The organism is Vibrio sp. 1727 (assembly GCF_033344415.1).
In the GTDB taxonomy this organism is placed as follows: domain Bacteria; phylum Pseudomonadota; class Gammaproteobacteria; order Enterobacterales; family Vibrionaceae; genus Vibrio; species Vibrio alginolyticus.
Genome location: NZ_JAWPOT010000030.1, coordinates 1 through 48,580 on the forward strand (window position 1 = coordinate 1; position 48,580 = coordinate 48,580).

At 44.2% G+C, this 48,580-nt stretch carries 45 protein-coding genes and 1 pseudogene; 28 read left to right on the forward strand and 18 right to left on the reverse strand.

Annotated features, from left to right (window positions below; translation table 11 throughout):
* Positions 1-118 precede the first annotated feature (118 nt).
* Complete coding sequence (locus R8O10_RS21220) at positions 119-418, reverse strand: YfcZ/YiiS family protein (protein ID WP_005375307.1); 300 nt, start codon at positions 416-418, stop codon at positions 119-121.
* A 607-nt stretch (positions 419-1,025) separates the two neighbouring features.
* On the opposite strand from R8O10_RS21220, the gene R8O10_RS21225 reads away from it, so the two are divergent.
* On the forward strand, positions 1,026-1,487 hold the full coding sequence (locus R8O10_RS21225; RefSeq protein WP_005385033.1) for a TetR/AcrR family transcriptional regulator: 462 nt from the start codon (positions 1,026-1,028) through the stop codon (positions 1,485-1,487).
* Positions 1,488-1,599: 112 nt separating this feature from the next.
* On the opposite strand, the gene R8O10_RS21230 is transcribed toward R8O10_RS21225, so the two are convergent.
* Genes R8O10_RS21230 through R8O10_RS21255 form a run of 6 tightly spaced genes read right to left on the reverse strand, consistent with a single transcriptional unit; the run spans position 1,600 to position 6,181 of the window.
* Entirely contained in the window at positions 1,600-2,382 is a 783-nt protein-coding gene (locus R8O10_RS21230) for a heme ABC transporter ATP-binding protein (protein ID WP_213879458.1), read from the reverse strand.
* Positions 2,382-3,419 (reverse strand): FecCD family ABC transporter permease, encoded by a 1,038-nt coding sequence (locus R8O10_RS21235; RefSeq protein WP_213879460.1) that lies wholly within the window; start codon positions 3,417-3,419, stop codon positions 2,382-2,384. Before R8O10_RS21235 ends, R8O10_RS21230 begins: the two co-directional genes overlap by 1 nt.
* A 9-nt stretch (positions 3,420-3,428) precedes the next feature.
* Positions 3,429-4,298 carry a heme/hemin ABC transporter substrate-binding protein gene (locus R8O10_RS21240; RefSeq protein WP_085569330.1) on the reverse strand — a complete coding sequence of 290 codons (870 nt, stop codon included), beginning with the start codon at positions 4,296-4,298 and terminating at the stop codon, positions 3,429-3,431.
* A gap of 28 nt (positions 4,299-4,326) precedes the next feature.
* Entirely contained in the window at positions 4,327-4,740 is a 414-nt protein-coding gene (locus R8O10_RS21245) for an ExbD/TolR family protein (protein WP_005375322.1), read from the reverse strand.
* Positions 4,737-5,435, reverse strand: coding sequence for a MotA/TolQ/ExbB proton channel family protein (locus tag R8O10_RS21250; RefSeq protein WP_225496350.1), 699 nt, complete (start codon positions 5,433-5,435; stop codon positions 4,737-4,739). Before R8O10_RS21250 ends, R8O10_RS21245 begins: the two co-directional genes overlap by 4 nt.
* Complete coding sequence (locus tag R8O10_RS21255) at positions 5,435-6,181, reverse strand: energy transducer TonB (RefSeq protein ID WP_064354554.1); 747 nt, start codon at positions 6,179-6,181, stop codon at positions 5,435-5,437. The genes R8O10_RS21250 and R8O10_RS21255 overlap by 1 nt, the downstream gene beginning before the upstream one ends.
* Positions 6,182-6,341: 160 nt before the next feature.
* Between R8O10_RS21255 and hutW the strand changes: the two genes are divergently transcribed.
* The 4 genes from hutW (at position 6,342) to R8O10_RS21275 (ending at position 9,469) form a co-directional block, all read left to right on the forward strand.
* A complete protein-coding gene (gene hutW, locus R8O10_RS21260) occupies positions 6,342-7,712 on the forward strand; it encodes a heme anaerobic degradation radical SAM methyltransferase ChuW/HutW (RefSeq protein ID WP_318191705.1) in 1,371 nt (456 codons plus the stop codon).
* A gap of 32 nt (positions 7,713-7,744) precedes the next feature.
* Positions 7,745-8,248, forward strand: a complete 504-nt coding sequence (gene hutX, locus R8O10_RS21265) for a heme utilization cystosolic carrier protein HutX (protein WP_132936320.1) — start codon at positions 7,745-7,747, stop codon at positions 8,246-8,248.
* A 56-nt stretch (positions 8,249-8,304) separates the two neighbouring features.
* Positions 8,305-8,835, forward strand: coding sequence for a heme utilization protein HutZ (gene hutZ, locus R8O10_RS21270; RefSeq protein WP_213873868.1), 531 nt, complete (start codon positions 8,305-8,307; stop codon positions 8,833-8,835).
* A gap of 97 nt (positions 8,836-8,932) precedes the next feature.
* Positions 8,933-9,469, forward strand: coding sequence for an ATP:cob(I)alamin adenosyltransferase (locus R8O10_RS21275; protein WP_132936321.1), 537 nt, complete (start codon positions 8,933-8,935; stop codon positions 9,467-9,469).
* A gap of 80 nt (positions 9,470-9,549) precedes the next feature.
* Here R8O10_RS21275 and R8O10_RS21280 read toward each other — a convergent pair whose 3' ends face one another.
* Positions 9,550-10,464 (reverse strand): chemotaxis protein, encoded by a 915-nt coding sequence (locus R8O10_RS21280; RefSeq protein ID WP_318191706.1) that lies wholly within the window; start codon positions 10,462-10,464, stop codon positions 9,550-9,552.
* Between the two features lie 215 nt (positions 10,465-10,679).
* Here R8O10_RS21280 and ppiC point away from each other — a divergent pair, with 215 nt between their 5' ends.
* From ppiC to R8O10_RS21310, 6 genes are all read left to right on the forward strand, one after another.
* Positions 10,680-11,021, forward strand: a complete 342-nt coding sequence (gene ppiC, locus R8O10_RS21285; RefSeq protein ID WP_258460894.1) for a peptidylprolyl isomerase PpiC — start codon at positions 10,680-10,682, stop codon at positions 11,019-11,021.
* A gap of 342 nt (positions 11,022-11,363) precedes the next feature.
* Complete coding sequence (locus R8O10_RS21290) at positions 11,364-12,668, forward strand: MATE family efflux transporter (RefSeq protein ID WP_193837190.1); 1,305 nt, start codon at positions 11,364-11,366, stop codon at positions 12,666-12,668.
* 173 nt (positions 12,669-12,841) lie between these two features.
* Positions 12,842-13,603, forward strand: a complete 762-nt coding sequence (locus R8O10_RS21295) for an ATP-binding cassette domain-containing protein (protein WP_318191707.1) — start codon at positions 12,842-12,844, stop codon at positions 13,601-13,603.
* 20 nt (positions 13,604-13,623) lie between these two features.
* Positions 13,624-14,472, forward strand: a complete 849-nt coding sequence (locus tag R8O10_RS21300) for a dipeptide/oligopeptide/nickel ABC transporter ATP-binding protein (protein ID WP_318191708.1) — start codon at positions 13,624-13,626, stop codon at positions 14,470-14,472.
* Complete coding sequence (locus tag R8O10_RS21305) at positions 14,462-15,976, forward strand: ABC transporter substrate-binding protein (protein WP_318191709.1); 1,515 nt, start codon at positions 14,462-14,464, stop codon at positions 15,974-15,976. Before R8O10_RS21300 ends, R8O10_RS21305 begins: the two co-directional genes overlap by 11 nt.
* Before the next feature lie 4 nt (positions 15,977-15,980).
* Complete coding sequence (locus R8O10_RS21310) at positions 15,981-17,735, forward strand: ABC transporter permease subunit (RefSeq protein ID WP_373921003.1); 1,755 nt, start codon at positions 15,981-15,983, stop codon at positions 17,733-17,735.
* 178 nt (positions 17,736-17,913) lie between these two features.
* On the opposite strand, the gene R8O10_RS21315 is transcribed toward R8O10_RS21310, so the two are convergent.
* Positions 17,914-18,672 carry a DeoR/GlpR family DNA-binding transcription regulator gene (locus R8O10_RS21315; protein WP_033906787.1) on the reverse strand — a complete coding sequence of 253 codons (759 nt, stop codon included), beginning with the start codon at positions 18,670-18,672 and terminating at the stop codon, positions 17,914-17,916.
* Positions 18,673-18,946: 274 nt separating this feature from the next.
* Here R8O10_RS21315 and ltnD point away from each other — a divergent pair, with 274 nt between their 5' ends.
* The 6 genes from ltnD to R8O10_RS21345 all read left to right on the forward strand — a co-directional run bounded on the left by ltnD (position 18,947) and on the right by R8O10_RS21345 (position 25,086).
* Positions 18,947-19,855, forward strand: coding sequence for an L-threonate dehydrogenase (gene ltnD / locus R8O10_RS21320; RefSeq protein ID WP_017635263.1), 909 nt, complete (start codon positions 18,947-18,949; stop codon positions 19,853-19,855).
* Positions 19,856-19,880: 25 nt separating this feature from the next.
* Positions 19,881-21,137, forward strand: coding sequence for a 3-oxo-tetronate kinase (otnK, locus tag R8O10_RS21325; protein WP_025998665.1), 1,257 nt, complete (start codon positions 19,881-19,883; stop codon positions 21,135-21,137).
* Positions 21,138-21,148: 11 nt separating this feature from the next.
* The gene (locus R8O10_RS21330; RefSeq protein WP_005385078.1) at positions 21,149-21,796 is read left to right on the forward strand and encodes an aldolase; all 648 of its coding nucleotides are present in this window, start codon (positions 21,149-21,151) and stop codon (positions 21,794-21,796) included.
* Positions 21,796-22,572 (forward strand): 2-oxo-tetronate isomerase, encoded by a 777-nt coding sequence (gene otnI / locus R8O10_RS21335; RefSeq protein WP_017635261.1) that lies wholly within the window; start codon positions 21,796-21,798, stop codon positions 22,570-22,572. The genes R8O10_RS21330 and otnI overlap by 1 nt, the downstream gene beginning before the upstream one ends.
* A gap of 61 nt (positions 22,573-22,633) precedes the next feature.
* Positions 22,634-23,593 carry a D-erythronate dehydrogenase gene (gene denD, locus R8O10_RS21340; protein WP_064369125.1) on the forward strand — a complete coding sequence of 320 codons (960 nt, stop codon included), beginning with the start codon at positions 22,634-22,636 and terminating at the stop codon, positions 23,591-23,593.
* Positions 23,593-25,086, forward strand: coding sequence for a GntP family permease (locus R8O10_RS21345; protein WP_005375369.1), 1,494 nt, complete (start codon positions 23,593-23,595; stop codon positions 25,084-25,086). Before denD ends, R8O10_RS21345 begins: the two co-directional genes overlap by 1 nt.
* A 266-nt stretch (positions 25,087-25,352) precedes the next feature.
* Here the strand turns inward: R8O10_RS21345 and rcnR are convergent, their stop codons facing one another.
* Positions 25,353-25,625, reverse strand: coding sequence for a Ni(II)/Co(II)-binding transcriptional repressor RcnR (rcnR, locus tag R8O10_RS21350; RefSeq protein WP_005375370.1), 273 nt, complete (start codon positions 25,623-25,625; stop codon positions 25,353-25,355).
* A gap of 134 nt (positions 25,626-25,759) precedes the next feature.
* Between rcnR and R8O10_RS21355 the strand changes: the two genes are divergently transcribed.
* Together R8O10_RS21355 and R8O10_RS21360 are read left to right on the forward strand one after the other, a co-directional pair.
* On the forward strand, positions 25,760-26,836 hold the full coding sequence (locus tag R8O10_RS21355) for a nickel/cobalt efflux protein RcnA (protein WP_171344147.1): 1,077 nt from the start codon (positions 25,760-25,762) through the stop codon (positions 26,834-26,836).
* Between the two features lie 549 nt (positions 26,837-27,385).
* Positions 27,386-28,945: a methyl-accepting chemotaxis protein gene (locus R8O10_RS21360; RefSeq protein WP_017635256.1), complete on the forward strand. Its 1,560-nt coding sequence runs from the start codon at positions 27,386-27,388 to the stop codon at positions 28,943-28,945.
* 147 nt (positions 28,946-29,092) lie between these two features.
* Here the strand turns inward: R8O10_RS21360 and R8O10_RS21365 are convergent, their stop codons facing one another.
* Positions 29,093-29,992: a LysR family transcriptional regulator gene (locus R8O10_RS21365; RefSeq protein ID WP_115386754.1), complete on the reverse strand. Its 900-nt coding sequence runs from the start codon at positions 29,990-29,992 to the stop codon at positions 29,093-29,095.
* Between the two features lie 141 nt (positions 29,993-30,133).
* Here R8O10_RS21365 and accD point away from each other — a divergent pair, with 141 nt between their 5' ends.
* Positions 30,134-30,997, forward strand: a complete 864-nt coding sequence (accD, locus tag R8O10_RS21370; RefSeq protein ID WP_017821534.1) for an acetyl-CoA carboxylase, carboxyltransferase subunit beta — start codon at positions 30,134-30,136, stop codon at positions 30,995-30,997.
* 31 nt (positions 30,998-31,028) lie between these two features.
* On the opposite strand, the gene R8O10_RS21375 is transcribed toward accD, so the two are convergent.
* Positions 31,029-31,874, reverse strand: a complete 846-nt coding sequence (locus tag R8O10_RS21375) for a hypothetical protein (protein ID WP_318191710.1) — start codon at positions 31,872-31,874, stop codon at positions 31,029-31,031.
* A gap of 579 nt (positions 31,875-32,453) precedes the next feature.
* Here R8O10_RS21375 and R8O10_RS21380 point away from each other — a divergent pair.
* Both R8O10_RS21380 and R8O10_RS21385 read left to right on the forward strand, forming a co-directional pair.
* Positions 32,454-34,880 carry a M9 family metallopeptidase gene (locus R8O10_RS21380; RefSeq protein WP_318191711.1) on the forward strand — a complete coding sequence of 809 codons (2,427 nt, stop codon included), beginning with the start codon at positions 32,454-32,456 and terminating at the stop codon, positions 34,878-34,880.
* Between the two features lie 280 nt (positions 34,881-35,160).
* Complete coding sequence (locus tag R8O10_RS21385; protein ID WP_005375384.1) at positions 35,161-35,391, forward strand: PAS factor family protein; 231 nt, start codon at positions 35,161-35,163, stop codon at positions 35,389-35,391.
* Positions 35,392-35,468: 77 nt separating this feature from the next.
* Here R8O10_RS21385 and R8O10_RS21390 read toward each other — a convergent pair whose 3' ends face one another.
* Positions 35,469-35,846 (reverse strand): carboxymuconolactone decarboxylase family protein, encoded by a 378-nt coding sequence (locus R8O10_RS21390; RefSeq protein WP_158173185.1) that lies wholly within the window; start codon positions 35,844-35,846, stop codon positions 35,469-35,471.
* Positions 35,847-35,904: 58 nt separating this feature from the next.
* On the reverse strand, positions 35,905-36,261 hold the full coding sequence (locus R8O10_RS21395; protein ID WP_047101703.1) for a MerR family transcriptional regulator: 357 nt from the start codon (positions 36,259-36,261) through the stop codon (positions 35,905-35,907).
* Positions 36,262-36,781: 520 nt separating this feature from the next.
* On the opposite strand from R8O10_RS21395, the gene R8O10_RS21400 reads away from it, so the two are divergent.
* Positions 36,782-38,131: an alpha-amylase family protein gene (locus R8O10_RS21400; protein WP_005385092.1), complete on the forward strand. Its 1,350-nt coding sequence runs from the start codon at positions 36,782-36,784 to the stop codon at positions 38,129-38,131.
* A 108-nt stretch (positions 38,132-38,239) separates the two neighbouring features.
* On the opposite strand, the gene R8O10_RS21405 is transcribed toward R8O10_RS21400, so the two are convergent.
* Positions 38,240-38,533, reverse strand: a complete 294-nt coding sequence (locus tag R8O10_RS21405; RefSeq protein WP_005375388.1) for an ArsR/SmtB family transcription factor — start codon at positions 38,531-38,533, stop codon at positions 38,240-38,242.
* A gap of 245 nt (positions 38,534-38,778) precedes the next feature.
* Here R8O10_RS21405 and R8O10_RS21410 point away from each other — a divergent pair, with 245 nt between their 5' ends.
* Positions 38,779-39,072 carry a hypothetical protein gene (locus R8O10_RS21410; RefSeq protein ID WP_005375389.1) on the forward strand — a complete coding sequence of 98 codons (294 nt, stop codon included), beginning with the start codon at positions 38,779-38,781 and terminating at the stop codon, positions 39,070-39,072.
* Positions 39,073-39,164: 92 nt separating this feature from the next.
* Here R8O10_RS21410 and R8O10_RS21415 read toward each other — a convergent pair whose 3' ends face one another.
* From R8O10_RS21415 to R8O10_RS21425, 3 genes are all read right to left on the reverse strand, one after another.
* A complete protein-coding gene (locus R8O10_RS21415) occupies positions 39,165-41,129 on the reverse strand; it encodes a monovalent cation:proton antiporter-2 (CPA2) family protein (RefSeq protein WP_005375390.1) in 1,965 nt (654 codons plus the stop codon).
* Entirely contained in the window at positions 41,126-41,743 is a 618-nt protein-coding gene (locus R8O10_RS21420; RefSeq protein ID WP_005375391.1) for an NAD(P)H-dependent oxidoreductase, read from the reverse strand. Before R8O10_RS21420 ends, R8O10_RS21415 begins: the two co-directional genes overlap by 4 nt.
* Before the next feature lie 166 nt (positions 41,744-41,909).
* The gene (locus tag R8O10_RS21425) at positions 41,910-42,335 is read right to left on the reverse strand and encodes a universal stress protein (protein ID WP_005375398.1); all 426 of its coding nucleotides are present in this window, start codon (positions 42,333-42,335) and stop codon (positions 41,910-41,912) included.
* Positions 42,336-42,780: 445 nt separating this feature from the next.
* Between R8O10_RS21425 and R8O10_RS21430 the strand changes: the two genes are divergently transcribed.
* The 4 genes and pseudogenes from R8O10_RS21430 to vmeP all read left to right on the forward strand — a co-directional run.
* A complete protein-coding gene (locus tag R8O10_RS21430; RefSeq protein WP_213879472.1) occupies positions 42,781-44,352 on the forward strand; it encodes an ATP-binding cassette domain-containing protein in 1,572 nt (523 codons plus the stop codon).
* A gap of 206 nt (positions 44,353-44,558) precedes the next feature.
* Positions 44,559-46,718, forward strand: a complete 2,160-nt coding sequence (locus tag R8O10_RS21435; RefSeq protein ID WP_213879474.1) for a prolyl oligopeptidase family serine peptidase — start codon at positions 44,559-44,561, stop codon at positions 46,716-46,718.
* A 529-nt stretch (positions 46,719-47,247) separates the two neighbouring features.
* Positions 47,248-48,039: a hypothetical protein gene (locus R8O10_RS21440; RefSeq protein WP_005479226.1), complete on the forward strand. Its 792-nt coding sequence runs from the start codon at positions 47,248-47,250 to the stop codon at positions 48,037-48,039.
* 90 nt (positions 48,040-48,129) lie between these two features.
* A pseudogene (vmeP, locus tag R8O10_RS21445) lies at positions 48,130-48,504 on the forward strand (efflux RND transporter periplasmic adaptor subunit VmeP); the annotation flags it as partial.
* Between the last annotated feature and the right edge of the window lie 76 nt (positions 48,505-48,580).

Here is a 48,580-nt window from a genome sequence, read left to right on the forward strand (position 1 = left end):
GTTCTTTTAGTTGTTGATTTCATAACACTCTCCAATTTTGGGGGTGGAAAGTGTCAACCTTATTTAGGACGGCACAGATTGAAAAAATAAAAAGCGAGCATCATGCTCGCTTTTTTCATTAACGCGCGAGTGAGCGAGTTTTTAATTCAAAGATAAGTTTTTCAGCACTTACTTCAAATTTGAATCGAGCCGTCGCTTGGTTCGATTCTTCGGTTATTTCTGAAACATTGTATTCAACATCAGCACATACTGATTTAGCGAGCTCGATGTATTTTTGTAGTTCAGACTCTAGCTCTGTTTTTGTCTGTGCGAAAACCGTTACGTCGGCAACTTCGTCACCTTCTTTGATGATAAAGCCAATCTCGCCAGCACAGCCGCAGGCCTCACATACTTGGTTTTTTTCTAATTCGACACTCATAACGAATCCTCTTGTAAATACTAAGGGTATTCTATCAGGTATTTGATCTGTATCTACAAAAATGACGACTTTTGCGTAAAAAAGGAACAAAATAGGCACTTGTTAAGTAAGGGTTAAAGATTGGATTACTAAATCATCAAGAACGTTAATGTGATATATATCAACATTTAAAATCAATTAACGAACATAGTGACGAGATTTTGCTCAGTCCAGTTGAACTAATGGTTAATTTATAAGACTATTTCTTGATTGATTATTTTTAATAATTATCATTCTTGGTCTTTGAATAGTTTCGATGAATAATTGGCGCAAGGTTTTGATGAGACTAACTTTTCGCCTTATTTTGAGTAGCATGTATTGACAAAAACATAACTGAAAATTACACATTACGCAGTGTAAAGACGTTATGGTTTGGAACTCGACATGATATTAAATAGTCGCAATACATATACCCAAAGCGCTTTCAAGTGCAGCGCTTAGCAACCTGATTTCTAGGTTTTCGCTAATCGAACCGCATCGGCGAGCCGGGTATAATGCTAAGAATGATTTCATTCTGGCCTCATTTAATAGTGAGTTAGATGGATTTACAAAGAGAAGAGCTTAAAATATGCCAAAGCGTAGTAAAGAAGATACCGAAATCACTATCCAAAAGATCATGGATGCCGTTATTGATCAGCTACTCAGATTAGGTTACGACAAAATGTCGTACACGACGCTAAGCCAGCAGACAGGTATATCGCGTACCGGTATTAGCCATCACTTCCCTAAGAAAACGGACTTCACCGCCGCACTGGATGGCCGTATCTTTAAAATGTTTATTGAACACTTAGAGTTTGATAAAGGATTAAATGCATTTTCACAAAGTTGGATTAAAGCGCTGGAAGATGCTGAGTTTCTCGCGATTTTACGACTGCTATTCCATCACATTGTCACCGCTGAAAATGCGCAAGAATTTGCTGCTAATGGTATTGACCGCTTATACAAAATGGTTGAAAGCCAGTTTGGTGCGGGTGGTGACAAAGAGCTTGAGTGGTTGATTGGTCGATCATTGATCCAAATGAGCAAGTAATAGCCTTTAAAGCACCAAATTCTTCCACTATCAAAGCAAAGGCCCGCAATTCTCATATTGCGGGCCTTTGTCGTATCAAAGTGTTTTAGAGACGGCTTAGAGGAGATACGCTTTATGCTGCGGCATGCACTTGAGGGAAGTCTAGCGTCGGATGTTTTGTCACAATAGAGCGATAGCCATAAACTTGCTCAATGCGCTCTGACGTTAGTGCATTCCATGGCGTGTCATCACAAACTAGTTTCCCGTTATGCAAGAGTACAAGGCGGTCTGCGTACTGAGAGGCTAGATTCAAGTCATGTAACACCACAACCACCGCAGCGTTCTGTGCTTTTGCCGTTTCACGAGCAATTTTTAACGTGTTGTGTTGATGGGCGAGATCCAACGCTGAGGTAGGTTCATCAAGCATTAAGATTCGTTTTTCGCCAGATTGATGTAGTTGTGTCATCACTCGTGCTAGATGCAGTCGTTGCTTTTCTCCACCAGATAAAGACGGGTACAGGCTTTCTGCTAAATGCAATACGTCGCTTTGTTCCATGTAATGTAAAGCCAGTTTAGTGGTTTCTTTATTGGAAAGTGATAGCGGTATTGCCCCCAGCTCTACTACTTCTCTGGCTAGAAATGGGAAGGTTAAGGTGCTGTGCTGCGGGAGCATTGCAATATGTTTGGCGCTTTTTTCAGGCTCCCAATCATGCTTTTGTTTACCGAAGTAGGTGATGTGATGATTCGAAGAGATCTCACCGCATAGAAGCTTGAGCAAAGTACTTTTACCTGCGCCATTGGGGCCGAGTAGGGCGGTCACTTCACCAGCTCGGATATCAATGTTGATGTCATCGAGCACCACACGGTTGCCATACGTCATCGAAATGTTTTTCCCCGATAAAACGATCTGGTTCATTACAAAATCTTCCCTTTTTGCTGGAACAATAAGTAGATGAAAAAGGGTGCGCCAATCAATGCGGTCACGATTCCAACTGGTAATTCAGCTGGTGCCACGGCAACACGAGCAAACATATCTGCGGCAGTAAGAAGCAGTGCTCCCATTAAGGCAGATATTGGTAATAGCGTTCGATGGTCAGGCCCAGCGAGCATGCGCCCTAAGTGTGGAATCACGAGCCCAATAAAGCCAATTGCACCACTGATGCTCACCGTAATACCAACACCCAGTGCAGAAAGTAAAATAAGCTGACGTTTGAGTTTTTGAACCGGAACTCCTAAGTGTCTTGCTTCTGATTCCCCTAACAACAGAGCATTCAGCGCCATCGACTTCTTCTGAAACCAGAGCAATAGGATGACGAGTGTTATAGCAGATAGAGCAATCCCTGACCAATTTGCACCAGCTAATGAGCCCATCGACCAAAGCGTCAAATCTCGCAGCATCTGATCATCTGCGATAAAGTTCATGTAGCCAATCGCAGCACCCGAGAGCGCGCTGATGGCAACGCCGGCTAACAACATAATTGTAACTGAGGTACCAAACTTACTTGTGCCGAGTTTATAAACGAGAATAGTCGTTAGTGCACCGCCAAGGAAAGCAAAAAGAGGCAGAGCCGCTAAGTTCATTAGTTGCGGATAGTTTTGGCTAAATTCAGCAAATACAACAATAGCGAATGCACCACCAAGAGCAGCGCCAGCAGACACACCAATGATACCAGGCTCGGCTAATGGGTTACGGAACAAGCCCTGCATAACCACACCACAAACTGCCAAAATGGCGCCGATGAACATACACAAAATGGTGCGAGGCAATCGGATTTCGTTAATGACCAACTGAATGTGAGGAGCGAGATCAGAACTGCCTCCCGTTAGGCTACGCAAACTGTCAGCAAAGCTAATGTTCATTGGGCCAACGGTAATAGAGGCGATAGCAATAAATGCTAAAAATCCACTAAGCACTGATAACGTCGTTGAAAGGGGGATGCGTCTTAACAACATGTCATGTCTCTATGGGTAAAGCAGTGCATTCAAGCGTTTAGCTTCTGCAAGGCTTTTAAGGCCCAAACCACCTACCAGAGCATGGCCATCAATCGTTATGATGTCTTTGTTCTTTCCAGCGGGTGTTGCAGCAAGAAGCGGCATTGCTTTTAAAATTGCATCGGCACCACCCAACGTTTCATAGCTGCGGCCGCTAACAAGAATCACGTCAGGCTGCATCTCTACCATCGCTTCTGTGGATAGAGGCTTGTAAGACGAGAGTTGTGTAGCGGCTGGGTTTTGTCCGCCGGCGAGTTGAATAATTGCATCGGGTGTCGTTTGTGAGCCCGCAACATTTGCAGGTCGCCCTTCATGGATCAGCAGAAAGAGCACTTTCTTTTTCTTTGCTTGATTAGGCTGGTTTGCATTGAGTGCTTGTACTTGCGCCTGGACATCTTGCTTTAAGCTTTCAGCTTGAGCCTTGCGATCCATAAGGTTCGCAATTTGATCAATACGTTGATAAAGGCCCTCGACATTTGCATCAGTATTAACAATTTCTACATCTACGCCAGCCGATTTCAATTGGCTCAATGTTGTTTTCGGCCCCATCTCATCAGAACCAATGACTTTTGTCGGACGTAAGGCGAGCAACCCCTCCGCTGAAAGACGACGATGGTAGCCCACTTTAGGCAGTTCCATCCCTTTTGGTAATTGACTGGTGACGTCGATAGCAACCAAGCTATCTTTAGCGTCGAGTTCAAGCAAGAGTTCAGTGACGGCGCTGCCTGCGCTAACAACGCGCTCTGAGGATGGCGTTTCATTGGCAAAAAGTTGACTACTCGCAAGTAGGGAAATAGCTGCCGTGACAACAGCATGAATAGTGATGCGTGTGTTCTTCATTTTGAAAGGATCTCTATCTTACTTATTTTTATGATGGCTCTTCAGTGAGTAACTGAGTTGCTTGAATTCCGTTTTCTTGTAAAAAGCCGAGAAGTTGTACTAGCGACTGAATATTCGCGGTTTTTTCTGCTCCAATTACAATCGGTTTATCGCTTGACTTACTCTCTTCTAACAGCGCGAGGGTAAAGTTGTCCCAATCGATATATGTCTTGCCGTTAATAGCCCAGTAAGGCTCGTCTTTAAGAATATTTACCGTGATGGATTGCTTATCGACATCTGCAACAGCCTGAGATTCTGTGCTCGGTAAATTGACGTCTAATGAATCGAGTTTGACCGCTGCGGTTAACATCAGGAAAACCATGACGATAAAAATAATGTCTAACAGCGGTGTTAAATCGGGGGTTAAACCGTTACGACTATTTTCTTGTGGTGTTTTAATCATTTAGTTGCTGCCTCAATCTTCCCAGAAGAGCGCAGTGTTACTTTTGAGTGGTCTGGCGAGACATGCTGTAACGAGATGCCTTCAAGCCATAAGTTGACGTAGTTTAAAGTGTGCTCAAGCTTGGCGATTACACGATCCGCCCACAAACCAATGATCTGCGCTCCTGAAATGGCAGGAAGTGCGATAATGAGACCCGCGGCAGTGGTGCGCATAGCAAGACCTAGGCCGTCAGCCAAATCATTCGGAGTGATATTCCCCGTTGAAACCGCGATGCCTTTAAACATGTCAATTAAGCCAAGTACCGTACCAAGCAAGCCAATTAAAGGGCTGATGACGCCAATCAGCGTCAGCAAACGAAGGCCGGAATGCAACTGATGGCGTTTTTCTTGCAGCCAAATACCTGCGGCATCTTCTCTTAAAGATTTCGAAAACGAATGATGAGCAAGCAACATCGCAACACCACGGTACAGAAGCGGCCGCTTATTCGACAACTCTTCAGCAAGTGCTTCAAGCTCGCTCCCATTTGTTGGGTCTAATCCTGTGAGCTTTTGGCGAATGGCTCGCTTTCCTACACCAAGGCTAATTAACACATGGAATAATCGCTCGGCGATGATCATCACCGTTAGAGCTGAGCAAATGATCAAAGGCCACGTCATCAGCCCAAATTGAGTTTGTAATTCTTGTAGTTGTTCCATTATCCATCCAACTTAAAACGAACAGGTACTTGTACTCGGTGAGCGACTTTTAGCCCACCTGAAATATGTGGTGTAAATTGCCACTGTTTGATCGCACGAAGTGCTGAGGCATCTAGCGACTCTGTGCCGGAAGACTCAATCAAAACCTGTTTAATCTGGTTACCATTCTCATCTAGCCATATCTCATACAAGGCTACACCCTCAATACCGCGTCTTTGTGCAGATCTTGGGTAACGGGGTTGTGTTGGTTGACTCACAAACGTTGGTTTGTCGACCAAGACAGGCTGAGACGTTGCCCCTTTGGATTGGCTCGCAGGTGCGGATTGTTGAGCTACCGTCTCTTTCTTCACTGGTTCCGTTTTTTTCTTTGGTTTCGCTTCGGGCTGAACCTTTTGCTTTGTTACGGTTTTGGTGGGCTCGACCGCTTTAGGTTTAGATTGTTTAACCGGTTCAGGTTTTTTCTCTACTACCTTCTTCTTAACAGCGTCTTTCTTGACGACCTGTTTTTTTACAATCTTCTTTTCTGGTTCAGGTTGGTCTTGAGGCTGCTGCTCTTTTGGTGGCGCTACATTTTCTGGTGTAGATTTTTCGACAGCGGGAGGAGCAGACACAAGATTTAGACTTACCGAACTTGCTGGGTTTCCAGCCGGCATCGCGAACACCTTTGTCTCTTGAGAAACAAAAAGAAGTGCGGCATGGATGGCAAGGGAAGCACCTCCTGCAATGACATATCTTTGTACGTTCACGGAATATCTCGGGAAACTATGAAAACTTGGGCAGATTATTACTTACAATGGAAATAAGATCAATTATCAATTGCATTATCATTACGCTCAAATTATGATTCTTGCAGAATTTTTAAGATCAGCTTCCATCCCTTACATGATGGGAGTTAAGCGAGTATATATGAGCGTCGATATCGATAAGCTTGATGAATCAGTGTTGGGCAGTGATAGTCCTGATCCATTGCGATTTGCTTTTGTTAAGAAGCATTCTGCACATGCCGGGGGAGCGAGCGTACCTGTGCCCTCGTCTCAACAACAGGCGGTTTTTTCGAGTATTACGGCTAACTCAATTAAAGCGACCAATAAACGCTGTCTTTATATTCATGTTCCGTTTTGTCGCGTTCGTTGCACTTTTTGTAACTTCTTTCAAAATGCTGCAAGTCGCACACTGGTTGATGAGTACTTTGAAGCATTAATGCAGGAGCTTAGAGAGAAAGCGGCATTACCTTGGACACAAAATGGTATTTTTCACGCCGTATATATCGGGGGCGGAACGCCAACGGATTTATCTCCAGTACAGGTTCGTGTGTTAGGCCAGGCTATCCGAGACCACTTTCCTTTGGCTGCAGACTGCGAAATCACCTTAGAAGGTCGCATCAATCGTTTTTCTGATGAGTTGTATCAAGGCGCTTTAGAGGGTGGGTTTAATCGTTTCTCTTTTGGTGTGCAAAGTTTTAATACACAAGTGCGCCGCAGCGCAAAACGTTTAGATGATAGGGAAGATGTCCTCAAACGAGTGAGCGAGATCGCCAAAGAAGACAAAATTCCGGTCATTATCGATTTACTCTATGGCTTACCTTATCAAACCAAAGAAGTGTTAGAGCAAGATTTAAATGATTTCCTCTCGACTGGTGCACACGGACTGGATTTGTATCAGTTAGTGGTTGGTGGGTCCGCTCCCATGCTCAACCTCGTAGAAAAGGGAAAAATCCCGCCACCTGCGACCACACCAGAAAAAGCGGGAATGTATGAGCTCGGTGTGAACTTTATGGCCAAACACCATATGAACCAACTGAGTGTGAACCATTGGGCAATCGATAACCGCGAGCGTAGTTTATACAATAGTTTAGCCAAGACTTATGCAGAGGTATTGCCAATTGGCTGTGGTGCTGGAGGTAATATCGGTGGCTACGGGATGATGCAACACCGCACACTAGAGACCTATATTAAAGCGGTCAAAGAAGGTCAAAGCACCATCGCGATGATGATGAAGCAAAGCCCTCTAGAACCACTTTTTTCTACACTCAAATCTGCGTTTGACCGTGGCATTGTTCAAGCAAATCAACTTCCATCATTTATGGGAGAGGACGCGTTCGGGTTTTTATTGCCTCTATTGAAAGTGTGGCAAGCGAAAGGCTTAGTACAACTACATGAACGTAGCGCAGTCCTTACTCTTGCAGGCAGCTTCTGGGCAGTGTCATTGGCTCAAAGTTGTATTCAGGTACTCACGTCAGAGATGAACGAAACCGTACCGAAAGCATCCAATAATTAATGAAAACAAATTGAACAAAAACGGAAGACACAATGGAATCAATCAAGCAACAAGTTGAAGTATTACTAGAGCAAGAACCACGATTATTGCCAGCTGCGATGGCAGAGCGTCTTGGCATTTCCGAGTTTGAGGTTGTTGCGGCTCTACCTCAGGAAATGGTGGCTATTGCACCAGGAGAGCAAGCGCAAAGCATCTTAGAAAGTTTGGTTGGTTTTGGCCCGGTGACGACCATCGTCCACTCTTTTGGTTCTATCTTTGAAGTTAAAGCGCCGTTTCCAAAAGGAAAAGTGGCGCGTGGCTATTACAATTTAATGGGTAGAGAAGGTGAACTGCACGGCCACCTTAAATTAGATAACGTTAAAAATGTCGCATTAGTCAGTAAACCGTTTATGGGTAGAGAGAGTCACTATTTTGGTTTTTTCTCAGAGTGCGGAAGCAATATTTTCAAGGTTTATTTAGGCCGTAACGAAAAGCGCGAGTTGATTGAAGAGCAAGTAACCGCATTTCGCGCCCTACAAGCCGAATTAAAAAAGTAATCACAAACATAATCGAGGCTTAACTCGAATACTAATTAGTAAAGTCAGGTATCAATATGGATCAACAAGTTAAACAAGAGCGTTTGCAAGGTCGTTTAGGGCCAGAGATCAAAGAGTTCCGTCAGGATCGTCGTACACTTCAGCTTGCAACTGTCGATGCAGAAGGTCGCCCGAATGTAAGCTACGCGCCTTATGTCCAAAACCAGGAAGGTTATTTCGTTCTCATTTCTAAAATCGCTCGTCATGCCCGTAACCTTTTAGAAAATCCAAATGTTTCATTGATGATGATCGAAGATGAAGAGTCTTCAAAGCAGCTGTTTGCTCGTAAGCGCTTAACTTTTGATGCGGTAGCAAATGTAGTTGAGCGAGACACAGAGATGTGGCAACAAGTTGTTGGACAAATGAAAGAGCGTTTTGGTGAGATTATTGATGGTCTAAGCCAGCTAGAGGATTTCGTGTTGTTCAACTTAAAGCCAGAATCGGGGCTATTTGTTAAAGGTTTTGGTCAGGCGTATCAAGTGTCTGGTGATGATTTAGTCGATTTTGTTCACCTTCAAGAAGGTCATAAGAAAGTCGAAAGTGCCTGATTGTAAACCGATCATATGAATGTCGATCATTTGGCATAATGAACGTTTAAAGGGAGTTAGGTTATACTGACTCCCTTTTTTATATTGGAACAAAAGCATGAAACCTGTAAGCAAGGAATTGAGCGAGATTTGCTATCCGTTTATTTACGAGGACAGTCCGGTTTGTGACTTTGAAATTACAGCAGATGAACTTTGTAGTCGTATTGGCCTTGTTCTCGCTATGGAATTGGACAAGTTTAGCCGCGATATACTGACAAGAATGCAGCCTAATGTTTATCATCTAAATGGTTCGGTTCGCGGAAAATTAGCGATTACAGAGACGGAAGTTGAAGAGTTAAAGGCCGATTATGCTTTGCTCAAGCAACGTATTGATGGCGGCTTCAAAGGCTTTGTTCTACCCGGAGGGCACCCGGCAGCCAGTCAATTGCATTTATGCCGTTGCCAAGCTAAAAAAACGGTACGAGCATTAGTTGCCGTTGAACATACAGGTAAGAAGCAGCCCGCACCTATTTTGTTTCGTTACGCGAACTTATTAGCGAATGTACTTTACAGCCTAGCTTCTTATATTAATCATGCTCACCAAGTCAAAGAGACGGAATTCGTTTCTCGTAGTTACGCGATGCCAAAGAAGTGAGCTGAGAAATTAGCGGATGTGAGCATCAGGGATAGGACAAGTACTGCATTATATTCTCAAATCAACTCGTCCAATAAGAGTTAAGAAGTCATAGCTTTGGCTTCTAGCTCTTTTGCTCCGCGAAGCATCGCTTCGATTAGTTCTCCTGCATTGAATTTCTCAAGTGCCTCATGCGCGCCAACTTGGTGAGCTCTGTCTACACAGATTTCGCTCGATAACGATGTATGTAAAATGCGGTATGAATGGTTCAGAGAGGAATTATTCTGAACTTCAAATGCTAATTCATAACCGTCTAATCCGGGCATTTCAATATCGCTGACCAGAATATCAATTGGGCGATGAGCCGCAGCGTCACTTTTCATCAGTTCCAATGCATCTAAACCATTTTTACAGATTTGATACCCAATATTGATGCTATCGAGTGCGTCACACAGCTGTTTACGAGCGATGGAAGAGTCATCCACCAATAGAATACTGAGTGCTTTTAGGCGTTCTCGCTCAATATCTGTCAGCATTGGGATCTTTGAATTCTCGTACTGCGGATAAACTTTGGAAAGTAGCAGCTCCACATCCAGCATTTGAACAGTTTTGTCCTCGTAGCGAGTAATTCCAGTCACGAAAATATTTTTTCCAGCGCTCGGAGGTGGCGTTTCAATAGCTTTCCAATCGCACTCAATGATCTTCTCTATACTACGAACCATAAACGCAACCACGGTTCGCAAGCAATCTGTCACGATCAAGTAGCAGCTTTTATATTCTTCTTCACTTATAGGACGAAAGCCAACAGCCGCTGACATATCGGTCACTGGTACTGTTAAGTTACGTATCGTAACGGTTCCAATGACGTGATGATGCGAGTAAGGGATCTTTGTCGTTGGCATGTACGGGACGATTTCACGGACTTTTAGCGTACCGATAGCGAAACTCTGTTGCAGGGTGAGCTTAAACATCAACATGCCCTGAGATTGATTCGCTTTGCTAATGACTTTTGCCATGAAAATAACCTTATAAACACCACCAAATTGTGTCTAATCTAATCTTATCAGACGAAGGCTTCAACCATCGGAGAGACAAATGTGAGCTTTTTAGACAATCTTTTAGAGGCATAGTGATTAACTGAGCAAAACTTGTTTGTATTTTAAACTCATTATGTAGACGATTTTATATTCCTCGTGTATTGGGGCCTTTACCGCTGAGCTATTATTAAGAAATGTTTGGTCTGTTAAAAAGGATTGGGTACACTTGCGCGACCAGAATAGTGAGAGATAGATCAATGGCAAATACAGCAGCCGCATTACATATTCTTGTGAAGCACAAAGAGCAAGCGGAAGACATAATCAAGCAACTGAAAAAAGGCGCAAAGTTTCAGACATTAGCGAAGAAGTATTCAACTTGCCCGTCAGGCAAACGCGGTGGTGACCTTGGTGAATTCCGCCGTGGTCAAATGGTACCTCAATTCGACAAAGTGTGCTTTTCTGGCGAAGTGTTAACGCCGCATTTAGTTAAAACCAAGTTCGGTTGGCATATTGTGAAGGTGCTTTACAGAACATAAGGCTTGGTATCGACCTAAACATTGTCAGATGAAACCCACAAGCATTAAATATCATCTGTACGGTCTCTTTTCACCAATCACTACCGTTATGACATGGCAGATACATTCTGATCTGCCATGCTCAACCAAACGCTAATCTTTCCAAACTAGAAACTCATTTATATGCAGTTAACTTGGCTTTTCTCATAAGTCGTTATCCTATTTCAAGCTTTGGTATGAGAATACGTTTGCTGGTTGTATCAATTATCAATGCTATTCCTTGCTGGCGAACTTTGGTTCATGTTCGGACGCCATTCGCATATGATAGCGACCTTATAAAAATTAACCCTGTTCATATTTAAGATGTCCCTGACTCATAAAGACTATTTTAAAATCGCATTTCCTTTCATCGTTTCTACTGTTACCCAACCATTATTGGGGGCGGTGGACACCGCGGTGATCGGTAAACTCGGTGTGGCTGAGATGATTGGTGGTGTGGCGATCGGCACCGTCATCATGAATACCTTGTATTGGCTGTTTGGCTTCTTCCGCGTCAGTACTACCGGGCAAAGTGCAATCGCATTAGGTAAAAATAGCCCAGAAGATCAAGCGAGCAGCTTATTGCGTCCTTTCGTGCTTTCGCTCTGCCTTGGCTTGATTTTCATTGCGTTGCAGTCCGTGATTTGGATGGGGGCAGAGCTGATTATCTCCCCTGATGCAGTCGTGGCCGAAAACGCTAAGATTTACTTCGATATCATGATCTTTGGTGCGCCGTTTGTACTTCTGAACTACACCGTGATTGGTTGGTTGATGGGGCAGGCGAAAGCCAAAGAAACCTTGTTCACGCAAGTGTTTGGTAACGTGCTGAACATCGTGCTGGATATCGTCTTTGTGTTGTACTTCGATATGGGCATTGCTGGTGTTGCGGTGGCGACACTTATCGCACAAATCTCGACGTTTGTTATTGGTGCGGTGCTGGTGTTGAAAACCTGCCGCTTCCCGCTGTTTGATTACATTCAGACCGCAAAAATGACGCGTAAAGATCTTAAAGTTATCGCGTCTTCCAATATGGATCTGCTGCTTCGTACAGTATGTCTACTGGTGTTCTTCAACATGATGGCGCGTGTAGGCTCTCAGCTTGGTTCTGATGTGCTTGCTGCGAACGCAATCTTGATGCAAGTGACCTTTATCGTCAGCTACATGTTCGACGGTGTGGCGAATGCGTCGAGCGTCTTTGCAGGTAAAGCCGTAGGGCAGAAGAATAAGACATTGCTTGATAACGTGATTAAGCTAAACACGCAATGGACCGCAGCGTTCGTTGTTGTCTTGACCTTGCTGCTAGTGCAGTTCAAACACCAAGTGGTGTCGTTATTTACCACTTTGCCAAATCTTGTTGAGCTGTATTTGGACATGAGCCCTTGGTTATTGGCATTCCCGTTGGTTGCTGGTTTTGGTCTTACGTTTTACGGCATCTTTACCGGTACAGGGACGACGCGACCAGTGCGTAACTCTACCTTTCTAACCATGGTGTTGTTCTTAGTGACTCAATTTATTGCGGTGCAATATTGGGGCAACCACGGTTTATGGCTGGCATTCACGTTGTTCTACGTTGGGCGCTTTGTCTTCTTGTTTCCATACCTCGGTCAAGTTAAACAAAAGTGTCTTTAATACACACTGTCACAAATGACCTAACTTAGATGTTCTTATCACAAGGGGGGGAGCTATCTGCCCTTGTTGATAAATCTGAAAAAGGTGATGAAATAACCTTTCCGACTGGTTTCCTTGCTTTAACCCGCATGATATTATTTGTGATGTTATATTATTACATTTAGTTTGATGCCGTGATTTCTCGACCAATACTCTCCGTTAATAATCTCAGCCTTACAGACTCAGAACGCACACTCTTCAAAGACATTTCTTTTGAGCTGTTTCAAGGTGAAGTTCTTGCCATTATGGGACCTTCCGGCATTGGTAAATCCATGTTGTCGAAAGCCGTCGCAGGTTTTTTGCCGTCTGATATTTGGGTAGACGGAAGTATCCAGCTTAACAGCAGTGAGGTCGCACAAACTGCCATGCTGCAACGGAGTCAGTCGCAGCGTCCCGCGGTCATTTTCCAAGATGCACTTAAAGCGCTGAATCCATTGGCGTCTGTCGAGCAACAACTGTGTTTGGCATTGACGGGCAACAAAACACGCTTGTCTTCAGCAAACCGAGATACGGTGACGACCTTGTTGTCTCAACTCGGGTTTGTGGACCCAAAAGCAGCATTGGCGCAGCATCCAAGCCAGTTATCTGGTGGTCAGCGCCAGCGTATTTGTATTGCGATTGCGTTGCTTGGTAGTGCCAACTTGATCATCGCTGATGAGCCCACCAGTGCGCTCGATCCAATCACCGAAGCGGAGATCCTTGAGTTGTTCCGCAGCAGTGTTCAGCAACGCAGCATCAGTGGTTTGTTGATCACGCACGATCTGTCTGCGGCTTTGGCGTGTGACAAAGTCTTGGTGATTGCGGACAACACCATGGTGGCTTATGGCGCACCATGGCAAGCCATTCAGCAAAGTTCGCATCCTTTCTGCCAACAGCTTGCGCAACTGCTGCCTTAACCTCATCTCTGGAGCCTATTTTGACTAAGCACAACTTGAGCGGGCACACGCAGCCTAAATCGGCGGAAGTTCGCTTTGAGCAAGCCAGTATTCACTATTACTCCAAACCAAGTTGGTTAGGGGGCAAACCGTTTAAAGCGCTCGAACAATTGGATCTTGCCATCGACACAAAGAACATTGCGATTGTTGGTCCTTCTGGTGCGGGTAAATCGACCTTGATTGAACTTCTGTTTGGTCTTCGTAAACCCACATCTGGTGAAGTGTATGTGTGTGGTTATCCGTTATCGCGCAGCTCGGCTAAGCAGCGCCAAGAGTTGTGTCAGCACATTCAATTGATTCCGCAAGAGCCGCAATCGAGCTTGAATCCTTATTACACCGTTCGCCAGATCTTACTGGAGCCGTTAAGCAATATTGGTTTGACGCAAGAGCTTAACGAGAAGGTGGAAAAGGTCTTGGCGGATGTCGGTTTGGATCTCACATTGCTGGATCGTAACCCGCAGCAACTATCAGTTGGGCAAGCTCAACGTGTGGCTATCGCCAGAGCTTTGATTGTCGAGCCTTGTGTTTTGGTTGCCGATGAGCCAACCAGCAGCCTAGATCCCGTCAGTCGTAAACAGATTCTCGACTTGTTGGCAGGCATTCAAAAGAGTCGTCAGATGCGCCTGATTTTGGTGACACATGACCTCGATGCGGCACAAACCCTATGCGATGAAATCCTGGTGTTAGACAAAGGACGCGTTGTCGAGCACGGCACAGCACAGAACGTGACAAACAACCCATCACACTTGATCACGAGAGCCTTGATGAGCGCTCAACACAAAAGTAATGAATTCACAAAAACCATTGGAGAGGTTTCTTATGCACCTTAGTACTCCCAAGTTAGCTTTGTCGCTGGCTTTAAGCGCACTGCTGACGGGTTGTTTTGACTCTGGCGAAAGCAAGCCAGAAGCGGAAAAAGCAGCCGCACCGCAAGCAACGGAAATTCGCGTTGCCATGATGCAACCACCACGCACAGGTTTGTCGCCACTTTCAGATGACGCGTTTAAACTGTCACGTTGGAGCACGGCAGAAACGTTGGTGAACCTAAACGATCAGTCGGTAGCAGAGCCTATGCTGGCAACAGAGTGGGAACAAGTTGACCCAATGACATGGCAATTTACGGTACGTAAGGGCGTGAAATTCCACGATGGTTCTGATCTTGATGCAAACGCGGTTGTGAACTCTCTACAAAAAGCATTAGATGCTGCACCAAAACCACGCATTTTGGATGGTATCGAATGGCAAGTTAGCGCACTGGACGACTTCACTGTTGAAATCAAAACGACCTTTAACGATCCATTGTTGCCAAGCCGTCTATCTAGCCCACAGCTAGCGATCCTTTCTGGTGCTGCATACCAAGAAAACGGTCGTGTTGTGCCAATCAATGCGGGTACCGGTCCATTCGTTCTGACAGAAATCAACGGTACAACCAGCGCGAAACTGAAGCGTTTTGACGGTTACTGGGGTGAAAAAGCGAAAGTAGACAGCATTTTTGCTGAATACGTACCAAACGGTTTTGCTCGTGCTGCGGCACTACGTACCGGTGAGGCGGATGTCGTTGAAGCGGTTCCTGTTTCGCAAATCGCGATGATGGAATCTTCACAGCTGCACGAAGTCGCCATGCCACGTACCAACACGCTTTACCTAAACAATAAATCAGATGTGTTTAGCCAGTTCGGTTTGCGTAAAGCAGCGGCTCAAGCGGTTAACCGTGAGCAAATCATCAAAACGGTTTACGAGAACCACGCCGACTCAGCGAAAGGTTTGTTAGGTCCTGCATTGGCATGGGCTCAACCAATTCGTGATGCGAACCCTCGTATGGAAACCATGGAAATGCGCCACGCGAATGGTGAAAAGATCACCATTGGTACGTTTACCGACCGTGCAGAGTTGCCAGAAGTGGCGGTGCTACTAAAGCAACAACTTGAAGCGGCTGGCTTTGTGGTTGAACTAGACGTTCGTGAATACGCACAAATCGAAAACGATGCACTAGCAGGTAAGTTCGATGCGTTCTTGTTGTCACGTGCAACGGTGCTGGATTCTGGTGACCCAGTGGCGTACATGCAAAGTGACTTTAGCTGTAAAGGTTCTTACAACCTAGGTCAGCTCTGCTCTGAAGAAGTGGATGCTGCATTGAAACACGCTGATCGTCAGCCATTGGGTGAGAAACGCCAACAAGCGATCATCGAAGCAGAAAGCAAAATCCTTGAACAATACGCTGTGATTCCACTGCTTCACGAGCGTGTAATCCAAGGTGAGAGTGATCGTGTGAAGAATGCACAACGTGACCCACGTGAGCGTCGCCTGATCGACCAGTTTACTGAGGTGAACTAACTCGATGTCGTCTGTTGCCAACATGCGCTCTCGTTGGAGCGCTTGTATGCCTGAATGGTTTACGCGTTTTTTGTCGCGCTTCCTGTCTCTCGGGGTAGTGGTTGTGCTGGTGGGTTTGATGCCGGATATTGCAGGTATCGATCCAAGCCAATCAATCCTCCGTGCCCGTGCGGGTGCTCAACAATTGCTGACGGCGGAAGCTCTGCAAGCAATTCGAGAAGATCTTCAACTTGACCGCAGCGCTGCTGAGCGACTGTGGGATTGGTTGACGCTTGCCATGCAAGGTGACTTAGGTGTCTCTTGGGTGAGTGGCGCATCCGTGATGGAGAGCGTTCAACAAACCGCAAAAACGTCGCTATTACTGATGCTTACAGCGCTAGGCATGGCATTTGTAATGTGTATGGCGAGCGTCCTTTACACTGTGCGTCGTTGGCAACAGAATCGTTTAGACAAACATCATGACACGCTCAGTTCGGTGTTGGTCTCACTGCCTGAATACGTGATTGCTTCGTTGCTGATCATGGTGTTTTCCATTTGGTTGGGCTGGTTCCCGCCTTATGGTTGGCAAGGCGTGCAAAACCTCTGGCTACCAAGTTTGGCAATGGCATTGCCTGCTGCTGGTTTGTTCGGGCGCTTGCTCAATGACAGCCTCAAGCGAGTATTAGATGAGCCTTGGGTGATCACTTGGCTATCGGCAAACGTCAGTAAGTTTCAAATCTTACGCTTTGCCTTGTGGCGTGCCGTTAGTAACTTGATTCCTCAAATCGCAATGACGGTGATTGGTTTAACCGGCGGCGCGGTTGCTGTGGAACAAGTGTTTTCCATTCCGGGCATCGGACGACTAATCTTGGGTGCAGCGAAGTCACAAGATCTGCCGATGCTGCAAGGCGGCTTGTTGGTGTTGTTGGTGTTCTCGATGTTAATCAGCAGTGCGAGCATCTTATTGCAACGTTGGTTACTCGGGCACAGTGTCACAAGTGGCAAGTTGATCAGCAGTCACAGCACGTTCCGTTTTACCCAAAGCACCACCAAACGTATCGTCAGTGCCACAATCTTTGTCTTGCTGATTGGTTGTGCTGGATGGGCGTTAATGCGCGATCCTTACACCATCCAATTTACCCGCCTTGAATCGCCAAGCTTAGCTGCCCCGTTTGGTGCAGATGCGGTCGGGCGAGATCTGCTTGCTCGCGTTGGCGGCGGTATGATGTCGACAATCAAAATGGGCATCATCGCAACGTTCCTAAGTTTGGTGATTGGTTTGCTGCTCGGCTTCGTGACTCGTTATAGCCAAGGCTTAATTGAGATCACCAAAGGTGTGCCATACATTGTGGCGGGTCTGCTGATCGCTGGTCTAACGGGAATGAACCCAAACAGTGCCTTGATTGCGATTGTTATGGTGTCATGGGCACCATTAGCGGCGCACTGTGCGAGCTTGTTGATGGAAGCCAAAGCGCAGCCTTACACGCATCTTGCGCCCATTTGGGGAACCAGTCAGTGGCGAGTACTTCGTTACTACTTGTTGCCTTATGTGCTGCCGCCATTGATTCGTCACGCGTTTCTGCGTTTGCCATACATTACGCTCAGCCTGACCTCTCTGAGTTTTATCGGACTTGGCGTTAAGCCGCCAGAACCTGAGTGGGGCTTATTGATTGCGGAAAACTTGCCTTACATAGAGCGCTCACCATTAGGTGTTTTGCTGCCAATTTCAGGCTTAGTTTTGATGGCAATTGCGGTGAATTTGATTTTTGATGACAAGTGACGAGCAGCGATAAAGTGAAGTGAGCTTCCATATCCCAGATGTAATCAGTAATTTGGTAATTTAGAAAACAAGAGGATGTGTTTTCTGCCAGAAAGTACACAGCACGGTCTATGTATATTGGAAGCACCTATAAATTAACGAGTATAAAAGTTACGCGAACTCAGATGTTTAGGTAGTGTTACTCTTTATACACACGTAATCCTTTATCCGTTAATTCTTTAGTGACCACTTCGGATAGGTTTCGATCGGTAATAATTCCGTCCAATTGCTCGATGTCTAATGCATGAAAGCTCGCTATCTGACCGTATTTAGTTGAGTCTGAGATCAGATAATTGGTTTGTGCCGCCTTGATGATTGCTTTTTTAACGAGGACTTTATTTTCATTAGGTGTTGATAAGCCTTTCAAGCTCCAAGATGAAGTCGAAATAAAGGCGATATCAATATTTAGCCCATTCAAGAACTCTGCGACTTTTCCTCCAATGGTGGATTGGTTCTCGCGGTCAATTTTTCCCCCAGTGTGGTAAAGCTCACATTCACTGTGCGTCATAAGGAAAGCAGCAATAGAGAAGTCATTGGTGATCACTAAAAGATCATTACGATTTGCTATTTGATGGGCGATTTCTAGAGAGGTTGTTCCCGCATCCAAGTAAATCGTAGCGTCTTGACCAATTAACGTAGCCGCCAGCTTACCAATTTGAATTTTTTCATCCGCTTGTTGCTCGACCTTCGCATCATGGGAAAGTTCGGAATGTAGAGCTTGAGCGAGTTGCACTCCACCAGAAACAGAAACGACTTTACCTGAGGATTCAAGCTTCACGATATCACGACGAATGGTCATATGTGATACGCCAAGGTGGTCGGTTAAATCTGAAATGCTTAACACTTCTTGATGTGATAACAGGGATAATATGGTTCTTTGACGTTCTGCTGGGATCATAGTTTCACTTCTATATTCTTGTTTTTCAGTATCCTACCAATCTTTTCATTTGTTGTGAATATCTGTGAATTATGTTCTCAACGTTGTAAGAACAGCCTTCGCTTGTGTTAACTGCTCGGAATATCTCTGCCCATAAAGAGGTATATATCACGACATTGTTAATTTGTGTGAAAAAATGTGATTCAAAGCGAGGTCTTAGTATTAATCTTCACATATAATCACATCAACTAAACAAGAATTAACAAAGTTTAATAGACCAGAAGGCATTGTTTTTATGAGTGAAGTTCAATCTGTAGGTGTTATCGGTTTAGGCTCTATGGGAATGGGCGCCGCAAAGTCATGTGTGCGTGCAGGCCTAGATGTCTATGGTTTCGATTTAAGTTCTCAAGCGCTTGACGAGTTAGGTTCATTCGGTGCAAAAGCAGTTTCTGCAAATGCAGTTGAGTTTGCAGATAAGCTTGATTCGGTTCTAGTTCTTGTTGTGAACGCAGCTCAAGTTAACACGGTCTTGTTCAAAACCGGTCTTGCTAAAGTGCTTAAGCCGAATACGCCAGTAATGGTTTCAGCAACCATCTCAGCAGAAGACGCAAAACAAATTGAAGCGAAATTGGCAGAACACAATCTTGTGATGCTTGATGCACCGGTATCTGGTGGTGCTGCAAAAGCAGAATTAGGTGAGATGACTATTATGGCGTCGGGAGCGCAAAGCACATTTGATGCACTTGAACCAGTACTCAACGCAACGGCAGCTAAAGTCTACAACATCGGTGAAGCGATTGGCCTAGGCGCAACTGTGAAGATTATCCACCAATTGCTAGCAGGTGTTCATATCGCAGCTGGTGCTGAAGCAATGGCATTAGCGGCACGTGCAAACATTCCTCTTGACCTGATGTACGACGTGGTGACGAATGCAGCGGGTAACTCTTGGATGTTTGAGAACCGCATGAAGCATGTAGTTGATGGTGACTACTCCCCTAAATCTATGGTCGACATCTTTGTGAAAGATCTAAACCTCGTATCGGACACAGCAAAAGATCTCAAATTTCCACTTCCTCTATCAAGCACAGCACTAAACATGTTTTTGAGTGCAAGCAATGCTGGTTTTGGCCAGGAAGACGACAGTGCCGTTATCAAGATTTTTGATGGTATTGAGCTTCCAGGTGTAGAAAACAAACAGAAGTAAGCGCACGTAAAACGGAGAAAAAATGATGTTATTAGGCGTTATCGCAGACGACTTTACTGGCGCAACAGACATCGCAGGTTTTCTTGTAGAAAACGGCATGCGCACAGTTCAGCTTAACGGTATTCCAAAAGAAGAGATTGATGTAAACGCAGATGCGGTCGTGATCAGTCTTAAATCTCGCTCCTGTCCTGTAGATGAGGCAATCGAGGATTCAGTAGCTGCGCTTAAGTGGCTGCAAGCAAATGGCTGTCAGCAGTTTTACTTCAAGTACTGCTCAACGTTTGACAGCACAGCAGAAGGTAACATTGGTCCTGTAACGGATGCACTGCTTGCAGAGCTAGGTGAAGCGTTCACCATTGTATGCCCATCATTACCAGTGAATGGTCGCACAGTTTTCAACGGCCATCTATTTGTATTCCAGGACTTGCTAAGCGACTCAGGTATGCGTAATCACCCTGTGACACCAATGACTGATTCAAGCCTAGTTCGTATGATGGATGCTCAATCTCAAGGCAAATCTGGCCTGGTGAACTTCCAAATAATTGAACAAGGTCCAAAAGCGGTAATTGAGCGCTTTGAAGAGCTAAAAGTACAAGGCAACCGCTACGCAGTGGTTGATGCATTCAATGCAGAGCATCTTGTCACACTTGGCCAAGCGGCGAAGTCTCTAAAACTGGTAACTGGTGGTTCTGGTTTGGCAGCGGGTATTGCTAAGAACTGGATAGAGAACCTTGAAGATCAAAGTGATGCGAAGCAAGAGGGGAACCCTAAAAAGGCACCAACCGTTGTGTTATCTGGATCTTGTTCTGTCATGACCAACCAACAGGTCGCTGTTTACAAAGAAAAAGCGCCACACTTTGCTATTGATGTGAAGGCGTGTCTGACGGGGGAAGACTACTCAAATCAAGTGTTTGATTGGGTCATGACCAACATCGAAAGCGAGTTCGCACCACTGGTTTACGCAACCGCAGATGCAGCGGCGTTAAAAGCGATTCAACAAGAGTTTGGCGCGCATGCTTCAAGTCACGCGGTTGAACAATTCTTTAGCCAACTTGCAGTTAAACTTCAGCAGAACGGTGTGAAAAATTTCATCGTTGCGGGTGGGGAAACCTCAGGGGTTGTAACCCAAAGCCTAGCCGTAAAAGGTTTTCATATCGGTCCTCAAATCGCACCAGGTGTACCTTGGGTGAAGTCACTTGAAGGCGAGCTTTCTTTGGCTCTGAAATCGGGCAACTTCGGCGATGAACACTTCTTTGCCAAAGCACAGTCGTTTTTTGAATAGGTGAGGTTGTGATGAATAAAGAATTGATGACAGAACAACAACTGCGAGAGCAAATGGTCACTATGGCTCGCTCTATGTTTGAACGTGGCTATGCGACTGGCGGCGCTGGCAACCTTTCTCTAAAGCTGCCTAATGGACACTTTCTGGCAACGCCAACTGGTTCCTCGTTCGGCCGCTTGATTGCTGAAGAGCTTTCGGTTGTGGATATTGATGGCAACCATATCTCTGGTGAAAAGCCATCAAAAGAAGTGGCTTTTCATCTGGCGATTTATCGAAATAACTCAAAGTGTAATGCGATTGTGCATCTGCATTCTACTTACTTGACGGCGCTTTCTTGTCTTGAAGGTCTAGATCGCGAGAATGCCATCAAAGCTTTCACACCTTACTTTGTAATGCGCATTGGCGAACTGCCAGTGATTCCGTACCTGCGCCCGGGCGACCCTCAGATTGCTGAAGAACTTGCGCAGCGGGCAAGTGACTACCGAGCTTTCCTCCTGGCGAACCATGGTCCAGTGATCACGGGTACGGACTTTGAAGATGCAGTGGATAACGCAGAAGAGCTAGAAGAGACAGCGAAGCTAGCGTTCATTCTTAAAGACAGCAACATCCGCTACTTAACGGATACTGAGATTCAAGACCTAAAAGGGAGAGGTAAGTAATGGCTAAATTCGCGGCAAATCTGACAATGTTATTCACAGAAGTTCCTTTTCTAGATCGTTTCGAAAAAGCACACCAAGCGGGCTTCAAAGCGGTGGAATACCTTTTCCCATACGCATTCGAAGCGCAAAAACTAGCAAGCAAGATACAGCAGTTTGGTTTTGAGCAAGCGTTATTCAACATGCCTCCAGGTGATTGGGATGCAGGTGAACGAGGTTTTGCAGCTATTCCGGGGCGTGAGGATGAATTTAAAACGAGCGTCGAGACTGCTCTGATGTACGCCAAGGCACTGAACTGTAAAAAGGTTCACGCTATGTCTGGCATTGTTGATTCTCGCTTCACTCGTGATCAGCATATTGAAACCTTTATCTCAAACATTCGTTATGCAGCGGATAAGTTTGCCGAACAAGGTGTTGAGCTGATGATTGAGCCACTCAACAATCGCGATGTACCGAACTACTTTGTTGCACATCAGCGTGAAGCGGTGGAACTCATCAAACAAGTGGCTCGTCCAAACGTGAAATTGCAGCTCGATCTCTATCACGCACAAATTATGGACGGTGATCTGAGTACGTTGATTCGCGATGTGGCGCCATACACAGGCCATATTCAAATTGCTTCTGTGCCTGAAAGGCACGAACCATCGGAAGGCGAACTGAATTACCCACACCTATTCAATGTTTTGGATGACTCTGGTTACCAAGGCTGGATCGGTTGTGAATACAACCCAAGGCATAGCACGCAGCTGGGCCTTAGTTGGGTTAAACCATACCTATAACAATTTTAATTTCTATCCATAAATAACTTGAAACTAATTACAAAAACAAAGGGTCGTGACTATGAATATTATCATAACTGGAGGGGCGGGTTTTCTCGGAACCCTACTTGCCAAATCACTACTAAAAGAAAACAAAGCTGAAAGTATTACTATTGTCGACATTCAAAAGTCGCGCTTAGAGGGCATTGATGACCGAGTCGTTTCTTTAGTCATGGATATGACAAAGCGAGAAAATATAGACCAAGTTATTACTGCCGAAACGACACACATTTTTCATTTAGCGGCAATTGTATCGAGCCATGCTGAGCAAGATTTTGATTTAGGCGTAGCTGTAAACCTGACGACCACACAGTTATTGCTTGAGCGTTGCCGTAAAGTAAACCCTAATATTCGTTTTACGTTTGCTTCATCTTTAGCTGTCTTTGGTGGTGATCTTCCGGAAACGATTACACCAATAACAGCACTTCATCCTCAGTCATCCTACGGGACGCAAAAAGCCATAGGTGAGTTATTGGTTAACGACTATGCCCGTAAAGGCTTTGTTAAAGCTGTATCCGTACGTTTACCGACTATTTGTATTCGCCCTGGGAAACCAAACCTTGCCGCTAGCTCTTTCGTAAGCGGAATTATTCGTGAGCCTTTGAATGCTCAAGAATCAAATTGTCCTGTAGACCCTACGCTAAAACTTTGGATATCGAGCCCGTCTAGAGTGGTGGACAATATTCAATATGCAGGGCTAATGCCTTATGAGCAGTTAAATAATCTGTCCTATAGAACGCTTAATTTACCTGGTATTCAAACTACACCAGCTGAGATGATTCAAACAATGGACACTCTAACGGGTAAACAACTTTCTAATTATATTACCTATGAGCATGATGCGGGTATTGATCGTATTGTGAGTAGTTGGCCACAAAAAATTGATTGTACTAAAGAACTGGAGCTTGGATTTAAAGCAGACAGTAATTTCAAGGATGTATTACAACAATTTATTTCTGTTAACAATATGGAGATTGTCTAATGTTACCAACCTCAGTAATTGGACTAATAGTAGCCGTATCAGTCCTTGTTTTTCTTGTGTTACGTACAAAAGTACATGTGTTAATTGCGATGTTAATTGCGGCATGTATCGCAGGTATTATTGGTGGGTTAAGTGTTGACGACACGATTGCGACCGTTAGCAAAGGATTTGGTGGAACATTAGGCGGTATAGGGATTGTCATCGGTCTCGGCGTTATGATGGGGGCTATTTTAGAGGCTTCTGGAGCAGGAGAAAGTATTGCCTATAATTTTATAAAGTGGTTAGGAAAAAAGAAAGAAGAGGCCGCTCTTGCTGTAACTGGCTATATTGTTAGCATCCCAATCTTTGTGGATAGCGCGCTTATCATTCTTTATCCAATAGCGAAGTCTTTGTCAAAAACGTCCAATCGCTCGATTTTAACGCTTACGGTTGCTCTGGCGGGCGGCTTGGTCGTAGCGCATCACGCTATTCCGCCGACTCCAGGGCCTTTGGGCGTTGCTGGTATCTTTGGTGTCGATCTTGCCAGCATGTTAGGTTTTGGTTTGATGATCGCAGCGCCTTGTGTCATGGGTATTGTTTGGTATGCAAGATGGTTAGAAAAGCAGTTTCCTGAATTCATTCCAACCGAACATTTCTCGAAGTCTAGTGAGCAACTGATTAATGATCACAAAGAGTACATTGCAAGTAAAGAAGCGAAAGACCTACCATCTTTAAGTAAATCTATCGCTCCAATTATTATCCCTATTTTACTTATACTTGCGAAATCAGTTATGGGTTTATTAGAGGGGACTTTCGGTTTCGAAGGGCTGACTGCAACAACATTTGGTCAATTTATCGCTTTTATCGGCAGCCCTACTATTGCACTATCAATAGCGACGTTACTAGCGGTTTACACATTGGGTAATAACCTTACCAAAGAAGAAGCGAATGAAAAGATGGAACAAGGAATCTCCACTTGTGGCATCATTTTGTTAGTAACAGGAGCTGGTGGCGCGTTAGGTGCCGTATTGCGTGAAACGGGTGCGGGCGCAGAGATTGCCAACCAAGTTGCAGGGCTTCCTATTTCTGCGGTTATGATTCCATTTATTATTGCGACGTTAGTTCGTATTATTCAGGGCTCTGGTACAGTCTCCATGATAACCGCTGCTTCTATATCTGCCCCAGTTTTAGTGAATATTCCTGACGTTAACCTTTTATTCGCAGCGACGGCAGCTACGATGGGATCTCTATTTGCTGGCTACTTTAATGACTCGCTATTCCATATTGTTAATCGATTAATGGGGGTGACTGAGGTTAAGAAACAACTCATTATTTGGACTATTCCAACAACAATTGCTTGGGCTATTGGTGGTTCATTAGTCATGATTCTTAACTTATTCTTCGGATCTCATGGTTCAATCTTTGATCCTGTGTTACCACTTGCTGTACTTTTGGGGTGTGTTGCATTTACAAAATCTTACAGCGCTAAGCACGTCGAATTACAAGAGGTATAAAGGTTTACTTGTACTCTTCCATAAAGTAAAAGCCTATCACAATATGTATTTTTATCAGATAGTTTAGAGTTTTTTAATAATATGAACGGCCCTATGTTTGGGCCGTTTTAGTTCTTATAAATAAACTATTTAAATTGAACCGATATAGGTTCCGTTTTCAACTTAATCAATATGAAATGGAATTGTTATTTCCCGCTTAGTAAGAGATTACCTATAAAGGTTCTATTCGAGTTTAACTCTAGTGATTTTACTCTAGCGAAGTAGGGTTACTTTATATAAGAGTCCAGTACTTTTAATACGACTTCCATATCTTTTTCACGTTGAGTTTTGTCTTCCTCAAGTACGACGTGTTCAAGTAAGTGACCTTTAATTACTTCTCGCATCAAACCATTTACTGCTCCCCGAATAGCGGCAATCTGCTGCAACACATCTTGGCATTCATGCTCTTCTTCCAGCATTTTTTTAAGTCCATTTACCTGACCCTGTATTTTACTGACTCGAGTGTTGAGCTTCTTTTGATCTCTGGTTGTATGCGACATGTCTTATCTTCTTTAAGTTACGGGCCGAGTTATTCTAACTGATAATGTAGCACTCAATTTATACTGGGGGGTAGTATTTAATACTGGGGGGAGTATAGTTTGCGATAAATTAGAATCAACAACAGAGAACAACAATGGATTTTGTCGCGTTACTACAACAAGGTAATGGGTGGTTCTTTATTCCCAGTGCCATTTTGCTTGGCGCCTTGCATGGTTTAGAACCTGGGCACTCTAAAACGATGATGGCGGCGTTCATTGTCGCGGTGAAAGGAACGGTCAAACAAGCCGTGATGCTGGGTTTAGCTGCCACACTTTCTCACACTATAATTGTATGGTTAATCGCTGTTGGCGGGATGTATATTAGCCAGAAATTCACCGCTGAAGCGGCTGAACCATGGATGCAACTTATCTCTGGGGTCATTATCGTGACAACCGGCGTATGGATGTTTTGGCGGACATGGAGCGATGAGCGAGCTTGGAACAAAGCTCAGGATCATGCTCGCGACTGGACGACGCAAGTTGTGGATACAGGACATGGGCATGTTTCGCTTTCGATTACACAGGAAGGGGAGCATCACCGTTTCCAATTGCGAACACTCAGCGGTAAACCTTTAACTGCTGAAGGTATCAAGGTTTCGGTATCGAGTGATGGTTATCAACCTGCTGATATCTATCACTTTATAGAGCGTGATGGATACTTGGAATCGGCGTCTTGCATTGAAGTCTCTAATGGACTTTCTGTCACTTTGATCATCGGGCACCATGATCATACCCATGACTTTGATGTACATTTCCGTTCTGGTTCTCATTTAGAAAGCGAAGATAAGGAATATCAAGATGCTCACGAACGCGCTCACGCTTTAGACATTCAAAAACGCTTTGAGAATCGAGACGTGACGAATGGGCAAATTCTGCTGTTTGGATTAACGGGCGGTTTGATTCCATGCCCTGCTGCGGTAACGGTTTTGCTTATCTGTTTGCAGCTTAAGGCAATGACTCTTGGTGCGACTTTAGTTGTGTCATTCAGTATTGGCTTAGCCTTGACTCTGGTTGCTGTTGGCGTTGTGGCAGCAGTGGGCGTGCAAAAAGCGACATCTAAATGGAGCGGTTTGAATGATGTTGCACGTCGAGCTCCTTACTTATCGGGCGTCTTGATCAGTGCAGTTGGTTTATACATGGGTATGCATGGATACATATCGCTGACAAGTTAAACTCTGTGGTAAAGATTTTTTTCCTTTCTTTTTTTATGGGCAATGGCTTCATGCCTTGGTTTGCCTATTTTGCTGCCGATTCTTGATTGAGAATCACTCGATCTGACATCGCTGCCATATCTACAAACCAAGTCATTCTCGCTTCACCAAGCATCTCGGATTACAACCGCTGCAATTGTGGCTCTAATATCTGAACCTGAGATACTAAATGATAAAACGGGAGCACTGACCACAGTGCTCCCGACGGCAAAACGCTAATTAGAACTCTTTTCTTTAATGTTCGATACCAATTTGGTCGCATAGTTAAATTTAACTATGCAAACGTTTCCTTTTGCGTACTCGTCCCTTCGCCAAACCTCGTAGAAATGTGACGTTTTGAAGACTTTTTTTCCTTCTGTCTAAAGTAATCGGGAACCAAGCAGATACATAGTTATAAAGTTATGTCTTGCTCTGCCAAACAGACCCAAAATGCAGTTTGGTTGGTTTTGGAGAAGAAAGGCTTAGCGCTCGATTAATGAGCATCAATTGAATTGTATTGAGACAATTATAATGAAAAGAATCATCTTATTAGCAGTCTGCGCCATGTTTGGTATTGCTGTCGTGGCGAGTATGGCATCAACGTACCTAATTTCGAGTCAGAAAATCGATGACATCATCTTAAACAAATCCCAAGTTCAAGCTGAGTTTCTAGCGGGAAATGCGAGTTATATTTTGGAGAACTCAGCTAATCCAATGCAAGATTTACAATCGCTTGTTGAGGGGCTGAAACAACGTTCAGACGTGAGCTATGCCGTTGTAATTGATCGTAACGTGACGGCAGTAGCCCACAGTGATAAGCACAAGCTGAACAAAACCTATAACGATGAATATACTGTTGAAGGCGCGACGAGAGGTGTTCAACAGTACTCAAAGTGGTATGCCGATGTCCAGAAAGTATGGGTGTTTGACATCATGGCACCAATTTATGTGGATGGTCAGTTATACGGTACTTTTGATATCGGTATTCCTATTACTGAAGTGAGCCAAGCGACGAATGGAATTATTACTTACCAGTTGATCTCTATGGTGGCGATCTTCGTTATGTGTGTTTTGATTCTGTCACTTCTGCTAAATAAACTGATGAGACCGCTTTCTGCGCTTAAAGACGCTCTACAAGACATCTCAAAAGGAGACGGAGACTTAACCGTTCGTTTGCCAGCGAAAGGTAATGACGAAGTCGCGCAAATTTCTTCTGCTTTCAACGTTTTTGTTGGGAAAGTACATGAGATTATTACACAAGTTGTAAATACTGGTGTGGAGCTTAATAGTTCAGCTGTCGCTTTGCGTGGGCAATCTCAACAAGCGCTCACAAGAGGGCAAGAGCAGAACGAGCAAACCATGCTGGTTGTCACATCCATGAACGAAATGATTGCGACGGTCAATGAAATTGCCTCCAATGCTGCCGGAGCGGCAAATGCTGCGAGTGCAGCAAGTAATGAAGCGCAAGATGGCTACACGACGCTAGAAAGAACCAAAACGGCGATGACTAATCTTGAAAACGAGATGAACAGCACTTCCAACATTATCGTGAGTCTTGCTGAAAATACTCAGTCGATTGGTAGTATTCTAGAGGTGATTAGAGGTATTTCGGAGCAAACCAATCTATTGGCTCTCAATGCGGCTATCGAAGCGGCACGCGCTGGTGATGCCGGCCGAGGTTTTGCAGTAGTCGCTGATGAAGTTCGCAACCTAGCGACTAAAACGGCTCATTCTACCGATGAAATTGACAATATGATTCACCAGCTACAAACTGAAGCTCAAAGTGCGGTGAATTCAATGAGTAATAGTAAGACTCTTATTGAAGAAGGAACGGCAGAAACTGAGTTAGCTCGACAGGCTTTAGAAGCAATAGCTGCACAAGTGACGACTATTTCAGATATCAATACTCAAGTAGCAACCGCAACAGAACAGCAATCAACGGTAGCAAACGAAATTAATATGAACATGGATACCGTCAGCCACTCAGTGAAAAGTGCGCTAACAGCGAGTGAGCAACTAGAAGAATCAAGTCAACAACTCGCGGAGCTATCGCGAACACTCGATCGTCACGTAGGAGCGTTTAGAATCTAAACGCCAACTGACCCTCTTTAATAAAAGCCAGTAAATGTTAATTGCTGGCTTTTTTATTTGAAAAAATCGAGTCTCAAATCGCTTAGCGGTGTTTGTCCTTTCTAGACGATAAAACAGAATACGATAAATTAGTTGAGTAAAGCTTAGCTAGGCGTTAAGTTTTGCGTTTTGCTTTAAATGTTCAACAAACATAGATATTTTCTTAGCTACATGTTTTCTTGACGAGTAAAAGGCGTAAAGCACTAAATCCTCAGGTTCGTACTCTAGAGTGACGATTTCTAGCTCACCATTTTTGATCTCATTTTGGCATGACTCAATTGGCAATATTGCGTATCCAAGCCCTGATAACGCGCCATATCTGGCAAGATGACCGCTGTTTACTTTGAATGAAGATTGCACAGTTTGAGTAATATGGCCCCCAACAGGGTTTCTGAATACCCATGGTGCACCATTTACTGCGGTAAGCGTCGTGATGCAGGGAACATGACTTAGATCCGTAATTTTGTAAGGGGTGGCGTATTTCTCAATTAGTTGAGGCGCGGCTAAAATGGCACTGGGCCAGCGTTTTATCTCTCTCGCCACCCAGTTACTGTCTGACAAAGTCCCTCTATGAAAACTCAAAATGACATCAAAGCTGTCAATAACATCATCTTTAGGGTTTAGCGTTGTATCGCAAGACAAAGAGATTGACGGGTATTGCGTGCAAAAGGTGACAACCGCTTTGGCCAGTACAGGTGTGTCTGGCATAAGAATTCGCAGTTCCCCTGTTACCGTGTGCGAGTGGCGCGTTACCGTTTCTAGTGCGGCGTTGAGTTGCTCCAATAACGGACGAGTGCTGCTATAGAGCTCTTCTCCAGCCTCGGTAGGTGTCATTCGCCTTGTTGTTCTATTGAACAACCTAATGTTTAACTTTTCTTCAAGCAGGGCAATGTGTCGGCTGATATTTGATGTTGGTATATTCAAACACTCAGCGGCTCGCTTAAAGCTGTTGTTCTCATAAACACAGTGAAAACTTTTTAACCAGATTTGGTCAACGTTATCAAACATTTCATTATCCCACTTTATTGGATTATCAAGCCAGCATATCGCACTTTATCCCTGTACTAAGTTACATACAATTTTATTTACAAGTTTAAGCGAACAAACAACGAGATATCGCGCTAGAACGTAATCAATAGAGGTGAATTTATGAGCTGGTTAGAACGGTTATTTGAGAATAAAAATATAATAGGTTCGCGCAAAGCGTCTATCCCTGAGGGCGTTTGGACAAAGTGTCCTGAGTGTGAACAAATACTTTATCGTGCCGCGTTAAAAGAAAATTTGGAAGTATGCCCTAAATGCTCATATCACATGAGAATGGCTGCGCGTCAAAGGTTGATCTCTTTTCTGGACCATGGAACACAACAAGAGTTGGCAAGTGAGTTGGAGCCACAAGATATTTTGGGTTTTAAAGACTTAAAGCGATATAAAGAGCGAATTGCTTTAGCACAGAAAACGACTGGAGAAAAAGATGCGTTGGTGGTGATGGAGGGCAAGTTATTGGGGCTGCCTGTTGTTGCGTGTGCATTCGAATTCTCTTTCATGGCAGGCTCGATGGGCGCAGTGGTTGGCGAGAAGTTTGTCCGAGCAGTTGAAAGCGCAATTAATACAAAATCTGGGTTAGTATGTTTTTCCGCTTGCGGAGGGGCGCGCATGCAAGAGTCTTTGGTGGCACTCATGCAAATGTCAAAAACCAGCGCCGCGTTAAACCACTTATCTGAGCACAGATTACCCTATATCTCAGTATTGACGGACCAAACTTATGGTGGCGTCTCGGCGAGTTTAGCCATGTTAGGAGACATCAATATTGGTGAACCTAAAGCAAGTATTGGCTTTGCGGGAAGACGGGTCATTGAGCAAACGGTACGTGAAAAGCTACCAGACGAGTTTCAGCGAAGTGAATTTTTACTAGCGCATGGTGCGCTAGATATGATTGTCGATAGACGTGAAATGCGCGATCGCGTTGGCCGCTTACTGGCTAAGTTAACCAACGCGAGGGTGGTCTCAGAATAGGTTGTATTAAAGTTAGACTTAGTACTTGCGTTTATTGAGCCGTAATCATTACAAACCGTTCATTTTGCCCCCATCTTGGTTCCGCATTCATTAGGCTGAGATCCAACGCCGTTTGGTATGGGTCAACAGCAAAATGGTCGCTTACTAACCCCCAGAGCATCCAGTTGATTGCGGTTTCATCCTCGGTAAGCTCTCCGAGTGGCGCTTGGAGGAAAAAGTACTCATCTTCGCCATCGTAACCGAGCCGATCATAGATAATGTTGCGTAGCTCTCGATCCAAATCATGTTGGAGGTTGATTGAGTCGTACAGTTGCTCTTCTGTTGGGCCATTCTCATGGTGATAAACATTGCGTTTTGACTCTTTGTGTAAAGTACCTGCGCCAGTTTCAATGCTTACTTTCTTTTGCGAGTGTTGCTCAAGAACTTGAATGATTTCATCCTCTAGTTGATCGAGTTTACTCAGCAAAACTTGATTGTTTATGCCACCAGCGGGGGAGGCCATCGTTTGGAAGGCTTTCACTCTCTCGTAGACTGCTTTCCCGTGAGGAAGGGCTGCAAAACACTGTTCTTGGAGCGCTTCATTGGCTTGCCAAATGCCCGAGTAGAGCTCGTAATCATGTGTATATGGTGGAAGCTCTTCAGTATCTTCCCCTAATAATTCTCGCCAGCGTTTTTGCCACTGTTCTTCTTTTGCGTGTTTTACACGCGTGTATTGCTTAACCCAGCGGTTACGAAGTTTTACCCCAAAAATGGCAAGTCCCCATGGAGCGAGCAAATAAAAATAATAGTGAGAAGAGTTATCCCAAAAGTAACCGTAAACGTAAACACCAAAAGCAAGCACCCAAGTTCCAATAGTACAAGCAATAACCCCGGACATTATTGATGATTGGCGCTTTGTTTCTCTTAATGTATTACCTTCAGCACATAACCAAAAATGCCGCCAAAAACAAAGGCAAACGTTGTCATGAAGTAGGCAATCCCCGCTCCCAAAAATCCCCAAAGTGACATGTATTATCCCTAGCCAAATATCTGCTTTATTCACTCATCAATGACTGGAGGAGTAAATGTGTTTGATTTGGCGGAGAATTTACCATTAATGCCAACCTTTTGATATGCACTCTATGACTTATTGGGAATGAGTCACAAATAAAAATAGATGGTATCAAGCATCAAAATTTAATTTAGAACCTTTGATTGTCGTGAACTCTATCTGGAAGAGTTAAGGGGGGCGTTTAAGGGCAATTTTCCTCATAAAGTCGTTATTTAGAAAAAGGTAAATTAATGTTTTTATTGATAATTGTGAGTTTTTTTGGAGTGGGATTGCTCCCATTTAATTAGAGTAAAAGACCTATTTTTGGGAGCGGTTTCATAAATTTTATGACACTGATTTCACTGTTTGAGCTGTAAAGAATATAAACCCCCACTCAATGTATGTTAATAATCAATGAGTGTTGTTATGTCTCATATCCGTTTTTTCCCGCGCCATCGTTTGGCGCTTGCTTGTATGCTAGCGAGTGTGTCTGGCTTCTCTTTTGCACAAAATCAGTGTGCTGTTGCTGATTTACAACAATCGCGAGATCTGGCTACTGCCGTTTCTGGTGCTGAGTATGATTGCTACCACGCTTGGTTTTCAGCACCTTCAGAAACGCTGAATGATATCTATAGTGAAGCGAGCCTAAGCCGTATCCAAGTCGCGCTGGATCAAGAAATCGCTCGCTATCGTGGTGAAGCAGATCAAGCTCGTATTCTAGAGAACCTAGGCGAATTTATTCGAGCGGCCTACTACGTTCGCTACAACGCTGGTACTGGTACACCTGAGTTTTCGCAAGCGTTGAGTCAGCGTTTTGCTCAGTCGACGAACCTATTCCTAAACAACCCTCATGCTTTGGATCAAGGTCGTGAACAAGTTGGTGCAATGAAGAGCCTGACTTTGATGGTTGATAACGTTAAGCAGTTGCCGCTGACCATGGATAGCATGATGGCCGCGTTGATGCACTTTAATCGTGAGACCGCGCAGGACACGCAATGGGTCGATGGTTTAAACAACTTGTTCCGCTCTATGGCAGGCCATGCGGCGAACGATGCGTTCTACCGATACATGGCAAACAATACACACCATATTGATACGTTGGTGAAATTCGCATCTGATAATGCTTGGGCATTAGATACGGATGCAAGCTTTATCGTTTTCAATGCATTACGTGAAACCGGTCGTTTGCTCGCGAGCCCAGATCAGGAGACCAAACGCAAAGCATTGGCAGTAATGCAACAGGTGATGCAGCGTTATCCACTGGGTAGTGAGCATGACAAACTATGGCTTGCTGCCGTTGAAATGATGAGCTACTACGCACCAGAAGGCCTAAATGGTCTGAATATTGAGCAAGCCAAGCAAGATTTAGCTGCACGTGTAATGCCAAATCGTTTTGAATGTCAGGGACCTGCCATTATTCTCTCTGAAGATCTGACCGATGCTCAAGCAGCGAAAGCGTGTGAAGTGCTAGCGGCACAAGAAGCCGACTTCCATCGAGTTGCGAATACGGGTAATCAACCTGTCGCTGATGATTTGAATGATCGTGTTGAAGTGGCGGTATTCGCGAGTAACGCTAGTTACGTTGATTACTCTTCATTCCTATTTGGTAATACAACTGACAACGGTGGTCAGTACCTAGAAGGTGACCCTTCAAAAGCGGACAATACTGCGCGTTTCGTCGCTTATCGCTACGCGAATGGTGAAGATCTCTCTATCTTGAACCTAGAACATGAATACACGCACTATTTAGATGCACGATTTAACCAATACGGTTCGTTCAGCGATAACTTGGCTCATGGTCATATTGTTTGGTGGCTAGAAGGTTTTGCTGAATACATGCATTACAAGCAAGGTTACCAAGCTGCGATTGAGCTGATTGCAGATGGTAAACTGAGCCTTTCCACTGTGTTTGATACCACGTACTCTCACGATACCAATCGTATCTATCGTTGGGGTTATCTAGCTGTTCGATTCATGTTAGAAAATCATCCACAAGACGTCGAAAGCTTGTTGGCATTGTCGCGCTCTGGCCAGTTCGAACAATGGGCACAGCAGGTGACGTCTTTAGGTCAACAATACGATGCTGAGTTTGAACGTTGGTTGGACACATTAAAAGTGGAACCTGAGCAACCTGGTACAGACCCAGAAGAACCAACAGAACCAACAAGCCCTGAAGCACAAGTGACTGAATTGACGGCGAACCAAAGCCTTCAGCTCAGTGGCGAAGCATACAGCGAAAAACTGTTCTACGTTGATGTTCCAGCCAACACCGTTAACTTCAATGTATCTATTGAGGGTGCGGGTGATGCGGATCTTTACATGAGCTACAACAAAGTCGCGCATTACTATGATTTCGAAATGAGTCAATATGCTGATGGCAGCAATGAAGAGATTGTGTTTGAACCAGAGCAAGATGGTTACGTTAAAGCTGGTCGTTACTACATCAGCTTAACTGGACGTGATAGCTATGACTCAGTGAATCTTGTGGCTGCGTTAGAAGTGGAAGCGCAAACACCGCCAACCCAGGTGCAAGATGATTTAGCACCTGTGGTATTAGAGTCTGGTGAAGCCAAAATGCTTACCGTTCACAAGCAGCGTTATGCAGCAGTTTATGTGCCTGAAGGTGTTGAAGAGGTTCGTGTATGGCTAACGGCTCACTCTCAAACTGGTAATGTCGATCTATACGCGAGTAGGGAGCATTGGCCTACAGTAGAGCAGCACGAGTATGCGTCCAACTATGCAGGCAGCAATGAATACCTTGCGATTCCTGTTACTGAAGTAGGGTACGTGCACTTCGCTCTTCAGGCTCCAGAGCAAGGCGATGACGTTGAAATGCTAGTGCACTTCAACTAAAAATTCGATTAACTAAAGTCGAGATAAAACGTCGCTGATACAGCGGCGTTTTTGTTTATATCGGACACGATTATGAACAAACAGCGGCGAATGCTAGTTAATCGGCTGGTTTATCGAGTTATCAGTTGCCCTTTTTCTAAACGGCTTTAGGTTTGTATTGCAATTTACCGCGTACATAAACTTTTTTAGCGACGCGTTCTGTGACCTAGCTTCTGATTTGTGCTTCCCAAATGGATACAATATATATGCACCCCGTGCAATAAAGTGAAAAGGGAAAGACATGAAAACGCTTATTTATGAAACGTTGATTAGCCTTGCTAACCAAGAACCAGAACAACATGCAAGAATCCGACAAAATCTCTATGAACAGTTGGATCTGCCGTTCGATAAGCAGCTGGCTTTGTATTCTTGTGCCCTTGGTCCTGCAAGTTCAGGTAAGTTGGAGAGCAGTCAAGGCATTAACAACGCGGTAGATTGCGCAGTTAAACTGCTTGAAACTCCTGAGCGCTAATTCACTCGTTGTTTTAATCACGGCCCGATCCCCAAGGGCCGTTTTTAATTGCGGTTAAATTGATTTCAACGTTGTTATTACTCTGCTCTTTCCGCTAGCACTTCTTTGAATGCAAACATGCCGTTTAATGCCGCGGGAAACCCTGCGTAGACGGACATCTGCAAAATGATCTCTTTAATCTCATCCTCGCTACAGCCTACATTCAGCGCTGCATTTAAGTGCACTTTTAGTTGCGGCGCGCAATTCCCCATTGCCGTTAGCGCGGCGACGGTTGCGATTTCTCTCGATTTTAGGTCTAAGCCCGGGCGAGCATAAATATCGCCAAACGGATACTCAATGGTGTACTGAGCTAAATCTGGACAAATATCTTGTAAGCTTTCGATGACATTATGACCAGCGTCGCCATCAATTCGAGAGAGTAGTTCTAATCCTTTGTTAAAGCGTGATTGTTCCATCGGTATGTTCCTAGTGAATAAATGTAAACACACCTTAATCGTTAGAGTTAACTCTAAGTCAACGAACTTTTCCGCTTTTATACAAGGCAATTTTTTCTTCTAGAGCCGATAAGTGCTTTTTCTGTTGTTCAATGTGGCGTTTGAGGTTTTCTTGGTGGCGTTCTAACAGGGCTTGACGTTGTGGTACAGATTGAGAGCCGACTTCCCTTAATTTGGCATATTCTAGAATCTCTTCAAGTGGCATTGCAGTTTCTTTTAAACGCTTAACAAAGCTTATCCAGTTTAGATCTTTCGAACTATACATTCGATGTCCACTCGCGTTTCTATGGACATGTTTAAGTAAACCGATTTTTTCATAGTATCGAAGTGTATGAGCAGATAGCCCGACGAGGTCAGAAAATTCTTTGATATTCATTATTATCCTCCAAGGTAGAGCATACCCCATAGAGATAAGCTAAGTTTCGCATTTTGAAGTCATTTCGGGACAGATACAAACAGAAATCTTTAGTCTTTTAACGCTAGGTATGGTGATTTACTGGATTTTTGAAACGCGCCAAACGTGATCCATCTGCCAGTTTCGTTTTATTAACAATTGATTACTCAACGGGTTGGCTTGGCTATTTTTATCCTTTGGGCCTATTTTAGGGCGTACGTAGGTCTTATATTTTATCTTTTTCAATTGAAATTTTTGTTAAACAAAACAATTACTTAGTTTTTTGCCGGGCTGTTTGGGGTGTATGTTGTGTGCCCGTTATTCACTCAGAACGATTTATCGCTGTGCAATGGATGAGTTGCTACGCCTTCGATTTCAGCCTTGAGTTAGTGCTAAAAGGGTGAGTGCCTCTGATGAATAGCTTTTATAATTTCGATTATTGAATTCACTCACAAAAAAATGCAAACAAGTAATCGTGAGTGGAAACGAGCAGGAGAACAACATGAGTGGCTCACAGGAAACACAATCATTCGGTGCAAACGTTATCTTACATGCGTTTGATTGGAAGTATGCTGACATTGCCCAACGAGCAAAAGAAATCCGCGAGCTTGGTTATGGCTCTGTGTTGGTTTCGCCACCAATGAAAAGCGCACACGATGAGCGCTGGTGGCAGCGTTATCAACCACAAGATTATCGTGTTATCGATAATGCTTTGGGTGATACCAAAGATTTTATTCATATGGTTCGTGAACTGGAGCAAGTTGGTGTGTGGGTTTATGCCGACGTAGTGTTTAACCATATGGCAAATGAGGCCCACCTTCGCAGAGACCTTCAGTACCCAAGACAAGAGGTCTTGGAGGAATACCAGAACAACAAACAGAAATATCAGTCGCTAGCGTTGTTTGGCGATCTATCTCAACCACTTTTTGATGAAGAGGACTTTGTTGAAGCATTCGGCATCAAAGACTGGAAAGATAAGTGGCAGGTTCAAAACGGACGTATCACAGGTGGACCAACCGATCCTGGCTTGCCAACTCTTCGTGTTTGTGACCATGTCGTTGAGCAGCAGCGAGCGTACCTAAAGGCGCTGAAAGCTATTGGTGTGAAAGGTTTTCGTATTGACGCTGCGAAACACATGACGTTAGAGCATCTTAAGCGTGTTTGGACAGACGACATCACGCGGGATGTGCATATATTTGGTGAAATTATTACCGATGGCGGTGCGACGGAAGAAGAGTATCAGCTGTTTCTTGAGCCGTATCTACAGGAAACTCGCCTAGGTGCGTACGATTTCCCTTTGTTCTCAACCATGTTTAAGGCGTTTGCTAAAAAGGGCAGCTTCAAGTCTCTGATTGATCCCTATTGTTTTGGTCAGGCTTTGTCCCCCGGTCGTGCGATTACATTTGCTATCACACATGATATTCCTAACAATGATGTCTTTCTTGATCTCATCATGGACGAGGAAAATGAATGGTTAGCTTATGCCTATATTCTAGGCCGAGATGGCGGTGTGCCGTTGATTTATACCGACTTAAACACCAGCGGTATTAAAGGTAAAAATGGTCAGCCAAGGTGGCAAGGTGCATGGAGCGACCCGAGAATGGCAAAAATGATCCAGTTCCATAATATGACGCATGGCGAGCCGATGAGTGTTCTTGAAGGTAACGATGACATGCTCGTACTTAAGCGAGGTGACAAAGGTATTGTGGTGCTTAATAAATCACAGCGTCAACAGTCTTTGACATTAAAAACGGATGGCAATTGGGTTGATTTGATGACAGAACAAATCATTCCAACTGACGGTAAGTTAATCGTACCATCTAAGTCGTCGATGTTACTTGTCGCGAACTAGAAGATGTACACACCGAGCTTAGCAACTTCGGTGTGTATGTTTTTCATCGTCATTCACGTTCTGCTGAAGTTCAATAGAAACTCAAACTCTCTCGTTTTTGCTAGAAATTTATGAGCACTCGTTAACGCAACATTCTGCTTTTAAAAAACCAATTACGTCATCTAAGCACTGATACTCTGCAACACAAAAAAGGGTTCTACCCTCGCGGCGCTGGGTGAGAAGACCAGCTGAAGCAAGGCTCGAGATATGATGAGAGAGAGTGGATGCTGGAATGCCAAGCTTTTCTTGTACGCCGCCTACCGCGATACCTTTGTATCCCGCTTTGACGACTTCTTTGTAAATACTTAAACGAGTCGGATGCCCTAACTCTTTTAGTGCTTTAGCAACGGCTTCAAGCTCCATACTGACCTCTAAAGAATGACCACAGTAATTTTGTTTCGATAATAGGGAAAGTCTCGGTAAATGCCAACTATTACGATCTCAGAACAATTTAAATCAGATGAGATTCATACTGGCTCATGCCTTCATGACAACAATTGTCTGTTCTAATGAGACAGATCAATCTTCATTATTATTTCACGCCACGTTCAAAATCCCTCGTCTACACTCAATGTTGAGTTGTCAGTTGGCAGACCAAGGAGGCGGCCATGATTGCGGTTCATAGAGATTATTGTTTGTCTAACAGTTCGGAGTTACATGCCCACGTTAAAGTCAATCCTGTCGGTAAATTAGAAGTTGAGATTGTTGAACTTCAAGAGCGCCACACCACAGAGTTTGATGATTTGTCTTTTGAGAGTCGTGGGTGTGAAACTCGAATCTGTGGTAAAGAAGACACAACTCCGTGGCAGTTCAATCTTGCAGTTACTGATGCGTTAGAGCTTTCTCATTTAGTGGAAGAAGCAAACGAAGAGTATGAGATTTTAATGAATGATCTTATGTAATATCGAGAAGATCATTTTATCCTGCACGGCGTGTGGCTCTGTACTGAAAAAATAAAAACCTCCCAAGTGGGAGGTTTTTAATATGGAGTGCGTTATCGTTGGATAGGCTCTTCTCTTGGTGGTGTTAGCTCTTGGACGTTATCTTCATTAAAGTCATCGGCGTAACCTTTAGGTGGCGGTGTCCAACCACGTTCTGACCGCGATAGTTTGTCATGACGATCTTTTTGCATCTCTTCCGCCATTTTCTCCTCTAACTGAATAAACAGTTGTCGGAAATTGTTGTCATAGCGTTCACCTTCAGAATCATCCTCCCAAGCTTTGTAAAGTATTTCTGACTTACGTGCTTCAACACGCTTATATGTCGCCTTCTGTTGTTCAACAAAGAAGGGGTGAATGCCAAGGGCTTTCATTGTGTGACCGCCCATCTCCAATGCAGAATGGTAGGTCTCTGATTCAATAATATCAGCCCCCGCTTGACGCAAAAGATAGCCATGTCCACGGTCAAAGGCACGTGCAATCACTGTTACTTTTGGGTACGTGTGCTTAACGTACTTCACCAGTTCTACACTCGATTCTTGGTTATCAATCGCCACAACCAAAGCAGCTGCGTGCTCAATGCCGGCTGTATGTAGCATATCTGGTCGAGTCGCGTCGCCAAAATAGGCGCGAGTGCCAATTTGGCGCATGTTATCGACTTGGTCAGATTGATGGTCAAGTACCACGGTAGTCACGCCGTTTGATACCAATAGGCGATTCACTATTTGTCCAAAGCGGCCGATGCCGGCGATGATCACCGTGCCTGTTTCCTCAATCGTATCGCTTTCGCGTTCATTTGACTGGCTTTCAAAGCGCGGCAGAATCACTCTATCAAACAGAATAAACAAACCTGGTGTCAGGAACATCGAAATCGCAACCACTAACGCAAGAGTTTGTGAGAGTTCAAATGGGATGACGTGGTTTTGCACTGAAAAGCTTAGAAGCACAAAGCCGAATTCACCTGCTTGAGCCAAGCTTAGGGTAAACAGCCAGCGGTTGCTGCCTTTCACCCTAAATATCAGTGCAAGAATAAACAGCACCAAGGCTTTCAAAACCATCACGCCAATGGTCAATGCCATGACCAACCAGAAATCACCAAAGAGGACCGAGAAGTTGATCCCTGCGCCAACGGTAATAAAGAACAGACCTAGCAATAAACCTTTAAATGGTTCGATGTTGGACTCTAACTCGTGGCGGAATTCACTGTTTGCCAATACAACGCCAGCCAAGAAGGTTCCTAAGGCAGGAGATAAGCCCACTAAACTCATCAGCGCAGCGATACCAATGACCAGCATGAGTGCAGTTGCGGTAAAGATTTCTCGCAAACCAGAGCTAGCCACATAATTGAGCAGCGGTCGACTTAAAAAGTGTCCACCAACGACGACGATTGCTATCGATGCTGTGATTACGATGCCGTATGCCCAGCCTGGCAACCCCGCAACGAGGCTTAATTCTTCATGGTGCGCTGCGGCTGTTTGTGCTGCGGACTGTGCCTGTTCAATTAATTCAGGTAAGGCCAATAGGGGAATGAACGCCAACATTGGTATCACTGCAATATCTTGAAAAAGCAACACGGAGAAAGCGTTTTGTCCACCTTCCGTCTTCGTTAATCCTTTTTCGCTAAAAGTTTGCAAAACAATCGCAGTAGAAGAGAGGGCGAAGATCAAACCTATGGCTAAGGCTATGGTCCAAGGCTGGTCAAAGTATAAGGCAATACCCATAATCGCCGCGACGGTACCGCCGACTTGCAGACCTCCTAAGCCCATTAAGCGATTGCGCATCGCCCACAACATTTTGGGTTCGAGCTCTAAGCCAACGAGAAACAGCATCATCACCACGCCAAACTCGGCAAAGTGCTGGATTGTTGTTGTTTCTTCACCGACTAAACCGATAATTGGGCCAATGACCACACCTGCGATGAGATAGCCTAAAACGGACCCAAGTCCCAAACGCTTAGCAAGTGGCACTGCAATTACAGCAGCAATCAAATATACGAAGGCTTGTAAGAATATCCCTGTCATGAAGCCTCCTTAATGAGCTCTGGCAATGCGCTGTTAAGCTTGATTAATGACGCCGCAGCTTCAACATCCAACCTATCTTCGACTAAAGCTGTTAGCAGGCTCTTGTACCGCTCAACATGACGAGGGATTCGCCCTTCTTCATCTGCTGTACGTGCGCCAAACATCGCGAGAGGGGCAATGTAGTTCATGCCGGTCAGTGCGGACATTTGTTCAATAGGCGCAAGCAGTTGACGAATCGTAAAGTGGTTGTAGCCCTCTGCCTTATAAGCTTCTTCTTTGCCCCCTGCAGACAGCACACAAAGCATGGTCTTGCCTTGCAGTGCTGTGCCATCTGTACCGTAAGCAAAGCCATATTCCAAAACCAGATCTTGCCACTCTTTTAAAATCGCAGGCGTTGAATACCAATATAGTGGAAATTGGAAAATCACCACGTCATGCTCACGTAAGCGTTGCTGCTCACGGTCGATATTAATATCGAAACGAGGGTATTCGCCATAGAGATCAACACATGTCACGCCTTCAATTTTTTGAGCTTCTTTGAAAAGTGGAGTATTCACTTCTGAACGATGCTGGGAAGGATGAGCAAAGAGAATGAGTACTTTTTTATTTGCCATAGGGATCCTTGCTATCTAAATAACCATGCCCAGTAGGAGCGCGGGTTGGTTAGAAAATGTAACTCATAAATGATCGCCAAGCTAGTTTGGAAAACTGTTTAAGCTGTTTCAATATCAATAAAAAACCACCAAATAAATTGGTGGTTTTGGGAAGCGTTACGTTTTACTAATCATGAATAGGGACGACTAGAATATCCACCGGTGACTTGTTAATTAAGTGTCTGGAGTAAGAAATAATCTTGCTCCAGAAATCTTGGTGGTGACCACAAATCAGAAGATCCACTTCTTGCTCTTTAATGGTGACCTCTAATTTATCAGCCAAGTCGCCAGTACCTACGAAGAAATGTTTAAGTGGGTAATCCATGTAATCACTAAATGTTTTTAAACATTCCATTGAATGCTCATTCAACGGCCTTTGATCCGGGTTTTCTTTAATGTCTACAAGCTCACGATAGATTTCTCCGTGCGTACCATCAATATGAATAAAGGAGATATCGGAGTCGAGATAGTTTGCCATTGATACCGCTCTGTCGATAAGCACGGTGCTTTCATCTGACAGTTCGAGTGCAACAAGGATATGTTTGTATTTCATAACCACGCCCTTATGTGGATTATCTTTACCCTAAGCATAGTATGGCTTGGATAAAAATTGTGTTGCTAAGATCTCGAAATTGTTCAAAGACTTGTTAAAAAGTTAATGTGATATAACAACTTACTGTGAAACTTTCTTTTTGTTCACATTTGGTTAGAAAGCTTGCTTTTTGAACAAAAAAGCCGCTACACTCTGCGCATCATTTCTCTAGGAGATTACGCCAACATGAAGAACTAAACCTGTCATCCATATTTTTACTTATTTTTTGGATCTGCAGGGTTAGTAGGCGTAGCTCACTTTCCGATATTTCTTTGCAACAAGACGACTTTTTGATTTGACGTATATCGTCGAGCTTTACATAGAGCTTAATGCGTTTGTGCACGCGTTTTGTTGCAATTTCAAATCATAGCTACGGCTGTTGTCCCTGTCATACAGGAGGCAAATTATGCCAGTTTTACAAGCTTTTAATGTTAGCCATCAGTTTGATAATGGCGATACGCTATTCCAGTCTATTTCTTGTTCCATGACTAAACGACGTGTTGGTTTGGTTGGGCGTAATGGCATTGGCAAGTCGCTTTTGGCTTCCATTTTAGCGGGAGAAATTCAGCTTGCCAGCGGTGTTGTGACTGCTCCCTCTTCTTTCATGATGTATCGCCAGCAGCCGTCTGATCTGCTTTCAGGTCAGCAATCGATCGCCCAGTTTCTGGGCAAAGATGCGGTCTTGCATGCTTTAAAGCAGATTGAACAAGGTGATGTTTCTGAACATTGGTTCGAACTGGTTGGCGAGCAGTGGGATATTGAATTAAAACTCAAACAGCAGCTCGCTGCGATGGGCTTGCCGCAAGACCCTGATTTCTCTTGTGCTCGGCTTAGTGGTGGTCAGTTGGCGCGTTTGCAGTTATGGCAGTTATTTGAAAGCGAAACGGAGCTTTTGATTCTCGATGAACCATCCAATCACCTCGATACCGAGGCGAAACAATGGTTGATAGAGTCTATGACGCATTTCAGCGGCGCGATTTTACTCATCAGTCACGATCGTGAGCTGTTGCGAGAGATGGAGGAAATTTGGGAACTCTCGGGCCTAGGTTTACAGGCTTTTGGTGGAAATTACGATGTGTACGCCGAGAAAAAACGCACTGAACTGCAAGCGGTCGAGAGGCAGTTAGCGCAAGTCGATAAACAGAAAAAACGGTTAGCCGAGCAAGCCCAGAAAAATCGCGAAAAAGCAGACCAACGCGCCGCGCAAGGGAACAAACTGCGCAAAGACGGCAGTCAGCCCAAAATTTTGCTTGATGGAAAAAAGGATAGCGCGACCGCCAGCGCTTCAAATCGCAATAAGAATGAGCAACTCAGACAAGCGCATTTACAAGCCAAAGAACAGGCGTTGCAATCGCGACATGAGCAACTCAAGGCGCAAAAGCTTTATCTTACAGATAATCCGAACCGTTCGCGAAAAGTGTTGTCGATACAAGAAGGTATATTACCTTTTGGGAATTCTACGCCTATCACGTTGCAGATTTTTGCGAACGACAAAGTCCATCTCAAAGGGAGAAATGGCTGCGGAAAATCAACCTTGTTAAAGACGTTGCTTGGCGAGTTATCGTTGCAGAGTGGTGAGTTGCAAGTGAATACGCCTTTGTATTATCTCGACCAACATTTTGGTGCAGTGAATCCAAATCTTTCGTTACTTGAGAACGTAATGGAGAGCTGCCAAGAGATGACGGAAAGTGAAGCGAGGACCTTATTGGCCGGGATCGGTTTTCGTCGAGATGCAGTGTTTCGATTGGGGCGCCTACTGAGCGGTGGCGAGAAGATGAAGCTCGCGATGCTGATAGTCAGCCACCAAAATTCTCAGCCTTTGCTGCTGCTTGATGAACCAGATAACCATCTCGACCTCGAGTCAAAAATAATGCTTAGTCAGGCGTTAAATGTATACAAAGGTGGATTTGTTCTGATTAGTCACGACCAAGATTTCGCTTCTGAGTCTGGGGTTTTGCGCCAAATCGAGCTGACTTAGACGAAAGAGAGTAAACGCCATCGTGGCTCTTCAGTATTGTTCCCAAGTTCTACACTTCCACTTACTAGTTTGTAGAACTGGAAGGAAATGAGGGAGTTAGGATGGCTTTCACAACTCGTTTAATGAAATTAGATTCATTTTGTCGATATATAGTAGAGTTCTGATGTATTGCACAAAAAGACAACAGAAAAATAAAAAGGAATTTCATGAAAAAGAACACCCTAGCACTCACAACGGCTCTCGCACTCGGAAGTGTGTTGTCTGTGGCGTATGCAAATGAAGCGGCGCAATCGTCGGTTGAACAGGTAACCCCGAAAACCATCACGTATCCAACCACACAAAAAGTGGATGTTGTCGATGACTACTTTGGTACAAAAGTGAGTGATCCTTATCGCTGGTTGGAAGACGATCTCAGCCCAGAAACCGCAGAATGGGTTAAGGCACAAAATGCAGTGACGTTTGATTATCTGTCGAAAATCCCTTACCGCGAGCAGATTGAAGAGCGCATCACTAAGCTCATGGACTACGAAAAGCAAAGCCAACCGTTCAAAGAGGGTAAGTTCACTTATTTCTACAAAAATGACGGGTTACAAAACCAAGATGTGCTTTATCGGCAGTTAGGTGATGGCGAAGCAGAAATTTTCCTCGATCCAAATACTTTTAGTGAAGATGGCACCACATCGTTAGCGGGAGTGAGCTTTTCACGTGATGGTTCTTTGGTTGCATACAGCATTTCGGAAGGCGGTAGCGATTGGCGCAAAGTCATTGTGTTAGACACAGAAACCAAAAAGCCCGTCGGCGAAACGCTGGTGGATATTAAGTTCAGTGGCATCAGTTGGTTCGGCAATCAAGGCTTCTATTACTCAAGTTATGACAAGCCAAAAGGGAGTGAACTTTCCGCGAAGACAGACCAACACAAGCTCTACTTTCATAAACTAGGGACGAAACAAAGTGAAGACCAATTAATTTTCGGTGGTGTAAAGGACGAAAAGTATCGCTACGTTGGGGGTTACACGTCGGAAGATGAACGCTACTTGTTTATCTCAGCTAGCGTATCGACGTCGGGCAACAAACTGTTCTTCAAAGACCTGAGTAAGCCAAATAGCTCGCTGAAAACCATTTTAGATAACACCAGTTCTGATACTTGGGTGATAGACAACCAAGGCACGAAACTGTACTTGGTTACGAACCTTAACGCGCCGAACAAACGCGTCGTGACGGTGGATGCGAGTCAGCCGCAGCCCAAAAACTGGAAAGATTTGATCCCTGAAACAAAGAATGTGTTACGCGTTTCTACCGCGGGTGGCAATTTGTTTGCGAGTTATATTGTTGATGCGATCTCGATGGTGAAGCAATACGACATGAACGGCAAACTCATTCGAGAAATCAAATTGCCTGATATTGGCAGCGCATACGGTTTCTCGGGTAAAAAAGAAGAAACCGAAGTCTACTATTCTTTCACCAACTACAAGATGCCCAGCACTACGTATCGTCTGAACATCAAAGATGGTAATAGCGAGGTGTACTACAAATCTAAAGCGCCATTTGATCCAGCTTTGTATGACTCTCGCCAGGTGTTTTACACCTCAAAAGACGGAACAAAAGTGCCGATGATCATCACCTATAAAAAAGGGACACCGATGGACGGCAGCGCACCAACCATCCTATATGGTTATGGCGGCTTCAACATTAGCCTCACACCATCTTTTAGCCCGACACGTGCGGCTTGGCTGGAGCTTGGTGGTGTTTACGCGGTAGCGAACATTCGTGGCGGTGGGGAGTATGGTAAAGAGTGGCACAACGCTGGCATTCAAATGCAAAAGCAAAATGTGTTTGATGACTTTATTGCGGCGGCTGAATTTCTAATTGATGAAAAGGTAACGTCATCAAACAAGTTAGCCATTAACGGTGGATCGAATGGTGGCTTGTTAGTGGGGGCAGTTATGACGCAGCGTCCAGAGCTGTTTAAAGTGGCGCTGCCAGCAGTCGGTGTACTGGACATGCTGCGTTATCATACTTTTACCGCAGGTGCTGGTTGGGCGTATGACTACGGTACGGCAGAGCAAAGTAAAGAGATGTTCCAATATCTGAAAGGTTATTCGCCAGTGCACAATGTAAAAGCGGGGGTGGAATACCCAGCGACATTGATTACAACGGGTGATCATGATGATCGTGTTGTTCCTGCTCACTCTTACAAATTTGCAGCTGAGTTGCAGTCAAAACAGGCGGGTTCAAATCCGACCTTGATTCGCATCGAAACCAATGCAGGACATGGTGCTGGCACACCAACGCGTAAAATAATTGAGACAAATGCAGATATTTATAGCTTTGCACTGTTCAATATGGGGATAGAGAAACTGCAATAGTGCGAATCGTTTGCGTTTTTAGTTAACGAAAAGCATTGGTTCTTTGCACTCGAAAATAAAAGGGAATCACAGAGTGTGATTTCCTTTCAATTTATTGTGGAGTAACTATTCTAAATTGACCGCAAGGCTAATTAAATTAAGGTATTTGCAATTTATTACAACTCTCTTCTTTACCTGAAGAGTAATATGCGATACAAATAAAACTTGATCGCGATCACCTAACACCATTGCACTCCTTATTTATATGGTAAATTTAATTAATCATTTGTTCTAATGATAATTGAATTTTCATAAGTTTTAATATTCCCTTCTTCGTAAAGCTTACCAAATTTCAAGTTATATAAGATATAAGTAGCAGTGATTGAACTTTTACGACGCTTTATTTTATTTTAATTAAAACGTCTAATGTTTCGTCATTATTAAATTTGCTTTGATAATTTATATTATCCAAAGCGAGTTGTGTTGCTTGCTATTTATGATGACCTCATGACGTGAATAATTTTATAATCATTAAAATGGATACAGTTTTATGAATTTAGTGAAACCGTCTGTTGTTATCATGGCAGCAGCCCTTCAACTCGCGTCTTCTGCTTATGCTCAGACAAATAATGACGAAGAACTACAAGATATGTCTGACCCACTTGCGGTTTACACCCAAGCGGGCTTTGGTATTACTGACAAAGGCGCGAACATCAAAATCGGTCAAACTTACCAATCTAGCCAGCCTGGCACCATGGCGATGAACATCATCGAAATGAAAGGCATTGGTGGTGAGCTATTTGGCATTCGCGACAATGACGATCCAATGTATGCCAATGTTGATGACAGCATTGACTCTTTCCGACTACGTAATTTCCAAGTAGAAGTCGCAAAAGGTCTAGGCCGTCAATTGGATGTAAATTACGACGTTGATAACGATAAATTAGATGCATCTTATAGCTTTATTCAAGGCCTACCTAAGTTTGGCATGTTGCAGTTATTTCCTTTGGCTGGTGCGGGTGTCACTATTGCTAATGATTTTAGTGGTGATGATAAAGGTTATGAAATTCCAGGAACTTTCACCGTTGTCGGTATGTACTCAAAAATTGAATTAACCGATAAAATCTGGATTAACTACAACCCAATGTATATGCATACATTGTCAGGGTCTAGTCAATATAAAGATACTTATTACGCGGGTGAAGATAATATCTTAACTCATGAGTTTGCGTTGTCTTATCAAATTAATCCTCGCGCAAATATTCGTTACTTTGCAAACTGGAATGAGCACGTTAATTTCGGTGATGGTGATCACCGTATCGAATTTAACTACCAATTCTAACTCCCTCGTTTATTTCCAGAATAGAAAGTGTGTTTATCCATATATTTAAATATTTAGGCTAGGGCACTTTCTACATAAAGTAGGTTTATCATGAAAGCCAAATATAAATTTGCGTTGGTATCTATTGCTATATCTTCTGCATTACTATCAGGATGCAAAACTGGCGATATCGCAACGAAAACTGCCCAAGCACCCTCTGTTGAAACCGTTACCCTAACCGAAACAAAAATCACTCCTTATCATACTTTTATCGGTCGAACTGAAGCGGTAAATGACGTTGATATTATGCCTCGAGTCGGTGGCGAATTAACCGCGATTCATTTTAAAGATGGCGATATGGTCGAAAAAGGCCAATTGCTGTTTGAAATCGACGACCGTCCTTACAAAGCGGCACTGGCGTATGCAAAAGCGTCGTTGCAAAAAGCAAAAGCACAACTCGTTCAAACTACGCGTGATGCAGAACGTGGCTTTGTTGCTTAAATCGATGGAACTAAATCAAAAAGATACGATCTGATCGGCTACACCCATCAAGCATCGTAGC

Excerpts from the sequence above, each read along its gene's own strand:
- R8O10_RS21220 (WP_005375307.1), bottom strand. The coding sequence starts at position 418 with ATGAGTGTCGAATTAGAAAAAAACCAAGTATGTGAGGCCTGCGGCTGT.
- R8O10_RS21225 (WP_005385033.1), top strand. The coding sequence starts at position 1,026 with ATGCCAAAGCGTAGTAAAGAAGATACCGAAATCACTATCCAAAAGATC.
- R8O10_RS21230 (WP_213879458.1), bottom strand. The coding sequence starts at position 2,382 with ATGAACCAGATCGTTTTATCGGGGAAAAACATTTCGATGACGTATGGC.
- R8O10_RS21235 (WP_213879460.1), bottom strand. The coding sequence starts at position 3,419 with ATGTTGTTAAGACGCATCCCCCTTTCAACGACGTTATCAGTGCTTAGT.
- R8O10_RS21240 (WP_085569330.1), bottom strand. The coding sequence starts at position 4,298 with ATGAAGAACACACGCATCACTATTCATGCTGTTGTCACGGCAGCTATT.
- R8O10_RS21245 (WP_005375322.1), bottom strand. The coding sequence starts at position 4,740 with ATGATTAAAACACCACAAGAAAATAGTCGTAACGGTTTAACCCCCGAT.
- R8O10_RS21250 (WP_225496350.1), bottom strand. The coding sequence starts at position 5,435 with ATGGAACAACTACAAGAATTACAAACTCAATTTGGGCTGATGACGTGG.
- hutW (WP_318191705.1), top strand. The coding sequence starts at position 6,342 with ATGAGCGTCGATATCGATAAGCTTGATGAATCAGTGTTGGGCAGTGAT.
- hutX (WP_132936320.1), top strand. The coding sequence starts at position 7,745 with ATGGAATCAATCAAGCAACAAGTTGAAGTATTACTAGAGCAAGAACCA.
- hutZ (WP_213873868.1), top strand. The coding sequence starts at position 8,305 with ATGGATCAACAAGTTAAACAAGAGCGTTTGCAAGGTCGTTTAGGGCCA.
- R8O10_RS21275 (WP_132936321.1), top strand. The coding sequence starts at position 8,933 with ATGAAACCTGTAAGCAAGGAATTGAGCGAGATTTGCTATCCGTTTATT.
- R8O10_RS21280 (WP_318191706.1), bottom strand. The coding sequence starts at position 10,464 with ATGGCAAAAGTCATTAGCAAAGCGAATCAATCTCAGGGCATGTTGATG.
- ppiC (WP_258460894.1), top strand. The coding sequence starts at position 10,680 with ATGTTTGGTCTGTTAAAAAGGATTGGGTACACTTGCGCGACCAGAATA.
- R8O10_RS21290 (WP_193837190.1), top strand. The coding sequence starts at position 11,364 with ATGTCCCTGACTCATAAAGACTATTTTAAAATCGCATTTCCTTTCATC.
- R8O10_RS21305 (WP_318191709.1), top strand. The coding sequence starts at position 14,462 with ATGCACCTTAGTACTCCCAAGTTAGCTTTGTCGCTGGCTTTAAGCGCA.
- R8O10_RS21310 (WP_373921003.1), top strand. The coding sequence starts at position 15,981 with ATGTCGTCTGTTGCCAACATGCGCTCTCGTTGGAGCGCTTGTATGCCT.
- R8O10_RS21315 (WP_033906787.1), bottom strand. The coding sequence starts at position 18,672 with ATGATCCCAGCAGAACGTCAAAGAACCATATTATCCCTGTTATCACAT.
- ltnD (WP_017635263.1), top strand. The coding sequence starts at position 18,947 with ATGAGTGAAGTTCAATCTGTAGGTGTTATCGGTTTAGGCTCTATGGGA.
- otnK (WP_025998665.1), top strand. The coding sequence starts at position 19,881 with ATGTTATTAGGCGTTATCGCAGACGACTTTACTGGCGCAACAGACATC.
- R8O10_RS21330 (WP_005385078.1), top strand. The coding sequence starts at position 21,149 with ATGAATAAAGAATTGATGACAGAACAACAACTGCGAGAGCAAATGGTC.
- otnI (WP_017635261.1), top strand. The coding sequence starts at position 21,796 with ATGGCTAAATTCGCGGCAAATCTGACAATGTTATTCACAGAAGTTCCT.
- denD (WP_064369125.1), top strand. The coding sequence starts at position 22,634 with ATGAATATTATCATAACTGGAGGGGCGGGTTTTCTCGGAACCCTACTT.
- R8O10_RS21345 (WP_005375369.1), top strand. The coding sequence starts at position 23,593 with ATGTTACCAACCTCAGTAATTGGACTAATAGTAGCCGTATCAGTCCTT.
- rcnR (WP_005375370.1), bottom strand. The coding sequence starts at position 25,625 with ATGTCGCATACAACCAGAGATCAAAAGAAGCTCAACACTCGAGTCAGT.
- R8O10_RS21355 (WP_171344147.1), top strand. The coding sequence starts at position 25,760 with ATGGATTTTGTCGCGTTACTACAACAAGGTAATGGGTGGTTCTTTATT.
- R8O10_RS21360 (WP_017635256.1), top strand. The coding sequence starts at position 27,386 with ATGAAAAGAATCATCTTATTAGCAGTCTGCGCCATGTTTGGTATTGCT.
- R8O10_RS21365 (WP_115386754.1), bottom strand. The coding sequence starts at position 29,992 with ATGTTTGATAACGTTGACCAAATCTGGTTAAAAAGTTTTCACTGTGTT.
- accD (WP_017821534.1), top strand. The coding sequence starts at position 30,134 with ATGAGCTGGTTAGAACGGTTATTTGAGAATAAAAATATAATAGGTTCG.
- R8O10_RS21375 (WP_318191710.1), bottom strand. The coding sequence starts at position 31,874 with ATGTCCGGGGTTATTGCTTGTACTATTGGAACTTGGGTGCTTGCTTTT.
- R8O10_RS21380 (WP_318191711.1), top strand. The coding sequence starts at position 32,454 with ATGTCTCATATCCGTTTTTTCCCGCGCCATCGTTTGGCGCTTGCTTGT.
- R8O10_RS21385 (WP_005375384.1), top strand. The coding sequence starts at position 35,161 with ATGAAAACGCTTATTTATGAAACGTTGATTAGCCTTGCTAACCAAGAA.
- R8O10_RS21390 (WP_158173185.1), bottom strand. The coding sequence starts at position 35,846 with ATGGAACAATCACGCTTTAACAAAGGATTAGAACTACTCTCTCGAATT.
- R8O10_RS21395 (WP_047101703.1), bottom strand. The coding sequence starts at position 36,261 with ATGAATATCAAAGAATTTTCTGACCTCGTCGGGCTATCTGCTCATACA.
- R8O10_RS21400 (WP_005385092.1), top strand. The coding sequence starts at position 36,782 with ATGAGTGGCTCACAGGAAACACAATCATTCGGTGCAAACGTTATCTTA.
- R8O10_RS21405 (WP_005375388.1), bottom strand. The coding sequence starts at position 38,533 with ATGGAGCTTGAAGCCGTTGCTAAAGCACTAAAAGAGTTAGGGCATCCG.
- R8O10_RS21410 (WP_005375389.1), top strand. The coding sequence starts at position 38,779 with ATGATTGCGGTTCATAGAGATTATTGTTTGTCTAACAGTTCGGAGTTA.
- R8O10_RS21415 (WP_005375390.1), bottom strand. The coding sequence starts at position 41,129 with ATGACAGGGATATTCTTACAAGCCTTCGTATATTTGATTGCTGCTGTA.
- R8O10_RS21420 (WP_005375391.1), bottom strand. The coding sequence starts at position 41,743 with ATGGCAAATAAAAAAGTACTCATTCTCTTTGCTCATCCTTCCCAGCAT.
- R8O10_RS21425 (WP_005375398.1), bottom strand. The coding sequence starts at position 42,335 with ATGAAATACAAACATATCCTTGTTGCACTCGAACTGTCAGATGAAAGC.
- R8O10_RS21430 (WP_213879472.1), top strand. The coding sequence starts at position 42,781 with ATGCCAGTTTTACAAGCTTTTAATGTTAGCCATCAGTTTGATAATGGC.
- R8O10_RS21435 (WP_213879474.1), top strand. The coding sequence starts at position 44,559 with ATGAAAAAGAACACCCTAGCACTCACAACGGCTCTCGCACTCGGAAGT.
- R8O10_RS21440 (WP_005479226.1), top strand. The coding sequence starts at position 47,248 with ATGAATTTAGTGAAACCGTCTGTTGTTATCATGGCAGCAGCCCTTCAA.